The organism is Nonomuraea fuscirosea, assembly GCF_003001935.1.
GTDB classification, from domain to species: Bacteria; Actinomycetota; Actinomycetes; order Streptosporangiales; family Streptosporangiaceae; genus Nonomuraea; species Nonomuraea fuscirosea.
In genome coordinates, this window is the sequence record NZ_PVNG01000009.1 from 1 (window position 1) to 56,810 (window position 56,810).

At 70.9% G+C, this 56,810-nt stretch carries 54 protein-coding genes (1 of these 54 running past the window's edge); 34 read left to right on the forward strand and 20 right to left on the reverse strand.

Translation table 11 applies throughout. The features are described from left to right. Positions 1-1,388 (reverse strand): Clp protease N-terminal domain-containing protein (locus B0I32_RS21060; RefSeq protein WP_146178253.1); only part of this gene is annotated, 1,388 nt, incomplete at its 3' end. Between the two features lie 546 nt (positions 1,389-1,934). On the opposite strand from B0I32_RS21060, the gene B0I32_RS21065 reads away from it, so the two are divergent. The 3 genes from B0I32_RS21065 (at position 1,935) to B0I32_RS21075 (ending at position 5,563) form a co-directional block, all read left to right on the forward strand. Next, positions 1,935-3,311: a sodium/glutamate symporter gene (locus B0I32_RS21065; RefSeq protein ID WP_181307617.1), complete on the forward strand. Its 1,377-nt coding sequence runs from the start codon at positions 1,935-1,937 to the stop codon at positions 3,309-3,311. After that, positions 3,308-4,603 (forward strand): aminotransferase, encoded by a 1,296-nt coding sequence (locus B0I32_RS21070; protein ID WP_106241958.1) that lies wholly within the window; start codon positions 3,308-3,310, stop codon positions 4,601-4,603. The genes B0I32_RS21065 and B0I32_RS21070 overlap by 4 nt, the downstream gene beginning before the upstream one ends. Before the next feature lie 108 nt (positions 4,604-4,711). Further along, positions 4,712-5,563: an IclR family transcriptional regulator gene (locus tag B0I32_RS21075; protein WP_219911926.1), complete on the forward strand. Its 852-nt coding sequence runs from the start codon at positions 4,712-4,714 to the stop codon at positions 5,561-5,563. Here the strand turns inward: B0I32_RS21075 and ilvE are convergent. The 8 genes from ilvE to B0I32_RS21115 all read right to left on the reverse strand — a co-directional run bounded on the left by ilvE (position 5,550) and on the right by B0I32_RS21115 (position 13,995). Continuing rightward, on the reverse strand, positions 5,550-6,443 hold the full coding sequence (gene ilvE, locus B0I32_RS21080) for a branched-chain-amino-acid transaminase (RefSeq protein WP_181307619.1): 894 nt from the start codon (positions 6,441-6,443) through the stop codon (positions 5,550-5,552). The genes B0I32_RS21075 and ilvE overlap by 14 nt on opposite strands. 23 nt (positions 6,444-6,466) lie before the next feature. After that, positions 6,467-8,224, reverse strand: coding sequence for a thiamine pyrophosphate-binding protein (locus B0I32_RS21085; protein ID WP_106241963.1), 1,758 nt, complete (start codon positions 8,222-8,224; stop codon positions 6,467-6,469). Between the two features lie 30 nt (positions 8,225-8,254). Next, positions 8,255-9,073, reverse strand: coding sequence for a hypothetical protein (locus B0I32_RS21090; RefSeq protein ID WP_106241965.1), 819 nt, complete (start codon positions 9,071-9,073; stop codon positions 8,255-8,257). A 181-nt stretch (positions 9,074-9,254) separates the two neighbouring features. Further along, a complete protein-coding gene (locus B0I32_RS21095; RefSeq protein WP_219911927.1) occupies positions 9,255-9,944 on the reverse strand; it encodes an HAD family hydrolase in 690 nt (229 codons plus the stop codon). Beyond that, positions 9,941-10,666, reverse strand: coding sequence for a glycerophosphodiester phosphodiesterase (locus B0I32_RS21100; protein ID WP_146178254.1), 726 nt, complete (start codon positions 10,664-10,666; stop codon positions 9,941-9,943). The genes B0I32_RS21095 and B0I32_RS21100 overlap by 4 nt, the downstream gene beginning before the upstream one ends. Positions 10,667-10,752: 86 nt before the next feature. Next, positions 10,753-12,090: an ABC transporter substrate-binding protein gene (locus tag B0I32_RS21105; RefSeq protein WP_146178255.1), complete on the reverse strand. Its 1,338-nt coding sequence runs from the start codon at positions 12,088-12,090 to the stop codon at positions 10,753-10,755. 52 nt (positions 12,091-12,142) lie between these two features. Then, entirely contained in the window at positions 12,143-13,015 is an 873-nt protein-coding gene (locus tag B0I32_RS21110; protein WP_219911928.1) for a carbohydrate ABC transporter permease, read from the reverse strand. Next, positions 13,015-13,995: a carbohydrate ABC transporter permease gene (locus B0I32_RS21115; RefSeq protein ID WP_106241973.1), complete on the reverse strand. Its 981-nt coding sequence runs from the start codon at positions 13,993-13,995 to the stop codon at positions 13,015-13,017. Before B0I32_RS21115 ends, B0I32_RS21110 begins: the two co-directional genes overlap by 1 nt. 137 nt (positions 13,996-14,132) lie before the next feature. Here B0I32_RS21115 and B0I32_RS21120 point away from each other — a divergent pair, with 137 nt between their 5' ends. The 9 genes from B0I32_RS21120 to B0I32_RS21165 all read left to right on the forward strand — a co-directional run bounded on the left by B0I32_RS21120 (position 14,133) and on the right by B0I32_RS21165 (position 23,421). Further along, entirely contained in the window at positions 14,133-14,912 is a 780-nt protein-coding gene (locus B0I32_RS21120) for a DeoR/GlpR family DNA-binding transcription regulator (RefSeq protein WP_181307621.1), read from the forward strand. 114 nt (positions 14,913-15,026) lie between these two features. Further along, positions 15,027-15,527 carry a CAP domain-containing protein gene (locus B0I32_RS21125; protein ID WP_106241978.1) on the forward strand — a complete coding sequence of 167 codons (501 nt, stop codon included), beginning with the start codon at positions 15,027-15,029 and terminating at the stop codon, positions 15,525-15,527. Between the two features lie 323 nt (positions 15,528-15,850). Beyond that, the gene (locus B0I32_RS21130; RefSeq protein WP_106241980.1) at positions 15,851-16,702 is read left to right on the forward strand and encodes a toll/interleukin-1 receptor domain-containing protein; all 852 of its coding nucleotides are present in this window, start codon (positions 15,851-15,853) and stop codon (positions 16,700-16,702) included. Between the two features lie 257 nt (positions 16,703-16,959). Beyond that, positions 16,960-17,709, forward strand: coding sequence for an RraA family protein (locus B0I32_RS21135; protein ID WP_106241983.1), 750 nt, complete (start codon positions 16,960-16,962; stop codon positions 17,707-17,709). Further along, positions 17,706-18,872, forward strand: a complete 1,167-nt coding sequence (locus B0I32_RS21140; protein WP_106241986.1) for a pyridoxal phosphate-dependent aminotransferase — start codon at positions 17,706-17,708, stop codon at positions 18,870-18,872. Before B0I32_RS21135 ends, B0I32_RS21140 begins: the two co-directional genes overlap by 4 nt. Before the next feature lie 15 nt (positions 18,873-18,887). Then, positions 18,888-19,505 (forward strand): TetR/AcrR family transcriptional regulator, encoded by a 618-nt coding sequence (locus B0I32_RS21145; protein WP_106241989.1) that lies wholly within the window; start codon positions 18,888-18,890, stop codon positions 19,503-19,505. Positions 19,506-19,798: 293 nt separating this feature from the next. Beyond that, entirely contained in the window at positions 19,799-20,596 is a 798-nt protein-coding gene (locus B0I32_RS21155; protein WP_106242743.1) for an alpha/beta fold hydrolase, read from the forward strand. A gap of 95 nt (positions 20,597-20,691) precedes the next feature. Continuing rightward, the gene (locus tag B0I32_RS21160; RefSeq protein ID WP_106241991.1) at positions 20,692-21,795 is read left to right on the forward strand and encodes a DUF3500 domain-containing protein; all 1,104 of its coding nucleotides are present in this window, start codon (positions 20,692-20,694) and stop codon (positions 21,793-21,795) included. Between the two features lie 219 nt (positions 21,796-22,014). Next, positions 22,015-23,421, forward strand: a complete 1,407-nt coding sequence (locus tag B0I32_RS21165) for an MFS transporter (RefSeq protein WP_106241993.1) — start codon at positions 22,015-22,017, stop codon at positions 23,419-23,421. Between the two features lie 146 nt (positions 23,422-23,567). Here B0I32_RS21165 and B0I32_RS21170 read toward each other — a convergent pair whose 3' ends face one another. The 3 genes from B0I32_RS21170 to B0I32_RS21180 form a co-directional block, all read right to left on the reverse strand. Then, the gene (locus B0I32_RS21170; RefSeq protein ID WP_106241996.1) at positions 23,568-24,332 is read right to left on the reverse strand and encodes a DUF899 family protein; all 765 of its coding nucleotides are present in this window, start codon (positions 24,330-24,332) and stop codon (positions 23,568-23,570) included. 106 nt (positions 24,333-24,438) lie between these two features. After that, a complete protein-coding gene (locus tag B0I32_RS21175; protein WP_106241998.1) occupies positions 24,439-25,098 on the reverse strand; it encodes a hypothetical protein in 660 nt (219 codons plus the stop codon). 139 nt (positions 25,099-25,237) lie between these two features. Beyond that, positions 25,238-26,284: a hypothetical protein gene (locus B0I32_RS21180; protein WP_106242000.1), complete on the reverse strand. Its 1,047-nt coding sequence runs from the start codon at positions 26,282-26,284 to the stop codon at positions 25,238-25,240. Between the two features lie 344 nt (positions 26,285-26,628). Here B0I32_RS21180 and B0I32_RS21185 point away from each other — a divergent pair, with 344 nt between their 5' ends. Continuing rightward, the gene (locus tag B0I32_RS21185) at positions 26,629-27,927 is read left to right on the forward strand and encodes an MFS transporter (protein ID WP_106242002.1); all 1,299 of its coding nucleotides are present in this window, start codon (positions 26,629-26,631) and stop codon (positions 27,925-27,927) included. Positions 27,928-27,969: 42 nt separating this feature from the next. Here the strand turns inward: B0I32_RS21185 and B0I32_RS21190 are convergent, their stop codons facing one another. After that, the gene (locus B0I32_RS21190; RefSeq protein ID WP_106242004.1) at positions 27,970-29,412 is read right to left on the reverse strand and encodes a sulfatase family protein; all 1,443 of its coding nucleotides are present in this window, start codon (positions 29,410-29,412) and stop codon (positions 27,970-27,972) included. A gap of 258 nt (positions 29,413-29,670) precedes the next feature. On the opposite strand from B0I32_RS21190, the gene B0I32_RS21195 reads away from it, so the two are divergent. Next, positions 29,671-30,240 (forward strand): hypothetical protein, encoded by a 570-nt coding sequence (locus B0I32_RS21195; protein WP_106242007.1) that lies wholly within the window; start codon positions 29,671-29,673, stop codon positions 30,238-30,240. After that, a complete protein-coding gene (locus tag B0I32_RS21200) occupies positions 30,240-30,944 on the forward strand; it encodes a hypothetical protein (RefSeq protein ID WP_106242009.1) in 705 nt (234 codons plus the stop codon). Before B0I32_RS21195 ends, B0I32_RS21200 begins: the two co-directional genes overlap by 1 nt. Positions 30,945-30,993: 49 nt before the next feature. On the opposite strand, the gene B0I32_RS21205 is transcribed toward B0I32_RS21200, so the two are convergent. Continuing rightward, a complete protein-coding gene (locus B0I32_RS21205) occupies positions 30,994-32,007 on the reverse strand; it encodes a LacI family DNA-binding transcriptional regulator (RefSeq protein ID WP_245955944.1) in 1,014 nt (337 codons plus the stop codon). A gap of 74 nt (positions 32,008-32,081) precedes the next feature. On the opposite strand from B0I32_RS21205, the gene B0I32_RS21210 reads away from it, so the two are divergent. After that, positions 32,082-33,410: an MFS transporter gene (locus tag B0I32_RS21210; protein ID WP_245955945.1), complete on the forward strand. Its 1,329-nt coding sequence runs from the start codon at positions 32,082-32,084 to the stop codon at positions 33,408-33,410. A 9-nt stretch (positions 33,411-33,419) separates the two neighbouring features. Here B0I32_RS21210 and B0I32_RS21215 read toward each other — a convergent pair whose 3' ends face one another. Further along, entirely contained in the window at positions 33,420-34,109 is a 690-nt protein-coding gene (locus B0I32_RS21215; protein WP_181307623.1) for an RICIN domain-containing protein, read from the reverse strand. Positions 34,110-34,537: 428 nt separating this feature from the next. On the opposite strand from B0I32_RS21215, the gene B0I32_RS21220 reads away from it, so the two are divergent. Then, on the forward strand, positions 34,538-35,353 hold the full coding sequence (locus B0I32_RS21220) for a winged helix-turn-helix domain-containing protein (RefSeq protein ID WP_181307625.1): 816 nt from the start codon (positions 34,538-34,540) through the stop codon (positions 35,351-35,353). 65 nt (positions 35,354-35,418) lie between these two features. On the opposite strand, the gene B0I32_RS21225 is transcribed toward B0I32_RS21220, so the two are convergent. Further along, the gene (locus tag B0I32_RS21225) at positions 35,419-36,294 is read right to left on the reverse strand and encodes a hypothetical protein (protein WP_106242022.1); all 876 of its coding nucleotides are present in this window, start codon (positions 36,292-36,294) and stop codon (positions 35,419-35,421) included. Positions 36,295-36,798: 504 nt separating this feature from the next. Between B0I32_RS21225 and B0I32_RS21230 the strand changes: the two genes are divergently transcribed. The 3 genes from B0I32_RS21230 to B0I32_RS21240 all read left to right on the forward strand — a co-directional run bounded on the left by B0I32_RS21230 (position 36,799) and on the right by B0I32_RS21240 (position 38,441). Continuing rightward, positions 36,799-37,167 (forward strand): hypothetical protein, encoded by a 369-nt coding sequence (locus B0I32_RS21230; protein ID WP_146178256.1) that lies wholly within the window; start codon positions 36,799-36,801, stop codon positions 37,165-37,167. Positions 37,168-37,253: 86 nt separating this feature from the next. Continuing rightward, positions 37,254-37,994 carry a DUF6461 domain-containing protein gene (locus B0I32_RS21235; protein ID WP_146178257.1) on the forward strand — a complete coding sequence of 247 codons (741 nt, stop codon included), beginning with the start codon at positions 37,254-37,256 and terminating at the stop codon, positions 37,992-37,994. Positions 37,995-38,039: 45 nt separating this feature from the next. Continuing rightward, positions 38,040-38,441, forward strand: a complete 402-nt coding sequence (locus tag B0I32_RS21240) for an NUDIX hydrolase (RefSeq protein WP_106242030.1) — start codon at positions 38,040-38,042, stop codon at positions 38,439-38,441. On the opposite strand, the gene B0I32_RS21245 is transcribed toward B0I32_RS21240, so the two are convergent. Then, positions 38,435-39,094 carry a TetR/AcrR family transcriptional regulator gene (locus tag B0I32_RS21245; RefSeq protein ID WP_106242033.1) on the reverse strand — a complete coding sequence of 220 codons (660 nt, stop codon included), beginning with the start codon at positions 39,092-39,094 and terminating at the stop codon, positions 38,435-38,437. The two genes, B0I32_RS21240 and B0I32_RS21245, sit on opposite strands and share 7 nt — an antisense overlap. A gap of 61 nt (positions 39,095-39,155) precedes the next feature. Here B0I32_RS21245 and B0I32_RS21250 point away from each other — a divergent pair, with 61 nt between their 5' ends. The 8 genes from B0I32_RS21250 to B0I32_RS21285 all read left to right on the forward strand — a co-directional run bounded on the left by B0I32_RS21250 (position 39,156) and on the right by B0I32_RS21285 (position 45,994). Beyond that, positions 39,156-39,818 (forward strand): class I SAM-dependent methyltransferase, encoded by a 663-nt coding sequence (locus B0I32_RS21250; RefSeq protein ID WP_106242036.1) that lies wholly within the window; start codon positions 39,156-39,158, stop codon positions 39,816-39,818. 147 nt (positions 39,819-39,965) lie between these two features. Next, positions 39,966-41,618, forward strand: coding sequence for a malonate decarboxylase subunit alpha (gene mdcA, locus B0I32_RS21255; RefSeq protein WP_106242038.1), 1,653 nt, complete (start codon positions 39,966-39,968; stop codon positions 41,616-41,618). Positions 41,619-41,625: 7 nt separating this feature from the next. After that, on the forward strand, positions 41,626-42,498 hold the full coding sequence (locus tag B0I32_RS21260; protein WP_106242041.1) for a triphosphoribosyl-dephospho-CoA synthase: 873 nt from the start codon (positions 41,626-41,628) through the stop codon (positions 42,496-42,498). Beyond that, positions 42,486-42,776, forward strand: coding sequence for a malonate decarboxylase subunit delta (locus tag B0I32_RS21265; RefSeq protein WP_106242044.1), 291 nt, complete (start codon positions 42,486-42,488; stop codon positions 42,774-42,776). The genes B0I32_RS21260 and B0I32_RS21265 overlap by 13 nt, the downstream gene beginning before the upstream one ends. Next, positions 42,773-43,648, forward strand: a complete 876-nt coding sequence (locus tag B0I32_RS21270; RefSeq protein ID WP_106242046.1) for a biotin-independent malonate decarboxylase subunit beta — start codon at positions 42,773-42,775, stop codon at positions 43,646-43,648. Before B0I32_RS21265 ends, B0I32_RS21270 begins: the two co-directional genes overlap by 4 nt. Further along, positions 43,645-44,451, forward strand: a complete 807-nt coding sequence (gene mdcE / locus B0I32_RS21275; protein WP_106242049.1) for a biotin-independent malonate decarboxylase subunit gamma — start codon at positions 43,645-43,647, stop codon at positions 44,449-44,451. The genes B0I32_RS21270 and mdcE overlap by 4 nt, the downstream gene beginning before the upstream one ends. Further along, the gene (locus tag B0I32_RS21280) at positions 44,442-45,062 is read left to right on the forward strand and encodes a malonate decarboxylase holo-ACP synthase (RefSeq protein WP_106242052.1); all 621 of its coding nucleotides are present in this window, start codon (positions 44,442-44,444) and stop codon (positions 45,060-45,062) included. Before mdcE ends, B0I32_RS21280 begins: the two co-directional genes overlap by 10 nt. Beyond that, positions 45,059-45,994, forward strand: coding sequence for an ACP S-malonyltransferase (locus tag B0I32_RS21285; RefSeq protein WP_106242055.1), 936 nt, complete (start codon positions 45,059-45,061; stop codon positions 45,992-45,994). Before B0I32_RS21280 ends, B0I32_RS21285 begins: the two co-directional genes overlap by 4 nt. A 370-nt stretch (positions 45,995-46,364) precedes the next feature. On the opposite strand, the gene B0I32_RS21295 is transcribed toward B0I32_RS21285, so the two are convergent. Next, positions 46,365-47,741, reverse strand: a complete 1,377-nt coding sequence (locus B0I32_RS21295) for an AbfB domain-containing protein (protein ID WP_106242059.1) — start codon at positions 47,739-47,741, stop codon at positions 46,365-46,367. Between the two features lie 44 nt (positions 47,742-47,785). Next, positions 47,786-49,222: an RICIN domain-containing protein gene (locus B0I32_RS21300; protein ID WP_181307627.1), complete on the reverse strand. Its 1,437-nt coding sequence runs from the start codon at positions 49,220-49,222 to the stop codon at positions 47,786-47,788. A 507-nt stretch (positions 49,223-49,729) separates the two neighbouring features. Between B0I32_RS21300 and B0I32_RS58875 the strand changes: the two genes are divergently transcribed. From B0I32_RS58875 to B0I32_RS21320, 3 genes are read left to right on the forward strand one after another with little or no spacing between them, the layout of a single operon-like run. Beyond that, the gene (locus B0I32_RS58875; protein ID WP_219911929.1) at positions 49,730-51,022 is read left to right on the forward strand and encodes an RICIN domain-containing protein; all 1,293 of its coding nucleotides are present in this window, start codon (positions 49,730-49,732) and stop codon (positions 51,020-51,022) included. 30 nt (positions 51,023-51,052) lie between these two features. Beyond that, positions 51,053-52,114, forward strand: coding sequence for a glycoside hydrolase family 43 protein (locus B0I32_RS21315; RefSeq protein ID WP_106242064.1), 1,062 nt, complete (start codon positions 51,053-51,055; stop codon positions 52,112-52,114). A gap of 60 nt (positions 52,115-52,174) precedes the next feature. Continuing rightward, positions 52,175-53,683, forward strand: a complete 1,509-nt coding sequence (locus tag B0I32_RS21320) for an RICIN domain-containing protein (protein ID WP_106242066.1) — start codon at positions 52,175-52,177, stop codon at positions 53,681-53,683. Between the two features lie 43 nt (positions 53,684-53,726). Here B0I32_RS21320 and B0I32_RS21325 read toward each other — a convergent pair whose 3' ends face one another. After that, on the reverse strand, positions 53,727-54,332 hold the full coding sequence (locus tag B0I32_RS21325; RefSeq protein ID WP_106242069.1) for a TetR/AcrR family transcriptional regulator: 606 nt from the start codon (positions 54,330-54,332) through the stop codon (positions 53,727-53,729). Between the two features lie 139 nt (positions 54,333-54,471). Between B0I32_RS21325 and B0I32_RS21330 the strand changes: the two genes are divergently transcribed. From B0I32_RS21330 to B0I32_RS21340, 3 genes are all read left to right on the forward strand, one after another. Then, on the forward strand, positions 54,472-55,233 hold the full coding sequence (locus B0I32_RS21330; RefSeq protein ID WP_106242071.1) for a DUF998 domain-containing protein: 762 nt from the start codon (positions 54,472-54,474) through the stop codon (positions 55,231-55,233). Positions 55,234-55,465: 232 nt separating this feature from the next. Next, positions 55,466-56,428 (forward strand): aldo/keto reductase, encoded by a 963-nt coding sequence (locus B0I32_RS21335; protein WP_106242073.1) that lies wholly within the window; start codon positions 55,466-55,468, stop codon positions 56,426-56,428. A gap of 159 nt (positions 56,429-56,587) precedes the next feature. After that, positions 56,588-56,810, forward strand: the start of a protein-coding gene (locus B0I32_RS21340; protein ID WP_181307629.1) for an acyltransferase family protein. It continues 1,097 nt past the right edge of the window; the window shows 223 of its 1,320 coding nt (coding positions 1-223); the start codon lies at positions 56,588-56,590; the stop codon falls past the right edge of the window.

A 56,810-nucleotide genomic window follows, 5' to 3' on the forward strand; every position in this document is an offset into this window, starting at 1 on the left:
ATGATCCGCTTGTGCAGCTCGTCCTCCATGCGGAGCAGGCGCTGCGACTCCTCCTCGGTCAGCTTGAAGACCGGGATGCCGGTGGCGGTCGCCAGAACCTCGGCGATCAGCTCCTCGGTGACGACGTCTTCGGCGGACGAGCCGGCCGGCGCGGTCATCCGGTGGATGCGCAGCCGCGCTCCAGCCTCGTCGATGAGGTCGATCGCCTTGTCGGGAAGGAAGCGGTCGCTGACGTAGCGGTCGGCCAGCCGCGCGGCGGCGATCAGAGCGTCGTCGGTGATCGAGACGGCGTGATGGGTTTCGTAGTGCTTGCGCAGACCCTTGAGCATCTCGATCGTGTGGCTGAGCGAGGGCTCGGTGACGAGAACCGGTTGGAAGCGGCGGGCGAGGGCGGCGTCCTTCTCGAAGTGCCTGCGGTGCTCGTCGAGCGTGGTCGCGCCGATCGTCTGCAGCTCGCCGCGCGCCAGCATCGGCTTGAGGATGCTGGCGGCATCGATCGAGCCCTCGGCGGCGCCCGCGCCCACGAGTGTATGCAGCTCGTCGATGAACAGGATGATGTCGCCGCGCGTGCGGATCTCCTTGAGCACCTTCTTCAGGCGCTCCTCGAAGTCACCGCGGTAGCGCGAGCCGGCCACCAGGGCGCCGAGGTCGAGCGTGTAGAGCTGCTTGTCCTTCAGCGTCTCGGGCACCTCGCCCCTGACGATCTTCTGCGACAGGCCTTCGACGACGGCGGTCTTGCCGACGCCGGGCTCGCCGATGAGAACGGGGTTGTTCTTGGTCCTCCTGGACAGGACCTGCATGACCCGCTCGATCTCCTGCTCACGGCCGATGACCGGATCCAGCTCGCCGTCGCGGGCGGCCTGGGTCAGGTTGCGGCCGAACTGATCGAGTGTTCCGGGGGAGGGCCGGTTCGAGTCGGGAAGGGCGAAGGGCGTCTCCGGCCGGCTGCCCTCGCGCCCGGAAAGGGAGCGCAGGATCCAGGTCCGGATCCGCCCGGGGTCGGCCTGAAGATTGATCAGCACCTGAGTGGCCACGCCCTGACCTTCGGCGATGAGCCCGAGCAGAATGTGCTCGGTGCCGACGTAGCCATGACCCAGCTGCACGGACTCACGGAGCGACAGCTCCAGGACCTTCTTGGCCCGCAGGGTGAACGGAATCTGTCCGGGCTCGGTGGGCCGGCCCTGGCCGATGATCTCCTCGACCTGCTGGCGCACACCCTCAAGACTGACGCCCAGGCTCTCCAGAGCCTTGGCGGCCACACCGCTCCCTTCATGGATCAGGCCGAGCAGGATGTGCTCGGTGCCGATGAAATTGTGGTTGAGCGTCCTGGCCTCCTCCTGTGCCAGGACGACGGAACGCCTCGCTTGGTCGGTGAACTTCTCGAACATCTCGAGCCTCCTGGCGGGGCGGAACATGCCGGACGGGCGTGGCCTGGACCGTTTCCGGTCGACGATGGTCCACGTCAGGGCACCGTCAGGAGTTCCCGGGACGTGGACATGGTCGGCCACTGTCAGCGGAGCGCCTTGCCGGCGGGGCGCACGGGCTCGGTTCCGAGCCGTGCTCGTTCGCCGGGGATTCTGTGCCGGCCGTCGCGCCGGCAGTGGGTCCCCCGGTCGTTTCACACGTACCACGGAACGGGCGGTGTGATCACCGCTCGACATCGTCCGGCGTACTGAGTCCGCCGAGCTGTGGCCTTCGCATGACGCTGCGTGGGCGAACTCGTCGGGCTCCGGTAGCTAACCTGCCTGTTTACCAGCTTAGTCCTCATTGTGGTGATTGCCGCCAATTCAGCCGCCGGCCGAACGCAGAGGCGGACTGACACGCGCCGGGCGGTCGGCGGGATCGCGGAACGACCTCGACAAGACGTCACGCCGAGTGCATTATCGGAACCAGATCCCGCATCGCGGTACTAACCCCCCATGAAAGGAGGAGGCGTGGAGTTGACCGTCTGGTCGTTGGTTGGCGATCTCGGCATCATCTGCACCCTGCTCGTCCTCGCCCAGATCCTGCGTGCCAAGGTGCGCCTGTTCCAGGTGCTGTTCCTGCCGGCCAGCATCACGGCCGGCCTGGCCGGGCTGCTGCTCGGGCCCAATGCCCTGGACGTGCTGCCGTTCTCCGAGGCGATCGGGCAGTACCCCGGCGTGCTCATCGTGCTGATCATGAGCGCCGTCCCGCTCGGGCACGCGCTGCGGGGCGGGCGGCGGATGGCGGCCCGGGTCGGAGCGCTCTACTCGTACTCGCAGGCGGGCGAGGTGTTCATGTGGGGCCTCGGGCTGGCGTTCGGGCTGGCCCTGCTGGGACCGCTGTGGGGGGTGCCCGACGGGTTCGGGCTGCTGCTCGCGCTGAGCTGGGCGGGCGGGTTCGGCACCGCGGCGGCGGCCGGGTCGGCGTTCGAGGCGCGCGGCTGGCAGGACGCCACCTCGCTCGGCTACACCGCCGCCACCATGGGCGTGGTCGTCTGCATCGTGGGCGGGCTGATCATCACCAAGTGGGCCGCGCGCAAGGGCGAGGCCGGCTCCCTCACCCGCTTCGACGAACTGCCCGACGAGCTGCGGACCGGCGTGGTGCCCGAGGCGGATCGCCGCCCGATCGGCACCGGCACGCTGTCGTCGAACTCGCTGGAGTCGCTCACGCTGCACCTCGGGCTGATCCTCATCCCGGCCGTCGCCGGGTACTTCCTCGGCCAGTACCTGACCCAGCTCTGGCCGGACATCTCCATCCCCGTGTTCGCGCTGGGCTTCCTCGCGGGGCTGGCGCTCCAGGGCGTCATCACGCTCACCCGTACCGAAAGGCACGTGGACCGGGAGACGGTCACCACGCTCAGCAGCACGTTCTCCGACCTGCTGGTCGCCTTCGCCATCACCTCGATCGTGCCGCGGGTGATCGCGGACAACGCCGTGCCGCTGGCCGTGCTCCTGGTGTTCGGGCTGGTCTACTGCGTGGTGCTGCTGCGGTACGTCACGCCGCTGTTCTTCCGTACCCGCTGGTTCGAGCGCGCCATCTTCACCTGGGGCTGGATGACCGGCTCGGTCGCCACGGGCATCGCGCTGCTGCGCATCGTGGACCCGCGCAACCGCAGCCGCACGCTGGAGGACTTCGGCCTCGCCTACCTGGGCGTCGCCCCGGTCGAGATCCTGCTGATCACCACGGCGCCGATCGTCGTCACCGCCGGGTTCGCCTGGGGCCTGGCCGGCGCGTGCGTCGCGTTCGGCGTCGTCACGCTCGTCCTCGCGCGGGTGTTCGGCTGGTGGGGCCTGCCCGCCGCGGCCGGCGCCGAGGAGGAGCCCGCGCCGCAGGAGGCGCCGCGATGAGCGTCTGGCACCCGATGTCCGGGTACGACCCGCAGGCCCGCAGAACGGTCATGGTGTCGGGGGAGGGGTGCTGGGTCACCGACGACACCGGCCGCCGCTACCTCGACGCCAAGTCGGGCCTGTGGTGCGTGAACGCCGGCTACGGCCGCGACGAGCTGGCCGACGCGGCCCGCGACCAGCTCAGGACGCTGCCGTACTATCCGCTGACCGACTCCCACCTGCCCGCGCAGCGGCTGGCGGCCCGGCTGGGGGAGTGGCTCGGCGAGGACTACGTGTTCTTCTTCTCCAACTCCGGCTCCGAGGCCAACGAGGTCGCCTTCAAGATCGCCCGGCAGTACCACCAGCAGTGCGGCGAGCCGTACCGTCAGAAGATCGTCTCCAGCTACCGCGCCTATCACGGCCAGACCCCCGGCGCGCTGGCCGCCACCGGGCAGAACCAGCGCAAGCTCGGCTACGAGCCGCTGCCCGCCGGGTTCCTGCACGTCGCGCCGCCGGACCCGTACCGCTGCCATCTGTGCGAGGGCGGCTGCACGCTGCGGTGCGCGGGCGAGGTGGAGCGGGTGCTGCGGTTCGAGCTGCCGGAGACCGTGGCCGCCGTCATCGCCGAGCCGGTGATCAGCGGCGGCGGCGTGATCGTGCCGCCGGCCGGCTACCTGGCCGCCGTGGCCGCGATCTGCGCGCGCTCCGGCGCGCTCCTCATCGTGGACGAGGCCGTCTGCGGTTTCGGCCGTACGGGCCGGCGCTTCGGGCACCAGCACTCCGGCATCGTGCCGGACATCGTCACCATGGCCAAGGCCGTCGCGAACGGTTACTTCCCGATCGCCGTCACGGCCGTCCGCCGTGAGATCCACGAACGTTTCGCCGCCACCGGGCAGGGCCGGCTGCGGCACATCAACACCTTCGGCGGCCACCCCGCGGCCTGCGCCGTCGCGCTGCGCACCATGGACATCATGGACGGCGAGGACCTGCCCGCCCGGGCGGCCGGGAACGCGCTGGCGCGGCGGCTGAAACCGCTGCTCGCCCTGCCCCAGGTGGGCGAGGTGCGCGGGCTCGGCCTGCTGGCCGGCGTCGAGCTGGTCGAGGACCGGGTGTCCAGGCGGCCCGTCGCCGCCGACGTCACCCGGCGCGTCGTCGCGGCGTGCCGGGAGCGCGGCGTCATCGTCGGCATGAACGCCAACACCGCCGCGGGCCTGTCGAACGTGGTCATGGCGGGTCCGCCGCTGGTCGCGGGCGAGGAGGAGCTGGATCTCCTGGCGACGACGCTGGAAGAGGCGATCAGGGAGGTGCTGTGAGCGTGGCCGGGGAGGTGCCGCGCGATCACAGAGGTGCTCTGAGCGAACGCCGGTGAGGGGGCTGCCGATGACGGTCAAGCCGCGGGTTAGCAATGGCAGACTGGTCACGTGAACACGGATCCGCCGGAGCGAAACTCGGAGTCGATCCAGAGCATCGAGCGGGCCGCCGCGATCCTGGAGGCCGTGGCCGCCGGAGACGGTCACGGCCGCCGCCTGATCGACATCGCCGCCGACACCGGCCTGCGCAAGGCGACCGCCCACCGCATCCTGGGCACCCTCGCCCAGGTCGGGCTGGTCGAGCAGGACGAGCGTACCAGCCGGTTCTCCCTCGGGCTGCGCCTGTTCTCGCTCGGCATGGCCGCCGCCAACCGCTACGGCCTGGCCGACCTGGCCAGCGAGTGCATGCTGCGGCTGGCCGAGCGCACCCACGACACCGTCTACCTCACCATCCGCAGCGGCTACGAGGCGGTGTGCGTGGACCGGGTGACCGGCGGGTTCCCCATCAAGACGCTCAGCCTCAACGTCGGCGACCGCCGCCCGCTCGGTGTCGGCGCGGGCAACCTGGCCATGCTGGCCGGGCTGCCCGACGACGAGATCCGCACGATCGTGGCGGCCAACGCCCCGCAATATCCGCACTTCGGCAAGCTCGACTCGGCGACGATCATGGCCGTGGTCGAGGAGAGCCGCGAGCTGGGGTACGCGTTCAACGACCGGCTGATCCTGGCCGGGATGAGGGCCGTCGGCGTGCCGGTGCTGGGGCACGACGGGCGGCCGGTGGCGGCGCTCAGCGTGGCCGCGATCACCGAGCGCATGTCGCCCGCCCGCCGCGCCGACATCGTCGCCTGGCTCGCCGAGGAGGCCAAGGCGCTCAACGAGCGGCTGCGTGAGGCGATCGGCAAGGTCACCGAGTCCCGCGTACGCCGCCTCGCGGGCGACCAGCCCGCCTCTACGGTCCGGTGACCCCGCCTGCGATCGGGGTGCTCCAGCGCTCCGACGACAACGCCTCAAGGTAGGCGTCCTGGAGCGTGGACAGCACGGGGCCGGGCTCGCCGCCGCCGATCCTGCGCCCGTCGACCTCCACCACCGGCACGAGACCGCCCGCCGTGCTGGTGAGGAAGACCTCGTCGGCGGTGTAGGCGTCGTACAGCTCAAGGTCGGTCTCGTCCACCTGGCGGCCCAACTCCGCGGCCAGCCGCAGGACCGTGTCCCGGGTGACGCCGCGCAGCACGTCGTGCCGCGGCGTCCGCAGCACCCCGTCCGTGACGACGAAGACGTTGAAGCCGGGCGCCTCGCACACCCGGCCGTGCACGTCCAGCATCAGCGCCTGGTCGGCGCCGGCGGCCCTGGCCTCGATCCGCGCCATGACCAGGTTGAGGTAGTTCAGGCTCTTCACGTGCGCGTCGAGGACCTGCCCCGGCGGCCGGCGGATCGCGACGGTCTTCACCCGCAGCCCGGTCGCGGATGAGCGGTCGATGTATGGTCGAGCCATGATGACGAGGTTCGGCACGCACCCGGTGGGATCCATCAGCGGCGTGCCGTTCGAGCCGCGCGTCAGGATCCACTTGACGTAGGCGTCGGCCAGCCCGTTCGCGCGCACCGTCATCATGACCAGCTCCTTCAGCCGCTCCCCGGAGACGGGACAGTCCAGGGCGACGGCCGCGCACGACCTCAGGAAGCGTCGTACGTGGTCGTCCAGCCGGAAGAGTCGGCCGCGCCAGGCGAGCACGGTCTCGAAGACTCCGTCACCGTAGAGCACCGCGTGGTCCAGGATCGAGATCGCGGCCTTCGCCTCGGGCACGAACTCGCCTCCGGCGTAGGCGACGCGTTCGCCGGTGTTCATGTCACTGCTCATCCTTCCTGCGCTCAGGCCGGGCGGTCGCCCGGCTGGAGCGTGAGCGTGCGGTTGTCCGTGCCGGGCAGCATCCGGCCGGGGTCGCGGGTCACCACGACGTCGACCACGCTCGGCGCGTCGCGGGCCGCCATCGCCTTCAGCAGGGCGGGTCGCAGCTCGTCCGGATGCTCGACCCGGTGCCCGTGACAGCCGAAGCTCCCGGCCAGCTCCGCGTAGTCCGTCTCGGCAAGGTCGGCGGACTGGTAGTGGCCCGCGCCGTAGACGGCGTGCTGGAGCGCCTTGACGTATCCGGAGGCGGCGTTGTTGACGACCACGAGGGTGAAGGCGACACCGGCGCGGCGGGCGGTCTCCAGGTCGCCGACGGTCATGTTGAGCCCGCCGTCGCCGGTGATGCTCACGACCGGGGCCCCGGTGCCGCGCACGGCCAGGGCGGCGCCGAGCGCACCCGGCAGGCCGTACCCGATGGAGGCGAAGCCGCGGTCGGCGACGAATCCCCGGCCCGCCCGCTTGGTGTCGTACAGCAGCCCGGCCCAGTGGCTGGCGAAGCCGCCGTCGGCGACCAGCACCCCGTCCTCGGGCATGGTCCGGTTGAGCTCGCCGATCAACCGGCCCATGTCGATCGGCACCTCGTCGCTCTCGTAGCGGGCCCGCGCGTCGCGCGCCCACGCGGCGCGCCGTCGCCGCACCTCCAGCAGGTACGCCGCCCGGTCGTCGGACGGCGCGCTGGGCTCCAGCGCGGTGGCGAGGTCCGACAGCCCGGCGCGCGCGTCCCCCCAGAGCCCGATCGGCGTACGTGCCCAGCGGCCGATCTCCTCCGCCACGATGTCGAGGTGGATCAGCGGCGTGCCCGGCGCGGGCAGGGTGTAGCGCCTGGTGGCGATCTCGCCGAGCTTGCAGCCGACGACCAGCAGGCAGTCAGAGGACTCGATCAGCTCGTTGGCGTACCTGCTGAACCGCCCGAACAGGCCGGCGGACAGCTCGTGCCCGCACGGGATCGCGCCCTTGCCGCTCAGCGTGTGCGCCACCGGGATGCCCGCGCCCTCCGCCAGGCGCAGCAGGGCGTCGTGGGCGCCCGACAGGTGCACGCCGCCGCCCGCGAGGATGAGCGGGCGCCGGGCCCGCGCCAGCAGCTCCGCCGCGCGGTCCACGTCGGAGGCGTCCGGCCGGGTCCGCCGGGCCGGGACGCGGGTGGTCGCGAGGTCGGCGTGGAAGTCGCCCGCCGCGAAGGCGTGCTCGGCGTGCGCGACGTCCTCCGGCACGTCGACCACCACCGGGCCGGGACGTCCCGAGGTGGCCACCGTGTACGCCCGCCGGACCAGCTCGGGGATGCGCTCGACGGCCTCGACGCGGATGAGCTCCTTGACAGCCGGGCGCAGGATCTCCACCTGCCTGGCCTCCTGCGTCATGTTCCGCCAGGAGTGTCCCCTATGGGTGTCGCCGGTCAGGGCGATCACCGGTACGCCCGCGTTCAGCGACTCCACCAGGGCCGTGACCAGGTTCGTGGCGCCGGGCCCGAGCGTGCCGTCGCAGATCCCCGGCCGGCCGGTCAGCCGGGCGTACGCGTCGGCCGCGAAGGCGCCGGTCCGCTCGTCGTTCACCAGGATGTGCTCCATCCCGAGGGCGCGGACGCCCTCGTAGAAGGGCAGCAGCTGGAAACCGGCCATGCCGAACATGGGGCCGGCACCGCAGATTTTGAGCATCTCCGCCAGGGCGTGCCCGCCGGAGACGGGCCGTCCGTGATCCGCATCGCGCGTGCTGGACTCCGTCATTACGCCTTTCCGTTCGATCGTCGCGTGCTTCTAGTACGAGGTCGCTTTCAGGACGAGGCCGACGAACTCGGGTGTGGGCATGCCCACCCGGGCCCCGAGGCGGGCCGCGGTCTCGTTCCTGGCCGAGAGCACGCCGTCGTGGTAGGTGGAGCGCCCGTCGCCCACCCGCGCGGACGTGGCCGCCACCGTGACCGCCGCTATCCCGCGCGTGTCCAGCACCGGCAGCCGCCCCAGCCCGGCCCCGTCCCTGCCGATCCCGGCGTCGTTGAAGACGGCGGCGGCCGCGGCGACGCGCAGCGCGCTGCCCGGCGTCCCGCCGAGCAGGCCGCCGTGGGAGCCCGTGACCAGCACGTCCCCTTCGTCTCCAGGACCGGCCAGGGAGGCGGAGTCGAGCGCCCACACGCGCGGCCGGCCGTCACGCAGCAGGTGCCGGCTCTCCTCCGGCCGCGCGGGCCGCGCCGCCGGGGTGCCCGCCCGGGCGAGGGCGCGCACCGCCTCCGAGCAGGGCATGCCGGGCGCGCATCCCAGCGCACGCGCGGGCGCGTTGACGTACGAGATCGTCCCGTGCCGCAGCGCGTCGCCCCCGTCCCCGATGCGCGCCGTCAGATGGCTCACGGCGGCGGCCGGTACGCCCAGCGCTTCGAGGTGGTCCAGGCCGGCGACTCCGGCCCGGTCGAGCCCGACGCCCGCGTCGTTGAACACGATCGCCCGGACGCCGGCCCGCGCCGCCAGCCGGGCCGGGTAACGCCCGCCGTGCGAGCCGACGACCACGACGGCGGCACGGTGCCCGTCGCCGAGTTCCGTCGCGCTGTCGACGACGGCCGGTTCGCTCCCGGGCGGGGTGGACATCCTCACGATCCGCGGTGCCCGTACCTTGCCACGGTCACAGTTGCTCCCCTCGCCGCGACTCTCTGGTTTCGCAATACGATACCCAGTCTCGAAATAGCGTCAAGGGCCGATCATGTGGGAACGTTCCATGCAGAACGCCCTGACCCCCGTCCAGGGAGCCAGGGCGTTCTGCGGGGAACGTTCAGCCGATCCGGTCCGCCAGCAGCGAGATCAGCCGATCGACGGTGACGGTCTCCAGCGGAGCCACGACGGCGCCGTGCCCGCCGGCCAGCGCCGCGCCGTCCTCCGGCACGGCCACCACCAGGCAGCCCGCGGCCAGCGCCGCCGCGATGCCCGGACGGGAGTCCTCCAGCGCCACGCAGTCACGCGGATCGACGCCCAGCCGTTCCGCCGCCGTCAGGTACGACTCGGGGTCGGGCTTCGGGCGCGCCACCTCGTCGCCGCAGACCACGGTGTCGAACATGCCGGGATCGAGCTGGGCCAGCACCTCGTCCACCAGGACCCGGTGGCTGGAGGTCACCAGGGCGGTCGGGATGCCGCGCCCGCGTACGGACCGCACCACCTCCTGGGCGCCCGGCCGCCACGGCACCCCGAGGGCGAACAGCTGCCGGGTACGCTCCAGCAGCCAGGCGGCCGACTCCTCGACGTCCGCGGCGACGCCGAGGTCCTCCTGCACGATCCGGGCGGTGTCCCGCAGATTGCTGCCGACCACCCGGCGGCGGATCTCGGCCGACAGCGTGCCGCCGAGCCTTTCGGCGAAGTCGGCCAGGCTCACGTCCCAGAGAGGTTCGCTGTCGAACAGCGTGCCGTCCATGTCGAACAGCGCCGCCGCCAGCACACCCGTGCCGGGGACAGCCGTCTCGGTCGTCACCGGAGCGCCTCGGCCAGCCACCGCCGCGCCGTGCGGGGATCGTCGCTGGTCGTCCCGTCCACGCCGAGTTCGAGCCAGCGCCGCAGGTCGCCCGCGTCGCGCGTGGGCCAGCCGTGCACCGGGACGCCCTCGTCGTGCAGCTGCTTGACGACCTCGGCGGTCAGGCCCTCGCCGCCGCTGTGGATCCGGCTGGACCCGGTGTCCTCGATCAGTTTCCGGTAGCCGCCGGGGTGGGCCTCGGCGGTGGTCCACTTGGACACGATGATGCCGCGCGGGATCTCCGGCAGCTTCTCGGCCACGGTGGCCATCGCCTCGACGGAGAAACCGGTCAGGATCGTCCGCTCGGCGTAATCGGGGTGCAGGGGGAAGAAGCCGGTCAGGCCGTCGATGGCGGCCAGATCCTTGATCTCCAGCTGGACGAACCGGGTCGTCGCCGCGTACATCTGCTCCAGCGTGGGCACCCGCTCACCCCCGCCCACGTCGACCGCGCTGATCTCCGCCCAGGTCAGCTCCGCGACGGGGCCCAGATCCCGGCCGGCCGGCCCGGCCGCGGTCCGGTCCAAGGTGGCGTCGTGCAGCATGAAGAGCTGCCCGTCCGAGCTGATCCGCACGTCGGTCTCCAGCTCGTCCACGCCGACCTCTTCGGCCACGCGAAAGGACGCGATGGTGTTCTCGGGTGCTTCGGCCATGGCGCCGCGGTGTCCGACGATGGCAAATGCCACGATCTTCCTCTCTCACTGTGGTTTGTTGCGGGGGGGAGTCTCGTGGGGGGAGCAGCCGGCGGAGCGGCGGCACGAGAGGTCCGGGGTCAGGTGGCCACCAGCCGCTGATACTTCGGCAGGACTCGCTGGACGGCCGGGTGGAGGGTCCGGTTCGCCTCGCGCAGCGCCTCGCGCGGGTCGGCGTTGGAGGCGTACACCTTCTGCAGCACGATCAGCATCTCGGAGATCGTCTCGTTCACGTACCGGCGCATCACGTCCGCCTGACGGGCGCGGCTGAGCTGGTCCTGGGCGACCTGGTACGCGGGCGTCGCGGCGTTGCGTTCCTTGATCTTCGGCGAGCTGAGCGAGCTGGTGGTCACCGGGAGATAGCCGGTGTTGAGGCTCCACTCGGGCGCGCCCTTGTCGGCGAGGTACTTGACCAGCTCCCAGGTCGCCTGCTTGCGCGTCCTGGTCGAGTTGCGCATGATGGCCAGCCCGCTGCCTCCGGTCGGCACGCCCGGCGCGTCCTGCTCGGGCAGGAAGGCCGCGCCGAACTCGAACTCGGCCGCCTTGAGCAGCGAGGTCAGCGCGCCGGTGGAGTTGCAGATGGTCGCCGTCACGCCGGCCGCGAAGTCGGCGTTGACGTCGCCGGCCAGGTAGGCCATCTGGTCGTCGTGGATGAACGCCCGGTCGAACTCGAGGGCGGCGACGGTCTGCTCGGAGTCCAGCCGCGACGTCATGCCCTCGGAGTAGCTGCCGTCGAAGGCCCAGCTCGACCCCTGGAAGTACCAGTCGTCCTTGCCGGTGTAGCCGCGCATCTTGACCGGTGAGCCGCGGTACTTGAAGCCCTTGAGCTGACGGCCCCACTCCCGCAGCTCGGTGAACGTCTTCGGCCCGCGGTCGGGCAGCCCGGCGGCGGCGAAGATCTCCTTGTTGTAGTAGAAGAGGGGCGTCGAGCGGGCCCAGGGCAGCCAGTAGACCTGGTCCCTGATGGTGCCCTCGGCCAGGAACCTCGGGTGGAAGGCGTCGGCGCGGAAGCCGGCGTCGAAGTAGCCGCTGAGCGGTTCCAGCGTCTCGGCGAGGAAGTAGCGGTTCCAGTTCACGTCGCTGAGCGTGACGAGGTCGGGAACCTGCCCCACGGCGAAGCTGGCGGCCAGCTTCGAGTCGAGCGCGGGATAGCCGGGGAACAGCTGGATCTCGCAGTAGATGTCCTGCTGCGCGGCGTTGAACCCGTCGATGATGGTCTGCAGGACCTCGGCGTTGTGCGCAGTGAACGCACTCCACAGCACGACCCGCTGGCGGCGCGCGAACTTCTCCGGCACCTGCCCGCTCACCTGGGCGTAGTCGCCTTCCATGCGGCCGACGCAGCCGCTCAGCGCCAGACTGGCCACGGCGGCGGTGGCGCCGGTCAGGAGCCGGCGCCGGCTGAAACTCGTCCCGGTCACGCTGGGTCCCTTCTGATCGAACCGGATCGCAGGCACATGGTCATCACCGTCATCACCGGCGAACCGCGCTGCCGGCCAGACCGGCGACGATGTAACGCTGTGCCAGCAGGAAGACGATCGCCACCGGCAGGACGACGAACAGGGTTCCGGCCATCAGCGCGCCCCAGTCGTTGATGCCGTCGTTCTCCTTGAGGTAGAGCAGCCCGATCGGCAGCGTCCGCATGTTGACCGAGTTCGTCACGATCAGCGGCCAGACGAAGCCGTTCCACTCGTCGATCAGGGCGATCAGCCCGACCGTGATGATCGCCGGCCGGGCCATCGGCATGATGACCGAGAAGATCCTGCGCAGGTGCCCGGCGCCGTCGAGCTGCGCCGCCTCCAGCACCTCGTACGGGAGCGAACGGAAGAACTGGTGCAGCAGGAAGGTGCCGAACGCCGACGCCACGCCCGGCAGGATCAGGCCGGCATAGGTGTTCAGCAGGTTCATCTGGCCGACGGTGATGTAGTTCACCAGCAGGGTCACGTGCCCCGGCACCATCAGCGCGCCGAGCATGAAGATGAACAGGTAACGCTTGCCGGGGAACGGCAGGAAGGCGAAGGCGTAGGCGGTGGAGATGGCCAGCACCACCTTGAGCACCGTCCCGATCGCCGCCACCACGACCGAGTTGATCAGGAACTGGTCGAACGGCGCCAACGTCCAGGCGTTGACGAAGTTCTCCAGCGTCAGCGATCGCGGGATCAGCCGCATCGGCCAGCTGTTGATGTCGGCGTTCGTCTTGAACGCCGTACTGACGAAGAGATAGAGCGGGATCAGGAAGACCAGGGCGGTGATCACCAGGGCGAGCACGCCCCACCAGCGCGTACGGCGGGAGCCGGGTTCGCGCGGGGCGGGCTCGGTCGCCGCAGCGGTAGGCATGACCGTCATCAGTAGTGAACCCTCCGCTCGACGAATCGGAACTGCAGGACGGTGATCGCCATCAGCACCACGAACATGATCATGGAAGCCGCACTGGAGACGCCGACGTTGCCGCGGTTGAACGCCTCGTCATAGATGAACCAGCTCAACGTGGTGGTGGACCGGGCGGGCCCGCCGCCGGTCATCATGGCGATCACGTCGAAGGACTGGAAGGCCGAGATCGTCTGCGTGATCACCAGGAAAAACGTGGTGGGGGAGAGCAGCGGGAAGATCATCCGACGGAACTGCGTCCACCGTCCGGCGCCGTCGATCCTGGCCGCCTCCAGCACCTGGGCCGGGATCTGCTGGATGCCCACCAGGTAGACGATCGCGACGAAGCCGAGGCCCTTCCAGATGGAGACGATGATCAGCGCCCACAGCGCCCACGAGTCGTCGTTCGTCCAGGCCGGCGAGCTCGCTCCGAACGCCTCGAACACGAGCCGGCTGAGGCCGGTGTTCGGATCGAAGATGAACAGCCAGATGGTCGCGATCGCCGCCCCGGACAGCACGTGCGGGGCGAAGGCGAGCGTCTGCACCGCGTTGGCGCCCCGGAGGCGCTGTGCGAACAACATGGCCAGCGCCAGGCCGAGCACCAGGGTCACGACCACCACCACGACCACCCACACCAGGGTGCGGAACAGCACCTCGGGGAAGGACCAGCCGCTGAACAGGGACTGATAGTTCAGCAGGCCGGCCCACTCCGCCTGGGGCGAGATGAAGTCCCAGGTGGTGAAGCTCAGGTAGACGTTCTCGATGATCGGCCAGTACGAGAACACGGCGATCAACGCCAGGTTGGGCAGCGCGAACGCGGCGAACAGCAGATACCCGCGCCATCGGCGGCGTGCCGCGGCACGCCGCCCATCGGCCGTCGTTTCCCGGGCATCGGCCGTTTGGCGGGCGCTGTCGGAGAGGGCTGATCTCGCGTCGAGATCGCTTGCTCCACTGCTCACGGGCTACCACCCATCCGCATCGAGGTCGAACAGGTGCAGACTTTACTGGCGGTCTCGTGGACGAATCTGTTCATATGGGGGCGAATCTGTGACCATTACGCGAACGTTTCGTCCAGATGTGCAAGGGTGACAACAAGGTGTCAAGCTCGTTTCACGGCCGTGCCTTCGATCGTCAGCAGCGGATCCTCACCTATGTCAGGAGCGAGGGCCGCGCGGTCGTCTCCGACATCGCCGACCTGTTCTCGATCTCGCCCGCGACGCTGCGCCGGGACCTGCGGGCGCTCGAGGCGCAGCGCCTGATCGCCCGCTCGTACGGCGTCTTCTACCCCACGGACATCGGGCGTTTCGAGACGCCGGTGGAGCACCGGCGCAAGGCCAAGACCGAGGAACGGCTGATGATCGCCGAAGCCGCGGTCGCCATGATGGTCGACGTCGACACGGTCTTCCTCGACGAGGGAGCGCTGCCGGAGGACCTGGTCGGGCCGATGCGCCGGCTGCACCGGATGACCGTCGTGACGCGCTCGCTGACCATCGCCGCCGAACTCAACCGCCAGACCGACCACGACGTCATCATGGTCGGCGGCCGGCTACGCCCGAAGACCATGGGCACCGTCGACCGATGGGCGACCGCGATGCTCGCGGAGCTGAACGTCGACCTGGCCTTCATGGGCACCAACGGCGTGTCGCTCGACCGCGGGCTGACCACTCCCGACCCGGCCGTGGCCCAGGCCAAGACGGCGGCCCTGCAGGCGGCCCGCCAGACGGTGCTGGTGTGCGAGCACACCAAGTTCGGCGTGGCCAGCTTCGCCAAGTTCGCCGACATCGAGCAGCTGACGTACGTCATCACCGGCAAACAGCTGCCCCGGGCCACCGCCCAACGCTACGGCGACTCCGGTCCGCGCGTCCTGCGCGTTTAGTGCGGTGACCACTGACACACGTAGCGGATGGTGATCATTCCGAAATAAGATGACGCATCAACCGGGGTCGCGCCAGAATGCGGAGGCCGCCCGCCGCACCTGGAGGATCCCCTTATGCGCCGTTCCCTCGGCCTGCTCACCGTCGCCGCCACGCTGACCACGTTCGCCGCACCCATGAGCACGGCGCAGGCCGTCACGCCCTCCTCGTCCGCCGCCGCGGTGGGGACGGCGCGGGAGAACATGGTGGTGCGGCTGGTCAACGCCCGGCGGGCGAAGAAGAAGGGCTGCCGGGCGCTCAAGCACCACCCGCGACTCCACCGGGCCGCCCACGCGCACGCGGCCGACATGGCGGTGCACGGCTACTTCTCCCACGACTCCCGCGACGGCCGGGGCTACATCGACCGTGTCAAGGCGGCCGGCTACAAGCGCGGCGGCAGTTGGGCGGAGCTCCTCGGCAAGGGCCAGCGCACCCCGGCCGTGATCGTGGGGTCCTGGATGAACGACCCCGGAAGCAAGGCCTCCCTCCTGAACTGCAAGTTCGCCTACACCGGGGTCGGCGCCGTCGAGGACGCCAACGGCGTGATCGTCTGGACCCAGCTCTTCGCCACCAAGTGACCCGCTCCGGGCCTGCCGTCTTCAGAGGAGGAACGGATCCGTCCGCCGGGCGTAGTCGTCGGGGAGGCGGACATCGGTCAACGGAATCACCCGGCCGACGGGCGATGCGCCGCGCACGATGACCGATCGCAACCGCTTCCGGCAGAGCTCGGTCGGCGGTTCGCTCAGGACGAGGCTGCTGTAGCGCTCCTTCCGCAGCTCCAGGCAGAGCGCCTTGATCAGCCGGGAGGCGAGCTCCGGGCGGCGGTTTCGCGCGGCTTCGTTGCCAGGTCGGCTGCGCTGAGCGACAGTTGGGTGGTCGGCTGGAATGAAGAGGGCTCGCCGTGACGCGGATTTTCATCAGCTATCGCCGTCGCGACACTGCCGCAGTGGCGATCGAACTGGAAAAGGAGCTCGGGCGGGCGTTCGGCCGCAGGAAGATCTACCGGGACCAGGTCTCTCTTCAGCCCGGACAGGACTGGCTGCGGGAACTGGTCCGGGCGATAGCGTCGAGTGACCTGCTCGTGGCTCTCATCGGTGCGCAGTGGGTAGGCGAAACAGATTTGAGCGGTCGAACGCGTATCCATGATCGACGTGACGTCGTCCGGATGGAGATCGCCACGGCCTATGCCGAGCGGGTTCCGATCATGCCAGTCCTGGTGGATCGAGCAGCCATGCCGCGCCCGGAGGATCTCCCCTTGAGTGTCGCCAGACTCACCCGCATCAACTGCGTCGAACTGAGCAGCGATACTCTCCGCGAAGACATCGCCCGCCTCGTTCAGGACGTGCGCAGCCTGCCGCGCAGAGTGCGCTCGTCGAAAGAGCGGTCCGCCGATGACCTGGTCGGCATGTGGGCGAGCGAGAACCCTGGCAACGCTCTTCTTCACTTCACCTTCCACGCCGACGGAACCTACGAGTACGCGGGTATCCTCCGCCAGGAGCGGCCGTCCGGATCGATGATCTTCGAGTCGTACCAGGCGGGGGAGTACTTTCCAGGTGAGGGCAAGGTGCGCCTGGACGCGATTCATGCGAACTCCAGCCGTCATGATCCGGACTCGCCCGAGGAAAACTATGTGAATCGCCCGGAGCGCGCCGATGAAAGCGAGTACGTCTACGAGCGCTCGCGAGGGCCGGCGGATCGGCTGATCCTGGTTGACCGTTCGGGGAGGCGTGTTCCTTATCGCCGCGTCGGCTGACGTCCAAGATCAGCGCTTCTCATGGTCGTGCGGGCGGGCGTCGAGCGGGGGATGTGGCTGGACGGGCCGCACGCCCGAGGCGGCATTCCTGCCTACGCCCGGACCGGAAGGTGAGGCTCGCAGCCCACGGTCACCGGCAATGTGCGCTCCAGGCTCGCCGCGTAGTCCGGCGGCTCGAAGGCGTTGTGGGTGGATGCTTCAGGGGCTACGATCCTTTCATGTGAGATGACTGTCTCATTTGAGAATGGAGAGCCATCGTGTTCATAGTCGCGCCCACCGACAGCGTGTCCATCGCCCCGCCCTGGGACCGGGTGCCGGCCGAGGAGATCCGCCGGCTGGGGGAGGTGCCGGCCGCCGACGTCGGTGACGCGCTGGGGCGGATGACCGTCATGGACGGCGGCATCCGGCTGCTCACCGGGCAGGCCGCGCTCCTGGGGACCGCCCTGACGGTGGACGTGCGGTCGGGGGACAACCTGGCCGTGCATCGGGCGCTCGACGACGCGCGGCCGGGCGACGTGCTGGTCGTCAACGGGCACGGGGACGGGACGCGGGCGCTGGTCGGCGACCTCATCGGCGAGATCATGGTGAACGCCGGGGTCGTCGGCGCGGTGGTCGACGGCGCCATCCGGGACGTCCGGTCGCTGCGGGAGATGGGCCTCGCCGTCTACGCGCGGACGGTCACCCCCGCCGGGCCGTTCAAGGACGGGCCCGGCGCGATCGGTGTCCCGGTGGCGGTCGGCGGTGTGGTGGTGGAGGCGGGTGACGTGCTGGTCGGTGACGCGGACGGCGTCGTCGTGGTTCCGCGGCGGCGGGTGAAGGAGGCCGTGGACGCGGTCGGCGAGGTCGTCGGGAAGCAGGAGGCGTTGCGGCGGCGCATCCTGGCCGCGCGTTCCGGCGATGCGGCGGGTTGCGGCGATGTGGCAGGCCCACGCGATGTGGCAGGCCCAGGCGCTGCGGCGGGCTCCGGCGATGCGGCGGGTTCCGGTGCTGCGGCGGCGGGCCGATGACCGACAGGCCGCCCGCCTTCCGGATCGGGGACCTGCGCCGTCACTCGCGGCGCCCGGCCCTGGCGCCGGCCCCGCCGGGTGCCGTGTCGCTCGCCATGGGCGAGCCGGACTTCCCGACGCCGCCGCCGGTGGTCGAGGCCGCCGCGGCCGCCCTGCGTGCGGGGCACACGCACTACGCCGATCAGAAGGGTCTGCCGGCGTTGCGTGCCGCGCTCGCCGCGCGGTTGCCGGGGCGTCCCGGACGGACCTGGACCGCGGACGACATCGTGGTCACCCAGGGCGCCACCGCCGCGCTGGCGGCCGTCGTGCTCGCGATGATCGGCCCCGGCGACCGGGTGGTCATCCCCGAGCCTGCCTACTCGCTGTACGCCGACCTGGTCGTCTTCGCCGGGGGCACCGTGGACTACGTTCCGCTCGCTCCCGACCTGCACTGGGACCTCGACGCCCTGGCCGCGGCGCTGCCCGGGGCGGCGATGATGATCTTCTCGAACCCGTCGAACCCCACCGGGATCGTGCACCGCGAGCAGGAGCTCAAGGCGCTCGGAGATCTCCTCGACGGCTCGGACGTCCTGGTCGTCAGCGACGAGGCCTACCACCGGCTGGTCTATCCGGGGCACGTGATGACGTCGGCGCTGGAGATCGAGTCGCTGCGGGACCGGACGGTGTACGTCCAGACGTTCTCCAAGACGTACGCCATGACCGGCTGGCGGGTGGGGTACCTGACCGGGCCGCGCGCGGTGGTGGACGCGGCCGCGCACGTGCACCGGACGTACAACGGCTCGCTGAACACGGCGGCCCAGCACGCGGCCCTCGCCGCCCTCGACCTGCCGGACGGCGTCGTCGACGCCATGGCCGAGACGTACCGGCAGCGGCGCGAGCTCGTGGTCGCGCAGCTGTCCGGGGTGCCCGGGCTGCGGCTGACGCCGCCGGAGGGGGCGTTCTACGGGTTCCTCCGCTACGACGCCGCCCTGCCGTCCGAGGTGGTCGCCCGCGCGCTCGCCGAGCGGAAGGTGCTGGTCAGGGCCGGCATCGAGTACGGGCCCTCGGGCGAGGGGCACCTGCGGATCTCGTTCGCGGCCTCCGAGGACGACCTGCGCACCGGGCTGGCCCGCATCGTGCGCCACTTCGGCGATGAGGGATATCCTGCGCCTGCGATTCGATGAGGGCGGAGGTTGCCGGTGACCGGTCAGCAGGGCGTCCGGCGAGGGGAGGGCAAGCTGCGTAGCGACACCCGCCGCAACCGCCGGCGCCTCCTGGAGGCCGTCGGCGAGCTGGCCAGGGAAGCGCCCGACGAGCTCACCATGCAGGCCGTCGCCTCCCGCGCGGAGATCGGCCCGGCCACCGCCTACCGCTACTACTCCACCGTGGACGACGTGCTCGCGGCGTACGTGCTCAGCGTCGTCGAAGAACTGCGCGACTTCAGCGCGGCGTCGACGGCGGAAGGGCAGCCGCTGTTCGACGCGGTCGTGGACAAGTGGGTGGACCTGCTCGCCGAGCACGGCCCGGCGCTGGTGCAGCTGCGCTCGCGGCAGGGCTACCTGAAGCGGCTGCACGACGCGAACGACATCATCGTCGCGATGCGGGACGCCTGGTCGGGGCCGGTGCGCGGGCTGCTCGCCGACCTGGGGCTGCCGGACGAGATGCTCGAGTACGCCCTGTTCCTCAACAACATCATGTACGACCCCCGGGAGATCCAGGACCTGCTGCAGGAGACGGAGCTGTCCCGCAGGGAGGTCGTCATCCGGCTGACCGAGGCGTACCGGGGCGCGCTGCGCGGCTGGGCGCGCGCGGGCTGAGCGGGCCGCACGTCGCGATAGGGCACGACTCCCCGTCTGGCCGCGGGCTTCCTCGTGGGTTCGGCCGGCCTGCCCGGCACACTGCTGACGGTCGGCGGGGTGTATCTGCTCGCCACGCTGTGCCCATTGCTCTTCCCGGTCTGGAGGCGGATGGACGGCCCGGCCGCCCCGACGATCGGCAGGACGGAACGGGGTGGCATGAGGTCTCCCTAAACGCGAAACTAAGTGATACGGTCATCTCAATTCATAGGAATGTCTATGTACTGCCGCCGAAAAGGGGGCCCGCAGTGGCCATGCGTCAGGTAGAGCACGACCCCGCCGAGACCGTACGGGCAGGTGATCTCGACGTCGGGATCATCGACGACGGCGGCAGCGGGGTGCCGCTCGTGCTCGTTCACGGTGGTGAGAGCGACCGCACCCAGTACGCCACACTCCGCTCGCACCTCGGCCCGGGGATCCGGGCGATCTCCTACGACCAGCGCGACTCCGGGATCACCGTGAACCCGCCGGTCCCGTACACGCTGGGCGACCTCGCCGACGACCTCGCCGACCTGCTGGACGCGCTGAACCTCCAGCGCGCGCACCTGCTCGGCACCTCCTTCGGCGGAGCCGTCGTGCAGCACGCCGCGCTGCGGCATCCCGACCGGGTCGCGTCCCTCGTCCTGATCGCGACCACGCCCAGCTTCGCGCTGTGCCCGCAGCAGGTCGGGGACCTGTTCGACATGTCGCACGACGACCGGCAGCGGGCGGTCAAGGACTTCTTCGTCACCCCGGAGGGCCAGGCCGAACTGCACAACCGGGCCGCCCAGACGCTCGCGTACCGTGATCAGGGCAAGGCCGGACGCCGCCACGACGCCGCCCGCCGGCACGAGGTACGCGACCGCCTGGGCGAGATCAGCGCACCCACCCTGATCGTGCACGGCACGGCGGACCTGCTGGCTCCCTACTCCGGCGCCCTTCTGATGGAGGAACGGATCCCCGACGCCCGGCTGCGCCCGATCGAGGACGGCCGGCACGCGATCGCGATGGAGTTCGCGGAGCCGATCGCCGGATATATCCGCGATTTCCTCGGATTGTCAGTTGAGAGGTGACGTACGGCGGGGATGTACGGAGAGGTCGTACGGGTCGGGTCGCCCCGCGGCCGCGCGACTGTCGCCGTGCCGGCCCGGGAGCAGCGGAGGCAGCAGTGACTGACACCGGCCGCGAAGTCGCCGACCGGATGGCCGAGGCGGCCCTGACCTGGCTGGACAGCCTGGACGACGACCAGCGCACGGTGGCGGCCGGACCGCCGCCGGGCACCGGCGAGGCCGAACGCACCCGCTGGTTCTACACGCCCACCGACCACGGCGGCCTCACCTTCCACCGGCAGCGCCCCGCCCAGCACCGGCTGGTGCTGCGGCTGGTCGCGAGCGGCCTGTCCGAGGCCGGGTACACCACCGTCGCCACCCTGCTCGGCCTGGAGAACGTGCTCGACCTCGTCGAGGGCTTCTCGGTGAACTGGGGGCGGGAACGTACTCGCGACCCCGGCATGTACTACCTGCGCGTCTTCGGCGAGCCCGGCGGGCCCCGGCCGTGGGGGTGGCGGTTCGGCGGCCACCACGTCTCGCTCAACTACCTCGTCGTGGACGGGCGCGTCGCCGCCACCACGCCGTGCTTCCTGGGCGCGGACCCGGCCGAGTCGCCGCTGCTGGGCGGCGCGACGCTGCGCCCGCTGGGGGCGGCCGAGGATCTGGCCCGCGACCTGGTCCGCTCGCTGCGCCCCGAGCTCGCCGCCCGCGCGGTGCTGCTGGACCGGGCCCCTGACGACATCGTGACGGGCAACGACCCCCGGATCGACGACCGCGTGATCCTGCGCAGCGAGCTCTGGCGACCCGGCCCGCACACCCCGGACCGCGCCGGGAGCCCGGCCACCGGCCTGCACGGCGCGGACCGCGAGGCGGTGGCCCTCAGCCCGTCGCCCAAGGGCGTGCCGGGCGCCGAGCTCGACGCCACGCAGCGGGAGCTGCTGCGCGCCCTGCTCGGCACCTACCTCGACCGCGTCCCCGACGGGGTGTCCCCGCTGCCCCGCTACGACGAACCGGCGGCGCTGGACGCCGTCCACCTCGCCTGGGCCGGCTCCACCACGGCGGGGGAGCCGCACTACTACCGCCTGCAAGGGCCGCGGCTGCTGGTCGAGTGGACCAACGTCCAGCGCGGCGGCAACCACGCCCACGCCGTGTGGCGGGACCCGGAGACCGACTTCGGCGGCGACGTCCTCGCCGCCCACCACGCCTCGTACCACCAGCGCTGACCATCACGCCCGTACCACGAGCGCTGACCACCACCCCGTACCACCAGCGATGACCACGGCGCCCGCACGCTCGACCGGCCACACCCGGTAGCTCCAGGACCCCGGCCACAGCACCGGCGCCGGGCCATCGCTTCCGTCCGGCATGCCCGAAATGCGGCACGCCGCGGCCTCCCCTCTCTCCCCCTCGCCTTACTCGTCGGCAACGAGGAAAGGACGTCCATGAACACGACCCAAGCTCCCCCGGTCGCCGTCGGAAAGGCCGCCGTCGCGGCGCTCGGCCTGCTGGCCACCGCCACCGGGGCCCTGGAGTCGGTGGTGTCACCGACGCTCCCGCTGCTGCAACGCGAACTGTCGCTGAGCCCCGCCCAAGGGGCGCTGCTCAGCATCGCCCTGCTCATCACCGGCGCGCTCCTCCTGCCCGTGACCGGCAATCTCGGTGACCGGTACGGCGGGAAGCGGGTCATGACCCGGCTGATGGGGGTGGTCCTGGCCGGCGGCCTGGTCTCCTCGCTGGCGCCGAACCTGCCGGTGCTGCTGCTCGGCCAGGTGCTGCAGGGCGCGATGGTGGGCGCGCTGCCGCTCTCGTTCATCCTGGTACGCAAGCACCTGCCCAAGGGCGACTCCCAGGTGGCCATCGGGGTGGTCAGCGGCTTGTTCGTGGGTGGCGGCATGCTGGGCACGCTCATCGCCGGGCCCATCGCGGAGGGGCTGTCCCGGCACTGGATGTTCGCGATACCGACGATCGCGATCGCCGTGGCGACCCTGCTCGTGCACCGGCTGATGCCGGACGACCCGCCGGTCCGGTCGGAGGCCAGGATCGACTGGCCGGGCCTGGCGCTGCTGAGCGGCATCCTGCTGACGCTCATGGTCGTGCTCGCGATCGTGCCCGAGGCCGGCGGCCGGCCCCTCGAACTGGCCGCCCTCGTCGTGCTCCTGGCCGCCCTCGTGGCCGGGTGGATCTTCGTCGAACGCCGGTCGGCCGCGCCGATGGTCGACCTGCGCCTGCTCGCCCGGCCGGCGATCTGGAGCTCGTACGCGATCACGTTCGCCGTCTGCCTGGGCACCTCGCTGTCGATGTATCTCGTTCCGCAACTGTTCGCGGTGTCCGGCGACGGCTACGGCTTCGGGGCCGGCGCCACCGACATCGGCTTCTACCTGCTGCCCGGCGCCGTCGCGGCGGCGGTCAGCGGGCCGGTCGCCGGGATCGCGGCGCGGCGGTTCGGCCCGCGGGCCGCGGTCACCGCCGGAGTCGTCGGCCTGATGGCCGCGCTGCTCGCCATGGTGTTCCTGCACGGCGAGGTCTGGCACCTCGTCGTCGGCAAGGTGCTGGTCGCGCTGGCCAGCGGCGTCTGCGTCACGGCGGTGGTCGTCAAGACCGCGACCACCGTCGATCACACCGACACCGGCACCGCCACCAGCCTGGTCCTGGTCATCCGCGTGATCGCCTTCGCCGCGGGCGCGCAGATCGGCGGCGCCTTCCTCACCGCCGGAACCCCTGCGGGGTCGACCGTCCCAGCCGAGTCGGCCTTCGTCGCCGGCTTCGTCATCGGCGGCGCCGTCGCCGCGCTGTCCCTGCTCGCCGTCCGCAAGCTGGACCAAGGGGGTACGGGCGCTTCGTCACCGTGACAGCGCGGCCCACGAAGTCCATTCCGGCCGAACACGGCTCCCGACCGGCCGGCCCTCTCCGGCGCGCGCCCTGCTCGGGGCTGTCGTCGGTCATCGCACCCCCGGGCCGGGTGAACATCCAGGCCCGTACGAGGGTGCCGGGCCGGTCATCCGGGGTGCGGGGAGCCGAGGTCGTCGTCGCGGCCGGCCTTCAGGCGCGACCACTGGGCGGCCGGCCGGCCGTCGAGCTGGAACTGGCCCCCCTTAGAGCCCCAGCCCTGCGGCCAGCCCTCCGGCGAGTCCTGCCACTCCTCCTGCCGCCCGTAGACGGTCAGATCCAGCAGTCCGTACGACGGCGCCATCACCTCGTTGCCCCGGCTGGTGTTCCAGTAGGTCTCGTACACCCGGTCACCGTCACGCAGATAGCAGGCCAGGATGCCGAAGTGCCGGCCGGCGATCAGCCGGTCCACGGATTCCTCCGGCACCGAGTACCAGGGGACGGGGTAGCCCATGAACTCGCGGTAGCGCGAGACCTCCTCGTACGGCCCTTCGGCCAGGACCGCGTAGCTGACGTCGCGGGAGTGCAGGTAGGCCAGCTCGGTGACCTGGGAGGTGCTGAAGGTGCAGCCCTCGCACTGCTGCCCGGCGGGATGGCCGGTGTGCCACATGTGGAAGTAGCCGATCAGCTGCGACCGTCCGGCGAACAGGTCGATCAGCGGCACCGTCCCGTCCGCCCCGATCAGCGGGGTCGTCGGATCGACCTCGACCATCGGCAGGCGGCGGCGGGCGGCGGCGATCGCGTCACCCTCGCGGGTGTGGGCCTTCTCGCGGATCCGGAGCCGGTCCAGTTCGGTCTGGAACGCGGCCCGGTCGGCGACCGGGGGCTTGGCGGCGTCGCCGATCGGTGAAACGTCGGTGGGCTGGTCGGTCATGTCGAGATCCTTCTGTTGGTGGCCGTGGAGAAACGGCCGGTTCCGTACACTTCGCGCCGTCCTTATGGACGGCCTCACTCCTGCTACGAACGCCACCGCCCCTCGGTCACGCCACACTCGTGGCCACCGGCCGGCGGGCGGTGCGCAGGGTGCTGATGCTGACCGCGAGCGTCCACAGGCTCCAGACGGCGCCCATGCTGGCGGTGGTGCCCCAGCCCTGCGCGCTGTAGAAGTCGGCGGGGTCGTCCCCGAAGAACAGGGCCGGCAGGAACGCGAGGTTGATCACGGCCAGGACGTAGGCGGAGCGGCCCACCCAGCGCGGCAGCAGGCCGAGCTTCGTCACGGCGATCCCGAGGGCGATCAGGAACAGGCCCATGAGCAGCCGGGAGACGGCGCCCTGCATGAGGTACTGCGCCGCGGCGAACGGCCCCGCCGACGTCGTGTCGAGGTCGTGGTCGACCGAGATCGCCGCGCCCACCTCCATGGACTGGGGGACGAACACCATCGCCACCCAGAGCACGCCCGCCGTCTGGACGACACCGGCGATCCAGTCGTAGGCCGGATCGACGTGGCGGATGAGCTGCCGCATCCCGATGAAGTACACGATGTAGAAGGTGCACCCGGTGATGCCGATGAGGCCGCGGGTGAGGATGTTCCAGTCGGGCGGGGTCTCGTAGAGGAAGTACAGCGGCACCTGTACGACGATGAAGAGACTGGCGATGATGCCGAACAGGCCGGTGTACCTGCGGATCATGCTTTCGGTCATGACGTTCCTCTGATCGTTTCCAGACGGGGGGTGCTCCGGGGCGCGCACGCCGTGCGCACGGCCGTACGTGTGGCCATGCGTGTGGTCATGCGCACGTCCATGGGTGCGTCGCGTCATCGGACGCGAGTGATGCGGACGCTCATCGCGTGCTCCCTTCTGCGGCCGGCCGCCCATGACGGCCGGTGGGCGGTGTGATGGATCCGGTTCCGGTACGGCGGCTCAGCAGCGCCAGCAGGACCACGGTGAGCAGCCCCAGGGCGGAGAGTTCCAGCTTGTCGATGAAGGTGGCGGCGTTGGCCAGCACGCCGAAGGCGGTGTGGCCCACCAGTGCCCCGCCGGCCAGGCAGATGGCGTGCCGGTCCGTCCAGCCGCCGCCCGTCGTCCAGCGGCGTACCAGCCACCAGGTCAATGTGGCGAGCACGGCCGCGCCCAGCATCGGCGCCGCCACCCAGGCGCCGTGGGTGAAGGCGGGCTGAGCGGCCCCGCCGAACGGGAACAGCAGCGCCAGATACCCGAACCCGGCCAGCAGCCCGAACCCTGCCGTCACCCAGGGGCCGGGAGCCTGCGTCCCGGCCGGCGCGGGGGAGCGGGCGGGCGCGAGCACGCGCAGCGCCACCACCGCGAGCAGCACGACGGCGATCACGCACCCGGCCAGCATCGCGGCCGGCGCCTGGTAGCCGGGGTCGATGGAGGTCGCCACGGTGAACCGCAGCAGCAGCCCGCCCAGCACGAACACCACCCCGGCGACGATCAGGCCCGTCCGCTTCAGGTACGGCCGGTCGCGCAGGGCCGGGAAGGCCAGGTCGGTCAGGAGGATCGGCAGCGCCACGCTGAAGACGGCGTGGTAGGGCAGGTTGAGCTCGGTGTAGGCGGTGTTGAGGCCGAGGAACCGGGGCGCCCAGCCGGCCACCCCGTACATGGTGGGGCTGCTGAGCGCCTGCAGCACCAGCCCTTCCTCGACGATGCCGTACGCCAGCCCGAGCAACAGGACGGACGGCCAGCCCCCGCGTCGCCGTCGTACCAGCTCACGGATCAGCACCGTCCCGGCGCCGTAGATCGGGATCCACAGCAGCATCAGCCAGATCTGGCTGAGCGGCGGGTTGCCCAGGGTGAGTTCGGCGATGAGCGGAGTGATCACCGCCAGCAGCAGTGCGGCGCGCCGGCCGCCTCTCGGTCTGTCGTCCATGGGGATCAGCGTGCCGGGCGGCGCAGGCCCGGCTCTGCTGGCGAACGGCCGGACCGCGCCAGCCCTCGGTCGCTCGCCCCGCTCCTTTGGATGCCATGGCCGGTGGCTTTGGTTGTGCCGCACGGGTGACCTTGGTCGTCTGCGCGAAGCTCAAGAGGGCCGCGCGCCCCTGTGGAAGATCGTCCGACGGTGGCAGACTGCGTTCGTGGCGGACTCCGGTTTCTGCGCGCTCGGCACCCCGCGTGCGGTGCCGGGGTGCGCGGTGAGCCGGCTCGGCGACATCCGCGCCGCCCCACCCCCCGAAGTGAGGAACGGAGTTCATCGTGCCGAGTGAGTCTCGATCCATGACCCCCGACGACCGCAAAGTCCTCGCCAGCACCCTGGCCGGCACCACCATCGAGTGGTACGACTTCTTCATCTACGCCCAGGCCGCCGGCCTGGTCTTCGGCCCGCTCTTCCTGGCCCCGGTCAACGAGCGGGCCCCCGGCCTGGCGACGCTCATCTCGCTGGCCACGATCGGGATCAGCTTCCTGTTCCGGCCGCTCGGCGCGATCATCGCCGGCCGCTACGGCGACCGGCTGGGACGCAAGCGCATGCTCGTGCTGACCCTGCTCCTCATGGGCGTGGCCACCATGCTCATCGGCCTGCTGCCGCCGTACGAGACGATCGGCGTGGCGGCGCCCATCGCGCTCATCCTCCTGCGCATCATCCAGGGCTTCTCGGCGGGCGGCGAGTGGGGCGGCGCGGCGCTGCTGGCGGTGGAGCACGCGCCCCGCGACCGCCGCGGCCTGTGGGGCTCCTTCCCCCAGATCGGCGTGCCGATCGGGCTCATCCTGGCCACCGGCGTGCTGTGGATCATGAGCGCGGTCACCACCCCTGAGCAGTTCCTGGCGTGGGGCTGGCGGGTGCCGTTCCTGCTCTCGCTGACGCTGATCATCGTCGGCTATCTGGTACGGCGGGCCGTCGAGGAGAGCCCCGTGTTCAAGGAGCTGCAGCAGCGCACCAAGACCTCCGCCGCGCCGCTGCGCGACCTCTTCCGCGGCCACACCAGGAACGTCGTGCTCACCGCGCTGATCTTCGTGGCCAACAACGCCGCCGGCTACCTGCTCATCGCCTACTTCATCAGCTACGGCACCACCGCGCTCGGCCTGCCCCGGCCGTCCGTCCTGCTCGCCACCGTCGCCGGGTCGGTGGCCTGGCTCGTCTTCACGATGTACGGCGGCGCGCTGTCGGACCGGATCGGCCGGGTCCGCACCTTCCAGATCGGGTACGCGATCGTGTTCGTGTGGATGATCCCGCTCTTCCTGCTGATGGGGACGCGCGACATCTGGCTCTTCGCGGTGGCGATCGTCGTCCTGGCCGTCGGCCTGGGGCTGTCGTACGGCCCCATGTCGGCTCTGTACGCCGAGCTGTTCCCCGTCGCGGTGCGTTACTCCGGCGCGGCCATCGGCTACGCGCTCGGCGCCATCCTGGGCGGCGCCTTCGCCCCGACGATCGCCGAGGCGCTGGTGCAGGGCACGGGGTCGGCGTTGTCGATCGGGGTCTACATCATGGTGCTCTGCGTGATCTCGCTGGCGGCCGTCACCATGGTCAAGGACCCGAAGGGAGCCGACCTGGGGCTGACCCAGCAGACGACCACCTGACGCCGCCCGGTCGGCTCACCGGTGACGGGCCCGGCCGCCGGATCAATCGGAGGGGCCGGGCCGGTCGCCGCCCTGAGGCGGATAGTCCTCCAGCTCCGCGTCGATCGCGTCCCATGCGGTGCTGAGGCGGGCAAGGAGTTCCCCCTCGTGGGCGGCGCGGTTGGCCCGTTCGCGGGGGTCGGCCGTCACGTCGTACAGCAGATGCTGTGTCGCCTGGCCCTCCTGCTGCGGCAGGACGCGCAGGTACTTCCAGTTCCCGCGGCGCAGTGCGCCGAACCGCCGCATCCGCCAGAACAGGTCCCGGGCGGGAGCCTGCGCGCCGTCCAGGAGGTAGGGGAGCAGGCTGTGACCGTCCAGCGGATAGGCGGCGTGCGGCTCGACGCCGGCGGCCTCCAGGATGGTCGCGGTCCAGTCCTGGGTGACGACCGGGACGTCGCTGACCTGGTTGCCGCGGATGCCGGCGGGCCAGCGCACGATGGTGGGCACGCGGATGCCGCCCTCGTTGAGCTGCCCCTTCGAACCGGTCAGCGGCCACAGGTACGACCAGCGTTCGCCGCCGTTGTCGCTGGAGAAGATCACCAGGGTGTCGTCCTGCTTCCCGCTGTCGGCCAGAGCCTTCAGCACCTGGCCGATCCCGGCGTCCATGGCCTCGACCATCGTGCGGTACGTGCTCAGCGAGCCGCCGTCGTTGTGCGCGAGGATCTGCCCCTCCTCCTGGCCTTCGGTGATGCGCCGGGTGAGATCGTCGCTGACGGCCCTGTCATCGGGGCCCTCCCAGGGCCAGTGCGGGGCGGTGTAGTTGAGATTGAGCAGCCACGGGCCGCCGCTGTTGTCCCTGATGAAGGCCGCGGCCCGCTCGGACACCGTCCGCGTGTAGTACTCCAGCGACTCGGTCTTCACCTCGCCCTCGTACAGGTCCGTCTCGCCGCTGCCGCTGATCTTGGAGAAGTAGTCGACGGCGCCGCCCATGTTGCCGAAGAAGGTGTCCCAGCCGGACTTGACCGGGCCGTAGTCCGGCAGGTAGCCGCAGTGCCACTTGCCGAACATGGCGGTGGCGTAACCGGCCTGCTTGAGCAGTGAGGCCAGCGTCGGGTGCGCCACGGGAAGGCCGGCGTCCGCGCCCGGACCGGGGATCGGCTCCAGCAGCCCGGCCTTCAGGCGGCCCGGGTGGCGGCCGGTGTAGAGCGCGAGGCGCGTCGGCGAGCACACCGCCGAGGCCGCGTACCCGTGAGTGAAACGCACGCCCTGGCCGGCCAGGGCGTCCAGATGGGGGGTGCGGATCTCCGGCGCCCCGTAACAGCTGAGGTCCGCCCAGCCCAGGTCGTCGGCGAAGATGAACAGGATGTTGGGGCGGGAGGGGCGTCCGGCGCTCGCGGCGGCACGGAACGGCCGCTCCCGCGCCCGCGCCGGGCGAGTCGTTGGCGCCGCGGCGGCGAACGCGGCCGCGCCGGAGGCCAGGACCCCTCTTCTGCTGAGCCCACCCATGGAGCCGTCCTTTCGTCGGTGACGGGTCGATGGCGTCGACTGTGGCGGCAGCGCTGTTTCCCGGCTGTTACGCCTCACGACCGGAAGGCGTCGCGCGTCCTCTCGGCTCGCGACGGACGCGGCGGAAACAGCGGGGAAACTTCGGCGGGGCTACACAAGGGGCTGAGTCAGCGTGCCAAATGAGGGACCCCATGGACGGCCCCGCATCGTCCCCGGCCGCCATGCGACCTCCGCGCGAAGATCGATCAGGGAGGACTCTTGCTCAAGCGGAAATCCGGCACCCTTCATCGCGGCGCGGCCGGGGCCGTCGCCGTGGGACTGCTCGTCATCCTCTCACCGTGGGCCGCCGCCCCGGCGTGGGCGCACAAGCTCCAGATCGGGCAGAAGTGGTCCAACTTCAGCTACCACCACGTGACCGGCTACAACGATCAATGGGAAGCGCCCATGACGAAGGCGCCCGAGCGCTGGTCGAATCATGACCGGGTCGCCCTGCGCAGCGCGTCGGGCGCCAACTGCAACGTCAAGGTCGGACGGTACGGCTCATCCCGTTACGGGACCTACTACAGCTACCACGTCAACGGCGGATCCACGGGCTGCTACATCACTCTCAACGCCCGGACCATCGCCGAAGACTCCCACCGGTTCCAGAACTTCGTGCACAGCGTCTTCACGCACGAGCTCGGCCATGGGCTGAGCCTGGCGGACAACGAGCACAACGCCTCGATCATGTGCGAGTGCCGTGACCGGGACACCATGACCCGCCGCCAATCCCACGACAACAGTGACGTGACGAGCTACTACACCACCGGTTACACGAGGAGGTTCTGATGACGAAGCGCCACCTGGTCACGCTCGCCGTCAGCGCGGGCCTCATCCTGTCGTCGGCCGGTTGCGCGGGCGGCTCGGCCGGGACCACGGCCGCCTCCGCGTACCGAAGCGGCGTGCGCGAGGCGGTCGTGTCCGCCGATTACCCGCGCTTCACCAGTACGAAGGAGATGTGGGACGATGCCGACCTGGTGGTACAGGCCACCATCACCGGCCTGCGGACCGCCCGCGACGAACCCGGCCGGATCCTCGGACCCGGCGACGACGGCTACGACGACCCCAAGGCCAACCCGTTGTCCGGGCTCGGCCCCGACGAGCTGGCCGAGGCGAAGAAGCAGGCCGAGCGGGAGACCGGCGACATCGTCACCATCGCCGAGGCGGACATCACCCGCGTGTTCAAAGGCGACCTCGCCGGCGGAGGCTCGATCGAGGTCCGGCAACTGGGCGGGGAACTCGACGGCGAGAAGCTGACCGCGCAGGACGAGGTCAAGCTGGAGCAGAACGAGAGTTACCTGTTGTTCGTGCACTCTTGGGACGACACCCAGGACACCACCCTCGTCAATCCAGGACAGGGCCAGTATGTCGCGACGGGGCCGGACGGCAGGGCGGCGACACCGGCCGGGGAAGCCGACACCTACGCACCGCTGCCCGGCAACCCGCTCCAGATCACCCTGGCCGAGCTGAAAGATCTCGCCCAGGGCGGCTGAGTGATCCGCGGGCACGGCCACCCCGCGCGGAGCGCGTGCCCGATCGCGGTCATCGCCGGGTGGACTCGCGCACGACCAGGCGCCACTCGACCGGTTCGGTGTCGGCCGCCGCCTCCTCGCCCAGGGCCAGCCGCGCGCAGCGGGCGCCCTGGGCGCGCAGGTTCTGCGCGACGGTGGTCAGTCCGGCGGCGGCGGCCGCGTCGGTGCCGTCCCAGCCGGTGACGGCGAGATCGCCGGGGACGGTGAGACCGGCGCGGGCGGCCGCGCGCAGCAGGCCCAGGGCGAGCTCGTCGCTCATGGCCATGACGGCGTCAGGCGCGTCCGGCCCCGTCAAGAATGCCGTGGCCAGGGCGTCGGCCTCGCTCGCGCTGTTGCGTGCGCACACCGCGACCCGCACCCGCGGCCATCGCCCGCCGCCCGCCTCCCAGGCGTCGCGGACTCCGCGCAGGCGTTCCCGGGTCACGCGGAACGTGGCCTCGGCCGGATCCAGCCCGCCGCGGATCCCCGGCGTACGGGCGCGATCGAGTGGGAAGCTGAGCACCATCGGCCGCCGCGCGCCGGCGAAGGCCTCGGTGGCGACGGCGCGGGCCGCGGCGCGGTTGTCGATGGCCACGAACGGCAGATCCCCGTGGTGCGGCCCGCCGTGCACGGCGACGGGGAGGCCGGTGGCTGCCACCGCCGGCAGCACGGGGTCGTCGTCGCTGGTCGTCCAGACGACGAACCCGTCCACCGCGGCCTCGGCGACCCGGTCCGTGTCGGACGGCGCCCCGGTGATGGGCACGATCGTGAGCCCCAGGCCGTGACCGGCGCAGACCTCGGCGACCCCGGCCAGGAACCGGGTGGCCTGGGGATCCTCGAAGGCGTAGGTGAGGTGCTCGCCCAGCACCACCCCGAGGCTGCCGGTCCGTCCCCGGCGCAGCGAGCGGGCCCCCGGATGAGGACCCGGATATCCCAGCCGGGCGGCGGCCTCGCGGACCCTGGCCCGGGTGGGTTCGGCGACGCGATCGGGCTGGGCGTAGGTGTAGGAGACGGTCATCACCGAGACCTTCGCCGCACGGGCCACCTCCGCCATGGTCGGCCGGAGCCGAGAGGGGTCTTTGGCCATGCCCCACTCTAACCTGTGTATCGTTAAACAGCATGTGTACCGATACACAAGCGAGAGATCGGCTCGGGGCCTGGGTGCCGTACGCGCCCTTCGCCGTCTTCGGCGCGTTCTGGGGCGCGTGGGGCGCGTCCGTGCCCGCCATCCGCGACCAGGCCGGGCTGACCGACGGGCAGCTCGGAACGGCGCTGCTGTTCATCGCCGCAGGTGCGTTGCCCGCCATGCCGCTCGCGGGCCGCGCCGTGGACCGGTGGGGTCACCGCGTCACGGCGATCACCCTCACGGCGCTCGGCATCGCCGGCATCACCGTGGCCCTCACCGCCCACGGCCTGGCTGCCCTGTGTGCGGGGCTGACGCTGCTGGGCGCGTCGTCCGGCGCTGCGGACGTGGCGATCAACGCGGCGGCCGGCGCCGCGGAACGCGCCACCGGCCGTCCGGTCATCACCCGGGCGCACGGCGTCTTCTCCCTCGCCGTGGTCGCGGCGAGCCTCGCCACCGGCCTGCTGAACGCCACCGGCCTGCCCGTGGTGGTGCCGTACCTGATGGTCCTGCTCGCCGCCGGCACCGCGAGCACCGCCATCGTCACCCGCGCCAGGACGCGGACTGACCCGACCCGTCACGATCCCGCCCGCGCACAAGCTTCGGCTGCCCGCCACGATCTCGCACACACGGCACCTGATCCGCGCCGTCACGATGACGCTCGCCCGCAAGCCCACCCTGCCCGCACCTCCTCAACCGCGCACGGCCGGCCGAGTCTGCGCGCTCACCTGCCGCTCCTGTTCGTCGCGGGCGGGCTCGGCGCGCTCGGATTCGCCGTGGAGAACGCGCACCAGAGCTGGAGCGCCGTCTACCTCGCCGACGCCGTGCACGCCGGACCCGCGCTGATCGGCGCCGGCCCCGCGGTCTTCGCGCTCGCCGTCGCGCTCACCCGCTTCGCGATCAGCGCGGTGAAGACCCTGCCCGCCTGGATCGTGCTCACCGCCGGCGCGGCGATCTCGGCGGCGGGGACGTCCCTGCTCGCCCTCACCACGTACCTCCCGCCGGCGCTGCTCGGGCTGGCCCTCGCCGCCGTGGGCACCGCAGTGCTCTTCCCCACCGTGCTCGGCCTGGCCACCGCCAACGTCCCCGCCGCCGCCCGCGGTGCCGCCACCTCGGTCGTGTCCACCTTGGCCTATGTCGGCTTCCTCGCCGGGCCGGTGTACGTGGGCTACTGGGCGCAGACCGCCGGGCTGCCGGGCGCCATGCTGGCCGTGGCCTCCCTGGCCGCCGTCTTGGCCGTGCTGGCCTGGCCCGCGCTCAGAGCCGTCGTCCCCTCGTCCGTACGGCACCGCACCGCCGAACCTACCGGCAGGCCCCACTCGTGAACGCCGTTCCTAATACCATTCCTGATTGTCAGGAGCGCAACACATGGATTGCCACAGCTGGACCTTCGCACCGCTGACCCCGCGCGGAGTGTTGCTGTCCACGTCCAGATACTTCCCGCCGGCTTCCAGCTCGAAGAAATAGCGGCCATTTCTGGTGTTCTGCCAGAAGAACCATACCTGGTTGAGATTACCCGGCACGTGCTGCCACATCTGCACCTGGCAGCCGTTGGTGTAGACGCACGGCAGATGCCCGTCCAGGATCATGCCGGTCAAAGCGTTCTGGATGAGATACTTGTTGCTGTTCCCCAGTTTGTGCATCCACCACGACTGCTGCGGCAGGCCGTTGCATTCCCACAGCTGCACCTTGGCCCCGTTGCCGGTGACCCACTTGTCCGCGTCAAGGCACATCTGGTAGCGGAATGTGGCCCAGCCGCTGAACCAGTAGTAAGGGCCGAAGACCGCGGATGCCCCGGGCAGCGGGGCCGGCGCCGCCAGCGCGACATCCGCCGGTACGAACCCCGCCGCGGTCAGGTCGGCTTTCTGAGGCTCCGTCACGGGCACGCGATCCGGTGGCTCCGAGCCGGACCGCGTGGCCGGCGTTCCTGCCGGAGCGGGGTCGGCGAAGGCGGGGCCGACGGCGGAGGTCAGCAGGCAACTGATCGCCGCCAGAACGACGAAGAATAATCTGCGCAGATGCATGTTCACCCTTTCTGAGTTGTCGAGCGGCCGAAAGGTGGTGGCGAAGCCGTGCCGTCGATGGCATTTCTCCTTTAGTTGAGATCGGCTGCTGGAAGCAGCGGCGGACGATTCCTCGCTCGCCCGATCAGCCATCTCGGCCTATACGTCCTGGGGAACAGGCTGGACGAGACCACGGCCGCAGGGCATCGTGTTTCGGGGGGCGCCGAAACACCGAGGTCGGCACATGAGGCGCCATTGTCACGGGGGGTAACACGTCGATGGCCTTACGCATCCATCTTTCCGGGGAAGACCTGGCCCGGGTTCGGGTGGCTCCGGCACCCGATCCTTTGTGGGAGGTTCTGCTCAGCGTTCACCTTCTAGGCAAAAGCGAGGGCGCCCCGATATTCGGCGGATGGCGACGGCGGGCACGGCAGTCGCTCTCTCCCGACATGCGGTTGCTGTTCGCGCTCGCCCCGCCGTGGGGATATTCAGCGGATTTCCTGACCCCGCCCGGAGCCCCCGGTGACTTCGACGCCGCCGTCGAAAGGGTGCTCGCCACCCCGCCACGGCTGCTGCGCGCCGACATCGAGCAACTGCCCGGCCGTCCCACGCCCGATCTGACCGACCTCCGTAGCGGGCGGCCGCTCGCGCTCCGGCGGCTCGGCACGGCGCTGACGAGCTATCACCGCCGCACCGTCGGACCGTACTGGAGCTCGGTCGACGCGGCGGTGCGGGCGGAGCAGGCCCGGCTGGCACGGGAGTTCCTGCGCGGCGGGGCCGAGGCTGTGCTGACCGCCCTGCGCCCGTACGCGATCTGGCAGCCCCCGGTGTTGTCCCTGCCGCTCCACCCCGCCGACCGGGACGTTAACCTTGACGGCTGCGGCCTGATCCTGGTCCCGTCCTTCTACTGCTGGCGCGCGCCCACCACACTCAAGGACCACAACGGCCCGCAGGTCCTGGTCTACCCGATCGGCCACGACCCGGGATGGCTCGCCCACGACCCCGCCGGGCCCTCGCGCTCACTGGCCAGGCTCCTGGGCGCCACCCGGGCGAGCGTACTGACCGCGGTCGCGGACGCCTCGGCCACCACCACCGACATCGCCCGCCGGATCCACATCTCACCGGCCTCGGCCAGCGAACACGCCAGAACGCTCCAGGACGCCGGACTGCTCATCGCCTGCCGCCAGGGCAACCGCGTCTACCACGTCCTGACCGAACTGGGCGCCCGCCTGGTGCGCGGCTCGGCGACCGAGCGTGCGAACTAGCCCGTAGCGGATGGCGGGGCGGCACCGCCGGGACGATGTCCTTCGTCCGGGAGGGGGCTGCTCGCTCAGGAGTGGATCACCGGTGGGCGCGCGGCGATGGACTGGTTGAGTGCGTTCGCCACAGCGTGGACGAGCGGGATCTGCGAGGCGTCCCAGACGAGGTGCGGACCGCTGTGGCTGCGGAGGGTGAGCCGGCCGTAGTGGAGGACGGGCAGGAGGGCGTTGTTCTTGAATCGGCGGTCGGGGCCGCCTTTGACGTTGACGTAGCGCCAGGTGGAGTCCACGACCGTACCGTCGGGCGGCACCGGGCCCGCCTCGATGCAGCGGGCGTGTTCCAGGGCGGCGTGAAGGTGCTGGTAGGCGAGATCGACGACGTGGCGGCCGTCGCGGATCAGGACGCGGTCGGGCAGGAAGTGCACCGACAGGCTGCCCGCGGTCAGGGTCGGGACGGCGACGTTGGTGACCAGGATTGGTGGTCCCGTCAGCCGGGCCGAGGCGTTCACCCTGTGCAGCAGTCTGGAGGCGCCGGCGTTCACCTTGAACTGGTGGGTGCTGGTGATCGCCCCGGACGCGGTGATCAGCCAGAATCCGTGGGCGCGATGGAGGTCGGTGATCGACCTGACGAGGTGGTCGAAGCGCCAGGCGGCCTCGTCGGTCACGTCGTACATGACGACCACCGCGCGAGCCGCCCGATCGCACAACGCCACCCAGAGCACGCACGGCAGCCCGACGGCGACGACGACCAGGCCGAAACGTCCTGTCACGAGCCCCGCGACGAGCACGGCGGCGAGGGCGTACGGCCAGTACCGCCGGCGGCCGGCGGCCCGCTGCAACTGCCGCACGATGTCACTCGGCTGGGCCGGCACCAGGCTGACGACATCGTGCATGACCACGTCGTGGTCGGGTGCGGTGGTGCGGTACGAGACCGTCCCGCGTCCCATGCGCACGACGTGACCACGAGGCCCCATCTTCGCTCGAAGGCCGGGGACCGCGGTCGAGACCGCCATCCCGGTCTGGCCGAGGGTGAAACGGAACGGTCCAACCCGGAGGCTGGTGCGCACATGGAAACCCACGATGAGGAATCCCGCCGGCCCGGGTGCCCGTTACCGCGGCGGATCGAGGTTCTGGAGATCGTCTACCGGCGGGTCTTCCGCGGTCTCATCGATCACCGGCTGCGGCGTGGTGACCGGCCTGTCGCTTGGGTGAACAGGTCGCGTCTGTACGGCCGGCGCAACCGGGACCTATATCGTGACGCGGGTGATGGACGCCTCGCCCAGCCGGCCGGCCCCGTGACGTCGAGTCGATCCAGGACTGGCCCGCGCGCGTGGGGTCGTCCCGGATTCGGGGCCCTATGAGCCGGAGCCCGGCGGGCAGCCCACCGTCGTGTCGCCGGAGGCGTTCCCGACCAACCGGACAGGGCTCCGCAGATCGTGCACGCCCTCGCGGTGGCTGGCCATACGGTCTGGGACCCGGAGGAATGGCCGGGCCTGGCCACCGCACTCCTCACCCGCGGTCCCGGCCGGCCCGCCGTCGGCGGTTCCGTGTCGGATGCCGTCACGCTGCTCGGCCACCGGTGGATGGACCTGCGCACCGATCTTCCCCGCACCCCGGAGGGGCGTTACCCGGCGGGGGTCGTCGCCCGCAACTGCGCGTGGTGGCTCGCTGAGCTGGCGGCGTTCCAGGACACCGGGCCGGACATGATCGTGCTGCTCTCCGAGACCCGAGCGCCTGGTGCCGCCGTACTCCATCACGGCGTCCTTCTGCGCGGCGGCCGTTCAGACCCTGCGGTGGTAGCGAGGCCTGGGAAGTGCTGAGCCAACGCACGGGCTCTCGTACGGCGAGCTCCGGATCATGAAAGGGTGAGGACCGGCCGCGACAGAGGCGAAGGATGGATTGCGGAATGCGACAGTCGGAGCACTTATGGCACCGGTTGTACAGATGCGGATTCGCCGCGGAGTTCAGCGCGGTCTGGGTCGACCGGCTGGAGCTGGACGAGCTGGCGCAGCGCGTGGGCGCGGACTTCCGGCGAGCTCGCCACAGGGACGAGCTGGCGGGCGAGGTGTCCGACGTCGGCGACGCGACGGTGATCTGGGCCGACCGGCTGACCGACGACTGGCTGCAGATCATCGAGTTCCAGGGCTACGCGTGCAGCGGCGCCCTGAGCGAACTGTCGGCTCAGGGAGGGCGCGCGGTCAGCGTGGGATGGGGGCTGAACGGCGTGCGGGATCTCAAGTATGTGTCGGACGGGTACTACACCACCTGGTTCAGCGTCACGGTTCCCGGCGAGCGGTACGGCAACGCCCCGCACGCCCTCGATCCGCTGGCCGAGGGCCTGGCGTTCGACATCGGCGACACGAGCTGGAAGACGGATCCGGAGCTCCCGCCGGCTTGGCCGGCCTTCGCGGAATGGTCGGAGTGGATGGAGGAGAACGGGTACTCGGTGGGGGACGAAGACGATGAGCGACCGCTGCCGGAGGCGTTCGGCGACTTCCACGGATGGTCGCTGAACGGTTACCACCCGCCCCTCGCCACCTGCGTCACCTCAGCCCTCACCCTGGTCGGTCGGCTCACCGGCAGGGAGATCGACGAGGCGTGGCTGAGCGGGTCGCACCCGTGGCTCACCCTTCCCCATCGGCTGTGACAGGCGACGCTCCGGCCGCCCCTCTCCCCACCCCAGGAGCACCCCGTGAACCGCGTCATCGACAAGATCGCCTGGATCGAGCTGGACCACGGCAAGATCCTCAGCACCCGGTCACGGGGCAAGAACGCGTACTACCTCCCCGGCGGCAAGCGCGAACCCGGTGAGACCGACCTCGACACTCTCGTCCGCGAGATCGACGAAGAGCTCTCCATCGCCATCATCCCCGCCACCGCCACCCACATCGGGACCTACCGGGCCCAGGCACACGGCCATGCCGAGGGCGTCACCGTACAGATGACCTGCTACACCGCCGACCACCACGGAGTACCGACGCCCAGCAGCGAGATCGCGGAGATCGTCTGGCTGAGCTACGCCGACCGTGACCGCGTCTCCCCGGTCGATCAGGTCATCTTCGATCACCTGCACCGGACCGGACGGCTTCACTGACTCAGCGGCACGGGCACCATCGGGCCGGCGCAGAGCTGGGCGGTCAAGGTGGTGCGAGCCCAGTCCTCCCACGTGTCCGGTGACCACTCGCGGTCGCGGACGAAGATCAGGTAGAGCTCCGGGCTGAGCAGCCCGAACAGCAGATCCGCCGCCGTCTCGACGGTGAGACCGGGGCGGGCGTCGGGCTTGCGGATCAGCGCCGCGGCCGCCGCGTGCTGCACGGTGTAACGCGGGTCGGGGCCGTCCGGCCACTGCGCGGCGATCTCCGGGTCGGTGGCCGCGGCGGACGCGATCAGCGGCATGATCGGGGCGACCCGGCCCAGGATCTCGCCGGTGCCGTGGACGTGCGCACGCACCTGCTTGGCGGCGGTCGGCTCGGCGCACGCGGCGCGGAACCACTCGCGGTCCATGGTGGCGACCGGTTCGGCGTCTCCGGCGATGGACGTGTCGACGACGTCCTTGAACAGCGTGCGTTTGTTGCGGAAGACGAAATAGACCGTCTGTACGGCCACGCCCGCCCGGTCCGCGACCTCCTGCAGGCTCGTCGCCCCGTACCCCTGCGCGATGAACAGCTCGCGAGCCGCCTCCACGAGCTTCTCCCGGGTGCGGCGTGAGCGTTCGGCCCGCTTGTCCGGCCGCTTGACGGTGTCCATGCCGGGAGTATATCTCTAGAGTTAATAACTAGAGTTCGACTCTAAATACTTGGAGGAGACGATGAACCACCCCGACGCCACCCAGCAGCCGGAACCGCGCGACCAGGAGGAGGAGACCGTCCACCGCGCACTGGAGGGCTTCTACCGCGACGGCAAGCCGCCGTGGGACACCGGCGTGACGCCGCCCGAGCTGGTCGCCCTGACCGAGGGGCCGCGGAGCCTGCCGCCCGGCCGCGCCCTCGAACTCGGCTGCGGCACGGGCACCAACGCCCTGTACCTCGCCCGGCACGGCTGGGACGTGACGGCCGTCGACCTGATCGACCGCGCCGTCGAGCGGGCCAGGGAGAAGGCCGCGGAGGCGGGGATGTCGCTACGGCTGCTGCACGGAGACGCCACCCGCCTCGACGAACTGGACGCGCCGGGCCCGTTCGACCTGTTCTTCGACCTGAGCTGCTACTGCGGGATCCCGCTGCACCGCCGCGACGCCTACGCCGCCGGGCTCACCCGCCGCGCCGCTCCCGGAGCGCGGTTGCTGATGTTCGGGTACGGCCCCGAGCCGCTCGGCAACCCGACCACCGAGATCACGTCGTGGGCGGCAGGCGTCACCGCCGACGAGCTCAGCACCAGGTTCACCGGCTGGGACCTGCTCGACGTCACACCGGGCACCAACGCGGTGCCGACCTTCTGGTTCACCCTGCGCCGCTCCACCAGCGCGACGACCTGACACCGTCAGGCCCCCCACGCGGGCAGCAGGCGCGGTGTCCGCTTTGACCACCTGCTGCCCTCCATGGCGGGGCTTTAGGACCTGTTGGGTTAGTCGCGCGCCGTTTGCGTGCAGCACATCGGGGTCAACGCTGGATGGGGGCTGGTGATGGCGCGTACCAAGGTGGCCACTCGGGACTGGACCCGGCGGCGGACCGCGAAACGGGACCGCTTGGAGCGGGTTCGTCCCTTCGTCTCCGGCCGGGTGCTGGACGCCGGGCGGATGGGCGCGGCGCTGGAGGCGTTGCTGCGTCCAGGGGACCGGGTGGCGCTGGAGGGCGACAACCAGAAGCAGGCGGACTTCCTGGCCGAGGCGCTGGCCGGGTGCGATCCGCAGGCCGTGCACGACCTGCACCTGCTGATCTCCTCGATCAGTCTCAAAGAGCATCTCGACGTGTTCGAGCGAGGGGTGGCCCGCCGGCTCGACTTCGCCTACGCCGGGCCGCAGAGCGTGCGCATGGCGCAGTTGCTGGCCGACGGCAAGGTCGAGGTCGGGGCGATCCACACCTACGTCGAGCTGTACGCGCGGATGTTCGTCGACCTCATTCCGAACGTCGCGCTGCTCTGCGCCGAGCAGGCCGACCGCGACGGGAACCTGTTCACCGGCCCCGGCACCGAGGACACCCCGACCATCGCCGAGGCGGTGGCCTTCTCCGACGGCGTGACCGTGGTCCAGGTCAACGAGATCGTGGACGAGGTGCCCCGGGTGGACATCCCCGGCGACTGGGTGGACCTGATCGTGCGCAGCCCGCGGCCGTTCGCGCTGGAGCCGCTGTTCACCCGCGATCCGCGCCACATCGGCCAGGTGGAGATCCTGATGGCGATGATGACGCTGCGCGGCATCTACGAGCGGCACGGGGTGACCACGCTGAACCACGGGATCGGCTACGACACCGCGGCGATCGAGCTGCTCCTGCCCACGTACGGCGAAGAGCTGGGGTTGCGCGGGAAGATCTGCCGGCACTGGGCGCTCAACCCGCATCCGACGCTCATCCCCGCCATCGAGAGCGGCTGGGTCGAGTCGGTGCACTGCTTCGGCGGAGAGCCGGGCACGGAGCGTTATGTCGCCGCCCGGCCGGACGTGTTCTTCACCGGCCGTGACGGCTCGCTGCGCTCGAACCGGGTGCTGTGCCAGCTCGCCGGCCAGTACGCCGTGGACCTGTTCATCGGGTCGTCGCTGCAGATCGACGGCAGCGCGAACTCCTCGACGGTCACCGAGGGCCGGCTGAGCGGTTTCGGCGGAGCGCCCAACATGGGGCACGACCCGCACGGCCGCCGGCACCCCTCCGCCGCCTGGCTGAGCCTGCTCACCGGGCAGGCCCCGGCGCTGCGAGGACGCAAGCTCGTCGCGCAGATCACCCAGACGTTCCGCTCGGGCGGCGATCCGGCGTTCGTGGAGACGCTCGACGCGGTCCCGGTGGGCAAGGACGCGTCCATGCCCATCCCGCCGATCATGATCTACGGGGACGACGTCAGTCACGTGGTGACCGAGGAGGGCGTGGCGTACCTCTACAAGGCCTCTTCACTGGCCGAGCGCCGCGAGGCGGTGGCCGCCGTCGCGGGCGCCACCGCGATCGGCCAGGAGATCGACGAGCGGCGGGTCGGAGAACTGCGCCGGGACGGGCTGGTCGCGCTGCCGGAAGACCTCAAGGTCGACGTACGCCGGGCGAAACGGTCCCTGCTGGCGGCCCGCAGCGTCGAGGATCTCGTGGCCTGGTCCGGCGGGCTGTACGACCCGCCCGCCCGGTTCCGGACCTGGTGATCCGCCGATGACCGTGATCGAGCACGCCCGTCCGTCCGCGGCCCTGCTCGCCGACGCGGCGGTCCTGTCGCTGTGCGCGGAGGCCCGGCTGAGCCCCAAACCCGGCCTGGTCGACGCCCGGGGCGGCGGCGCGCACGACGACATGGACCTGCCGCTCATGCTGGCCTCCGCCGAGGCGCTGCGCCCCGCGTTCCGCATGATCGCCCAGGCCGCGGAACGTACGCCCGCCGGCGTCGGGCTGCGGGAGCGGCTGGGCGTGATCGGCCGCCTGGGCGACCGGGCGATGCTGCGGGCCACCGGCGGGATCAACACCCATCGCGGGGCGCTGTGGTCGCTCGGGCTGCTGGTCGCCGCCGTCGCCGGCGGCGCGGCCGGCGAACGCGCGGCCGCCGGGGACGCGGCCCGGCTGGCCGCCCTGCCCGACCGGTGGGTGCCGGCGGGGGAGCCGTCCCACGGCGAGCGGGCCCGGCGGCGCTACGGGACGGGCGGCGCCCGAAGAGAGGCGGAGAACGCCTTTCCGCACGTCATCGGGGTCGCGCTGCCGCGGCTGTGGGCGGGCAGGGCGGCCGGTCTCGGCGAGGACTCGGCTCGGCTGGACGCGTTGCTGGCGGTGATGAGCCTGCTCGACGACACCTGTGTCCTGCATCGCGGCGGCCCCGGCGGCCTGCGGGCCGTCCAGCACGGCGCCCGGCGGGTCCTGGACGAGGGAGGCGCGGGCACCGGCTCCGGCCGGGCCGCGCTCATGGAACTGGACGACGCGCTCCGCGCGCGGCGCCTGTCACCGGGAGGAAGCGGCGACCTGCTGGCCGCCGCGCTCTTCCTCGACCGGGTGCCGTGGCCGGAACGCCTGGAGCAGGAGGTGCTCGCGTGCGGACGCTGAGCTACGAGTTCCCCGCCGACCGCCCGGCCGCCCGGCGCAGTCATGTCGGGGTGGTGGGCTCGGGGGATCTGGAGGTGCTGATGACTCCCGCGAACGGTAACGCCCGGGTGCGGGTGCGTACCAGCGTCGACGGGTTCGACACGGTGTGGCGGACGGTGCTGGAGCGGTTCTTCGCCCGTCACCGCGTGGCCGCGAGCTTCGAGCTCAACGACTTCGGCGCCACGCCGGGCGTGGTGACCCTGCGCCTGCGCCAGGCCATCGAGGAGGGCAGGGCATGACCGTCACCGAGTGGGAGTCGTTGCTCGACCGCACCAGCTTCATCGAGCTGGACGCCAGGGAGCGGGCGAAGGCGCTGCTGGACGAGGGCACGGCGGACGAACTGTGCGGCCCCTTCGACCGCATCGAGTCACCGTGGCTGGAGCCGCAGGGTGTCGTCCCCCAAGCGGACGACGGGGTCGTCGTGGTCAAGGGCCTGCTGGACGGGCGGCGCGTGGTCGTGATCGGCATCGAACAGGCCTTCCAGGGCGGCGGCATCGGCGAGGTCTCCGGTGCCAAGATCGCCGCCGCGCTGTCGCTGGCGGCCCGGGACAGCCGCGCCGGCACGCCGACCGCCGCGGTGCTGCTGCTGGAGACCGGGGGTGTCCGCCTCCAGGAGGCGAACCTGGGCCTGGCCACCGTGGCCGAAGTGTGCGCGGCCGTGCTGGAGCTGCGTGCCCTTCAACCTGTCGTCGGCGTCATCGCCGGGGCGCTGGGCTGCTTCGGCGGTGTGAGCATCGCCGCCGGACTGTGCACGACGCTGATCATGACCGCGGAGAGCCGGCTCGGGCTCGACGGACCCGAGGTGATCGAGTCCGAGGCGGGGATCGCCGAGTTCGACGCCTCCGACCACCCGCTGATCTGGTCGATCGACGGCGGGACGCAGCGCGTCAGGACTGGCCTGGCGGACGCGCTGGTCCTCGACGACGTCACCGCGCTGCGGAGCGCGGTGGCCGGGGCCGTGCGGCAGGGCGTGCCCGCCGAGCACCGCTCGCGGCGGATCGGCGAGCTGCGGGCCCGCCTGGAAGCCGTGGACCCCGCGCATCCGCCCGCGCCGTCCGAGCTCGCGGCGGTGTGGGGGAGACCCGCGCAATCGGAGGGAGACCAGGGATGAGCCGCGGCCTGAAGTGGACGCACGCGCTCGCGGACGGGGCCGTGCACGACGTCGTGCCGTCCGTGATCACCGCCGGGTGCACGCTGGGCGACGACACCGCCCGCCTCGTCACCGTCGTGCCGGACCCGGACAGCCCCTTTCACCGCGCCCGCGCGGGCGAGGTCGGACTGCGTGAAGGGCTCGCCATCGCCGAGGCGGTGACCGAGGTGGTCGCCGCGGACGAGCGGCTGCCCGACGGCCGCCGCCGCCCGATCGTCGCCGTGGTCGACCTGCCCAGCCAGGCCTACGGGCGGGTCGAGGAACTGCTCGGCATCCACCATGCGCTGGCCGCCGCCGTGGACGCCTACGCCACCGCCAGGACGGCCGGTCATCCGGTCCTCTCGCTCATCGTCGGCAACGCCCTGTCCGGCGGGCTGCTCGCGCACGGTCTGCAGGCGAACCAGATCCTCGCCCTCGACGACCCGGGCGTGGTGATCCACGCCATGCACAAGCAGGCCGCGGCCAAGGTGACCCTGCGGACGGTGGCCGAGCTCGACGAGCTGGCCAAGCGGTTCCCGCCGCTGTCGTACGACGTCGGTGACTGGGCGAAGCTCGGGCTGTGCGACGAACTCCTGACGGTGGAGAACGCCGGCGAGCCGACCGGGGCGGACCTCACGAAGGTACGGAACGCGCTGGTCGCCGCCGTCGTACGCGCCAGGAAGGGCCCCCGCGACCTGAGCAACCGCCTCAACTCGCCCGGCGCCATGAAGACCAGGGCGGCCTCGCGCCGCATCCACGAGGAGCTCGCCAAGCAATGGGGATGACGGCGCGCCCGCACGACCTGGTACGGCTCGCGGGCGGCGCGCGGCCGGCCGAACTGCCCGGATGGGCCGCCGCGGCGCTGGCGGCCTGCGGCTGGGCCGTCGTCCGGCGGGCGCCGCACCCGCCCGGCCTGATCCCCGTCGGCGTACGCGGGCCACGGCGGTCCCAGCGCCACGCCGCCTTCGTACCCGCGGGGGAGGTGACCCGCCGCGTCCCCCCGGAGGAGCTGAACCAGCCGCGCGGCCCCGACCTGTCCGCCGCGCTGCGCGACACCCTGGCCGCCGCCGGCCGGAGCCTGGCCGAGGAGCTGGGGCGCGAGGCCGTCTGGGGTCCGGTCGGCAGCGTGGGTTTCGAGCTGGCCACCGGGCACCAGGTCACCCATCCGGAAAGCGACCTCGACCTGCTCGTACGCACGCCGCACCGGCTCCCGCCGGCCACCGCCGCACGGCTGGTGACCGCCTTCGCCGCCCTCCCCAGCAGGGTCGACTGCCAGCTGGAGACCCCGCGCGGCGGGATCGCCCTGGCCGAGTGGGCCCGTACCGGCGGCCCGGTCCTGGCCCGCACCGCGTACGGCCCCGAACTGGTCGACGACCCCTGGGCGGCGCGCGCATGACGGTCGCCTTCCTCTACCCCGGCCAGGGCACCCAGCGGCCCGGCATGCTGCACGACCTGCCCGGCCATCCGGCCGTCGCCGCGACCCTCGCCGAGGCCGAACGCATCCTGCCCGGCTCGTCCCGGCAGGACGACGCGCGGGCTCTGGCGTCTACCGTGACCACGCAGGTCGCGCTCTGTGTCGCCGGCGTCGCCGCGACCAGGGCGCTCGCCGCCGAAGGCGCCGAGCCCGACGCCGTGGCCGGCCACTCCGCCGGCGCGTTCCCCGCCGCCGTCACCGCCGGCGTGCTCACCTTCGCCGAAGCCCTCGTGGCCGTACGCCACCGCGCCGAGCTCATGCGCGACGCCTACCCGTCGGGGTACGGCATGGCCGCCGTGCTCGGGCTCGGCGTGCCCAGGGCCCGCGCCCTGATCGAGTCGGTCACGACCGGCGACGACCCGGCCTACCTGGCCGTCATCGACGAAGACCAGCAGGTCGTGGCCGCCGGCAGCGACCGCGCGCTGGAACGCCTCGACGAGGCGGCGGAGCGGGCCGGCGCGCGGCGGGTGCGCCGCCTGGACATCGGCGTCCCGTCGCACTGCCCGTTGCTCGCCGGAGTCGCCGACGCCATGGCGGCCCACCTCGGCACGGTGCCGAGGCGGGCCCTCACCGTCACCTGCTTCGGCGGCCGTACCGGCCGTCCGCTCCTGGACGCGGACGCCGTGCTCGACGACCTGGCCCGCGGGGTCGCCGCCACTCTGCGCTGGCGGGACGTCGTCGCGCTGCTCGGCGAGCTCGGCACGACGCTGTTCGTCCAGACGCCGCCCGGGCACGTGCTGGCCCGGATCGCCGGGGCCGCGAACCCCGGCGCCCGGGCCGTCACCCTGGCCGGCACGTCGCTGGCGGACACGGTGGAGCTGACCCGCCGTGCCCGCCAGGCGGCCGTACGGTGATCGCTATCGCCTTCGGTAGTCACCGTCGCGGCGGTCACCGTCGCCACGCTCACGGTCCTCCGGTGGCACGGGGAAGGGATCGTCCGGTGCGTCGGGAACGGGAGGGACCGGGATGGGGTCCCCCGCGAACGTGGTGGTCGTCCGGGCGGCGTGGGCCACGCCGAGACCGGAACCGGCGAGTACGGATGCCATCACTGCGGCTGACACGAGCAGGCGTTCGAACATCGGAATCACTCCAGTGACGCGATGAGAACCATGGCAGATATCGGCTGAGCGGGCGTCGACGAGGCCCGTGAAACACCTCCAACGCTAGCGGAGCGGCACCGCGCGGTCTCTCCGCAGGAGGCAAAGCCTTCCCCAGCGCCCCAGGTCAGCCGGTGACGCGGAAGGTGGCGTCGGCCCGGTCGGTCGTGGTGCTGATCGGGTCGATGCGCAGCAGGTAGTCGGCGTGGCGCAGGTGGCGGTCGGGGAAGTTGTACGACTGGAACGACGCCGCCGACGCGTCCGCCAGCCCGGCCACCCGCCGGAACGTGGCGTCCGCCCGGAACGTGGCGCTGCCGTCGTTCCTGGCCAGCACGAGGTCGTAGTTCCAGTGCCGCAGGTAGTAGCCGGGGAAGTTCGCCGCCTCGAACGACACGTACGCGCCGCCCGTGTCGGCCAGGCCCGGCACCACCCGCCACTGCGCGTCCGCCGCCGGACTCACGTTCGGGTCGATCCGCACGTCGTAGTCGGCATGCCGGACGTACCGGTCGGGGAAGTTGTACGACTGCAGCCGGCTGGCGGCGATCGACGGCGTGCCGACCCCGGCGCTCGTCTGCGTCACCCGGCCGATCGTGCCGTCGGCGTTGTAGGACAGGTACTCCATCGCGAGCGACCGCTTGTACGTGCCGCCCCCGGCGCGGGCGTTGCGGTGGTAGGCGATGTACCACCGGCCCTGGTACTCGGCGATCGCGTGGTGGTTGGTGTTGACGTTGACGCTGTCGAGGATGACGCCGCGGTAGGTGAACGGGCCGAGCGGGCTGCTCGCCGTGGCGTAGGCGATCTGCCCGGGCCAGCCCGTGGAGTAGGAGAAGTAGTAGACGCCGTTCCGCTTGTGCATGAAGCCGGCCTCGGCGAAGCCGCTGCCGCCGTTGATCGTCACGTTCTGGACGGCGCCCGTGGTGGAGATCATGTCCGCGTTCAGCCGGACCACCTTCGGCGCGCGGGCGCCGCCGAAGTACAGGTACGCCTGCCCGTCGTCATCGACGAACGCCGCCGGGTCGATGGGCTCCTCACCGGTGTTGGCGTCCCGCCCCTTCTCGATCAGCGGGGTGCCGCGCGGATCGCTGAACCCGCCGGTGGGTGACGTGCTGCGGGCCACCCCGATCTTGGTCCGGTCGGTCGGCAGGTACAGGTAGTAGTAGCCGTTCCGCTGCGCCGCCGACGGCGCCCACGCGTACCGTGTCGCCCAGCGGAACCCGGTGACCGCGAACGGCGCGCCGTGGTCGGTCCAGTTCACCAGGTCGGCCGAGGAGTACACGCGCCACGCGCTGGAGTCCCAGTACGTGCCGCTGTTGCTCTCGTCGTCCGTGGCGTACACGTAGGCGCGGTTGCCGTAGACGTGCAGGGACGGATCGGCGGCGAACCGGTGCACCAGCGGGTTCGACGCGTGCGCGGGTGTGGTGATCAGCGCCGCCGCCAGCAGCGTGCACACCGCGAGCAGGTGCGCCGCGACCCGGCCCGGGACGGTGCGTGCGTGTCTGGTCATGGCATTCCTCTCGCCGATGCGGGCCGGTGCGGCCGGTGCTCGCGTCAGACCTGGGTACGGGACCACTGCTGGTTGGTGCCGGCGCCGCACGCGTACTGCTGGATGTCGGCCCCGTCGGCGGTGGAGGCGTTGACGACGTCCAGGCACTTGCCGCTGTGCCGGGCCCTGAGCTGGAAGTAACCGCCGGTGGCCACCCACTGCCACTGCTGGTTGGCGCCGCCGCCGCAGGTGTACTGGATGACGTTCGCCCCGTCGGCGGTCGAGGCGCTCGCGACGTCCAGGCACTTGCCGCTGGTCTGGTTGACCAGCCGGTGGTAGCCGCCGCCGGTGTCCTGGAACTGCCATCTCTGGTTCCCGCCGCCGTTCCACGGGTACTGCTTCACCTCGGCGTTGTTCGCCGTGGACGCGCCGACGACGTCCATCACCTTTCCGCTGCCGCGCGCGGTGATCCGGTAGTACGGGGAGGAGCCGCCGCCGGAGACGACGCCGGTGGCGGCGTCGACGGTGATCTCGGGGTACCAGGTCAGGCTCATGCTGGTGGCGGAGGGGAACGTGATCGGCAGCCAGACGTACTGGGAGTCGTTCACCGGCCCGCCCCACGCCCCGGCCCAGCGATCGCCCATGTAGAGGTAACCCGTGGTGGACGAGCCCTGGATCGGCAGCACGTACGTCGGCTGGGAGCCGAACGTGGTGCCGTCGCCGACGTTCGTCCATCCGGTCCACGGCCCGGAGATGCTCGACGCTGTCGCGTAGCGTGCCTGGTTCGGATTCCAGCCCGTCGCCGCCGACGTCAGCAGGAAATAGACGTTTCCCCGTTTGAAGAGGGCCGGGGCTTCCCGGTGGGCGTCGTTCCAGAAATTGCCCACCAGCGTGCTGACGTTCAGATAATCGGCGGTGAGCCGGTAGATGTGCAGGTCGTAGTTCTCGTCCGCGGCCGAGATCATGTAGGCGGTGCCGTTGTCGTTGTAGAGGGTGATGTCCCTCGACATGTGCTGCCCGAGCGGACGGAAACTGCCGTGGTAGGTGTAGTCACCGTCCACGGTCGCGGAGGAGGCGACGGCGGCGCGGGCCTCGCTGTAGTTCGAGCCGTTCTCCTTGTGCATCCACATGACGAATCTGCCGGTGGAGCCGTTGTAGATGACCTTCGGCCGCTCGATGTTCGCGACGTCGAGCTCGGGATGGGACGACCGGGTGAGGACGTCGTTGCGGAATTCCCAGTTCTTCAGGTCCGTGGACCGGTAGACCGAGACCGCGCGGAAGGTGTTGTCGGGATTGCGGTTCTCGCCGAACCAGTAGTAATAACCACCGTCGCGCAGGACGCCGCCGCCGTGGGCGTGCAGCACGTTGCCGCTGGTGTCGCGGAACTGGGTGCCGTTCGCGATGGTCACCGGAGCCGCCTGGGCCGGAGTCGCCTGGCCGACGAAGGCGACGGCGAGGAGGAGGGCGGCGGCGATCGAGTGGCGTAAGCGTAGCGGAAACACAGCTATCACCCTTCTTTGCGGGAATGGCGAACAGAACGCGCGGCGGACCCTCACCCCTATAAGAATCACAAGATCAATGTTTACGTTAACATCACCGCCTTGAAGGTGATAGGCAGGTTTGCGGCGTGTTTCGCAGATCGTTGACGCTGGCGGCCCGGATGTCAATACTTCGCCGCGAGTTGCTTCTGGTCGCGCTGCCGCTGAAGCCCGGCGGCGCCGGCCCTGACATCGCCTGCCACCTGCCCTTTCGGACGATCCGGAGGCTCGGCTTATCGCGGCCTGCGGCTGTGAAACCAATCATGGGTATTGACCGCCCCGGCCTGAGTGCACACACTGATTTGACGCCGACGTAACCACCCGCCTTCCTCCTGATTACGGGCCGCACGTTTGGCACGCCACCCACGATCAAAGGCTCACGCCCGCAGATCGGCCGCAAATGTTAGCGCTAACAGCTAATCGGTGAATGGACGGAGACATGACGCACTCGTACCGACCTCGCAGGTCATCGTGAAAAAATGGCTGGCCCGGCTCTGCCTCGTGGCGCTCACCGTCGCCACCACCGCGGTGGCCGTCGCCGCTCCCGCACAGGCCGCTCCCGGCTACGTCTACACCACGTTCAAGGGAGACGCCGCCGCCGACCAGGAGCTCTGGGTCTACTCCTCGGCCGACGGCACGAACTTCGGCGTGCTGGCCGACACCGGCTACCGCGGCCCGTCCGGAGTGCTGCGCGACCCCAGCGTCATCCAGCACGGCGGGCTCTACTACGTCGCCCACACCGTCCAGTCATGGACCACGAACTCGACCTACTTCAACATCGCCTCCAGCCCCGACCTGGTCAACTGGACGCACGTGACCAGCGTGAACTCCGGCATCGCCAACACGCGCTTCACGTGGGCGCCCGAGTTCTACGTCGAGGGCGGCACCGTCCGGATCATCGTGAGCATCGCCCAGACGACGTGCTCCGACTGTTTCCGCCCCTACGTCTTCACCGCCCAGAACACGTCGCTGACCTCCTGGAGCGGACCGGCGCAGCTCGGCGGCCTCGGCTTCAACCACATCGACACGTACGTGGTGAAGTCGGGGAGCACGTACCACGCGTTCACCAAGAACGAGACCTCCAAGTACATCGAGCACTGGACCAGCACCACCCTCACCAGCGGGTGGAGCGACCAGGGCCGGTTGTGGAGCTCGGGCTACGAGGGGCCGGCCGTGCTGCGGATGGGCGACGGCTCCTGGCGCGTCTGGATCGACAAGTACACCAACGGCGGCATCTGGACCGCCATCAGCACGGACCTGAACTCCTGGTCGGGCCTGAGCCAGATCACCTGCCCCGGCTGCCGCCACGGCACGATCCTGCCGGTGGCCGACGTGCCCGGCCCGGCGCCGGCGTACCGCGTGACCAACCGGAACAGCGGCAAGGTGATGGACGTCGTGTCCGCCTCCACCGCGAACAACGCCGAGATCAAACAGTGGGCCTGGAACGGCGGCGGCAACCAGAAATGGGACTTCCAGGACGCCGGCGGCGGCTACTTCCGCATCGTCAACCGCAACAGCGGCAAGTGCCTGGACGTGGCGAGCGGCTCGACGGGCGACGGAGCCAACATCATCCAGTACACCTGCGGCGGCGGCGCCAACCAGCAATGGCAGTGGCAGGCCGCCGGCGGCTACTTCCGGCTCGTCGCACGGCACAGCGGCAAGTGCCTCGACGTCGTCGGCTCCGGCACCGGCGACGGCGCCGACATCCAGCAGTACGCCTGCGGCGGCGGCGTCAACCAGCAGTGGAGCCGCACCCAGGTCTGACCCACCGGCAGCCCCCGGAAAGGAACCCCGATGTTCGTGCGCAGGAGCCTGAGCACAGCGCGGCGGCTGCTCGTCCTCGCCGCCGCGACCATGCTGACGGCCGCGCTCGGCGCGGCCACCCCCGCGCCGGCGCTCGCGGCGCCCGGCCCGTCGTTCACCAACCCCCTCGTCGGCACGCCCAACAGCGCGGACCCGTCCATCGTCCACAGCGGCGGCAACTGGTACTACGTGGCCACGACGTGGTCCTCGCGGATCGTCATGCGCAGGTCGTCCACCATGGCCGGCCTGAAGACGGCGGCGGAGCAGACGGTGTTCACCCTGGCCCCGGGGCCGGGCTGCTGCACGATGTGGGCGCCCGACCTGCAGTGGATCAACAACCGCTGGTACCTGTACTTCTCCGCGGAGGCGTCGCCCGGCCAGGGGGAGCGCCGGACCGGCGTGCTGGAGAGCTCCGGCACGGATCCGCTGGGCCCGTACACCTACCGGGGGATCCTCAATCTGGAGCCCGGCAACGGGTGGGCGATCGACGGCAGCGTGGTCCGGTTCAACGGATACGTGAACCACTTCGTCTACTCCGCGTTCCGCGGCGGGGAGCAGGGGCTGTTCATCGCCCCGATGTCGTCGCCGACCCAGGTCTCGCGGAACGGGGTGCGGATCTCCTCGCCCACGCTGTCGTGGGAGCGGCAGGGCGGGGCGGTCAACGAGGGCCCGTACGCCGTGTACAACGCGGGCAGGACGTTCCTGACGTACTCGGCGAGCTCCTGCCAGACCCCCGACTACAAGCTCGGCATGCTGACCTGGACCGGTGGCGACCCGATGTCGCCCCGCTCGTGGACGAAGAAGTCCACCCCCATCTTCCAGCGCAGCGACGCCAACGGCGTCTACGGCCCGGGCCACGCCTCCTTCGTCCGGTCGCCCGACAACGCCGAGACCTGGGTCGTCTACCACGCGAACTCCTCCGCCGGCCAGGGCTGCGGCACCACCCGCAGCACCCGGGCGCAGAAGATCAACTGGAACTCGGACGGCTCGCCCAACCTCGGCGTCCCGGTCCGGACCGGCGTCTCGATCCCGGGCCCCTCCGGCGACTCGTGACACGCCCTCGCAGGGAGATGCCCGAGAACTCAGCTCCACGCTCCAGTGATGGGATATCTCATGACACTGATCACCCCGTCCGACGGCCACTCATCGTCGCGAAACACCCGGTCGCCGCGCCGGTCGCTGATCGTCCTGCTGGCGACCGCGCTCGTCGCGGCCGCCGGCCTCATCGTCTCGGCGCCACCGGCCCAGGCCGCCACCAGCCAGTTCCGCGGCATGAACTGGGCCGTCCTGGGCGACAACTTCAGCACCGGCACGCTCGTCGTCCAGGGCCTGAGCCAGTCCGACAGCAACGCGACCGTACGCGCCAAGGCCAACGCCCTCTATGACGACATGGCCTCCACCATGGGCGTCAACACCGTCCGGCTGCCCATCAACACGCACACCGTGGCCAACACCACCTGGTGGAACGCCTACCGCGGCGCCATCGACGCCGCCACCGCGCGCGGCTTCAAGGTCATCCTCGCCTACTGGGAGGACGGCGCCGCCTCAGGCGGCCGGATCACGAACCTCGCCGCGTGGAACACGATGTGGTCCAGCGTGACCAGCACGTACGGCTCCAACGGCAACGTCTACTTCGAGCCGATGAACGAGCCGCACGGCTACACCTCGGCGGAATGGCGCGACGTCGCGGCGAACTGGCTCGCGTACCACACCTCGGCCGTACCCGGCCGGGTGCTCATCGGTGGCACCGGCTACAGCCAGGACCTGCGCGACGTCTGCAACGACAGCCGCTTCAACGCCACGCTGCTCTCCTTCCACCACTACGCCTTCTTCTACAGCGCGATGACGTACGACGCCTTCCGCACCCACATCCAGACCCGCCTCGGCAACTGCGCCTCCCGCGCGGTCGCGACCGAGTTCGGCGCGCCGATGGCCACCGGCCTCGACTACGGCGACGCGAACAGCACCGACAACTTCGTCCGCCACATCCGCGCTATGGCCCAGGTCATGCGGGACAACAACATGGGCGGCACCTACTGGCCCGCCCTCGGCGGCAAACCGACCGGAAGCCTCGGCTACGACCACTACTCGATGTACGCCCTGAGCGGCAGCGGCACCAGTCTCGACCTGACCGTGCGCAACCCCTCCGGCGCCGACCGGATCCGCTACGCCTGGGGCGACAGCATCGGCGACCCGACCCCGCCGGCCACGTACCGGATCAACGTACGGCACAGCGGCAAGGCCATGGACGTCCAGCAGCCGAACACCGACAACGGCGCACGCGTCGGCCAGTACACCTACCTCGGCAACGCCTGGCAGCAGTGGCGCTTCCAGGACGCCGGCGGCGGCTACTGGCGCATCGTCAGCCGTCACAGCGGAAAGTGCCTCGACGTGGTGAGCGCCTCGACCGCCGACGGCGCCGAACTCGTCCAGTACACCTGCGGCACCGGCGCCAACCAGCAGTTCCAGCTGGTCGCCAGTGGCAGCTACTTCCAGCTCAGGGCCCGCCACAGCGGCAAGTGCGTGGACGTGCCGTCCGCGTCGACCGCGGACGGCGCGATCCTCAAGCAGTATCCCTGCAACACCGGCACCAACCAGCAGTGGTCCCGCACGACCGTCTGACCACCGTTCCGCCCCTCGCGCTCCTGTTCCGAGCGCGAGTCCTTCACCTGGACGCGCTCTGGTCGCCGCCCTCGTCGTATCGCGCCCAGCCTTCGTCGAGCAGCCGGAACCCCGCGTCGACGGTCGGCTCCGGATCGGCCTCGTGGGTGGCGCTGAGCTGGATCTGCAAGGCGAAACGGACGTAGAACCGGATCTCCTCGGTCGGCTCCGTGAGCCCGAACTCCTCGACGATCGCGGCGACCAGAGCGTCCTCGTGGCGGAACCACATCTTCTCCGCGTAATCGATGAGGGCCGGCGTCTCCTCCATGAGCGCGAGGATCCGGCGTTGGGGCCCGGTCCTCATCGCGGCGATCTCGGCGAGATAGTGCGCCTTGAGCGCGTCGGAGATCGAACTCCCCGGCGGCCGGTCGCGGACCGCCGCCACGAGGCGCTCGTGCCGTTCGTCCTCGTCACCGAAGACGAGCGCCTCCTTCTGCGGAAAGTGCGTGAAGACCGTCTTGGGGGAGACGTCCGCCTGGTCGGCGATCTCGCGGACGCTGACCCCGTCGAAGCCGCGCTCGAGGAAGAGCGCCGTCGCCGCGTCCAAGATCGCCGCCCGCGTCGCCGCCTTCTTGCGTTCCCGCCGTCCCACGGCCATGCCGTCAACCATGGGCAGAGCCTACTACTGCCGGACTACAACGACATTGACGGTAAAAGTAGTCTCGGTGTAGTAAGTAATCGAGTGAAGTTAGCGTATCGGGACGAACCTGTACCGACCGCAACGCTCAGCACCGGAAGGAAGCAGAACCATGGCCGGCGACACCAACCCGCTCCCGAGCCTCGAACTCGCGAACGACGCAGCGCCTGAAGTGCTCACCCCCGGCGCGTGCCCGCCTTCGCGGCAGCAGCGCCGAACCGCGGGAGCCCTGCTCATCGCGGGGCCGATGATCTTCCTGCTGACCGAGTTCATCGCCGCCGCGGCCTGGACGGATCCGCCCTACAGCTACACGTACCACTTCATCAGCAACCTCGGCGTCCACGGGCCCTCGACGCTGTTCGGGCAGTACATGTACTCACCGCTGGCCTGGGTGATGAACACCGGCTTCTTCCTGTTCGGGATCACGATCCTGGCCGGTGTGGCCGCGCTGCGCGGCCTGCCCGGCCGGCGCCGCTGGGCGGCGCTCGTACCCGCGACGCTGCTGGCCGCCGGCGGTGTCCTGCTCGGCTTGTTCCCCGGATCCGGCGAGGCGATGAACGACGGCACCGGTGACTTCCACGCCCTGGGCGCCTTGGCGGGCTTCGTCGGCGGCAACGTCCTGGCCATCGCGCTCGGGAGCATGCACCGGCGCGCCGGGCTCGCGCCGAGACTCGGGCGGACGCTGGTCGCGGCCGGCGTGATCGGCCTGGTGTCGATGGTGGCCTACTTCGCCGACATCATCTCCGGGGCCAACGTCCTCGTCGGCCTCGTCGAACGCGGCGCCACCCACCCGTTCCTGCTCACCCTCGCCTGCGCGGGAATCGCCCTCTGGGGACCGCTGCGAGCTCGCCCGGGGGCGGTAGCGACTCGGTGACATCACCCCAGAAGCAACAGAGGTCGAACGGCTCGTTTCCCGGCCGTCGGCGGCGACCTCAGAGGACGAGCGGTAACGGAACCGGGGCCGGCCTCTGCCCGGATCCGCGAACGCCACCGGGCCGGGGCCCGGCTGATCACCACCGCCTGGACCTGAATCCGCACTTCAGGAAGGTTCTCCGGCCGAGCGCCGGGTAGATGGCGACGTAAGCGACACTGCTGAGGAGCGAGAGATGGAGACGGTAGAGCTGGGCCGCACGCAGCTTCAGGTCACGCCGATCGCTTACGGCACGTGGCAGTTCGGCGGGGAGTGGGGCGAGGTCGAGGAGCGGGCGGCGATCGAAAGCATCCGCCATGCCCGTGACCTGGGCATCAACCTCTTCGACACCGCCCAGGGGTACGGTTTCGGGACCGCGGAGCGGCTGCTGGGCAAGGCTCTGGCCGGTGAGATGACCCAGGTGGTCATCGCCACCAAGGGCGGGCTGCGCATGGACGGCGACACGCTGGTCCGCGACTCCAGCCCTGAGTGGATCCGGCGCGGTGTGGAGGAGAGCCTGAACGCGCTGGGAGCCGACCATATCGACCTGTACCAGGTCCACTGGCCAGACCCGAGGACTCCACTGGCGGAGACGGCGGCCGTCTTGTGGGACATGGTCGACGAGGGCCTCGTCCACCATGTCGGCGTCTCCAACTTCGACGCCGGGCAGATGCGCGCGTTCTCGGCCGAACGGCAGGTCGAAGCGCTGCAGTCGCCTTACCACCTGTTTCATCGGGACATCGAGTCCGGCGTCCTGCCCTATGCCGCCGAGCGCGATCTGGGCGTGCTCGCCTACAGCCCGCTGGCGCACGGGCTCCTGGGCGGCGGGTTCGACGAGAACACCACCTTCCCCGCGAACGACTGGCGATCGGGCAGCCCCGATTTCACCGGTGACACCTTTCGCCGGAACGTGGAGGTGGTCGGCGAGCTTCGCCGCTTCGCTGAGGAGCGAGAGGCCACGATCGGGCAGCTCGCCGTGGCGTGGGTGCTGGCGCACCCCGCGGTCCAGGTGGCCATCGTCGGCTCCCGTCGCAGGGCTCATCTTCAGCAGACTGCCGGCGCGCTGGACATCAGGCTGAGCAAGGAGGACCTCGCGCGGATCGACGCGATCATGGCCGGGGCCACACCCCTCCGCGCGCCCGCGCCTGAGGGCGCGTAACCACCCTCCGCCGTGGCCCGGCGAGCTCGGGCTGTGTCGCTGAGGCCCTGGCCTCCCGTTATCGGAACGAGCGGCCTTTGCCGTTGTTTCCGCACGTCAGGCGCATATCGAGAATGAGCGCCGGGTAGGTCGCGCCTGGGCGGGGGAGGGGCAGAAGTCATGCGTGGGATGGTGGCGACGGTTCGTGACCTGGCGGTGCGCACGCCCGACAGCCGTGAGCGCGGCGTCGACATGTGGCGCGCACTGGCCATCTGCCTGGTGGTGTTCGGGCACTGGTTCGTCGTCGCCGTGACCTACCGGGACGGCCGGCTGGCCGGGTACAACGCGCTGGACATCCTGCGGTGGATGGATCCGGTCACCTGGCTGTTCCAGGTGATGCCGA

Excerpts from the sequence above, each read along its gene's own strand:
- B0I32_RS21070 (WP_106241958.1), top strand. The coding sequence starts at position 3,308 with ATGAGCGTCTGGCACCCGATGTCCGGGTACGACCCGCAGGCCCGCAGA.
- ilvE (WP_181307619.1), bottom strand. The coding sequence starts at position 6,443 with ATGAACACCGGCGAACGCGTCGCCTACGCCGGAGGCGAGTTCGTGCCC.
- B0I32_RS21085 (WP_106241963.1), bottom strand. The coding sequence starts at position 8,224 with ATGACGGAGTCCAGCACGCGCGATGCGGATCACGGACGGCCCGTCTCC.
- B0I32_RS21090 (WP_106241965.1), bottom strand. The coding sequence starts at position 9,073 with ATGTCCACCCCGCCCGGGAGCGAACCGGCCGTCGTCGACAGCGCGACG.
- B0I32_RS21110 (WP_219911928.1), bottom strand. The coding sequence starts at position 13,015 with ATGACGGTCATGCCTACCGCTGCGGCGACCGAGCCCGCCCCGCGCGAA.
- B0I32_RS21125 (WP_106241978.1), top strand. The coding sequence starts at position 15,027 with ATGCGCCGTTCCCTCGGCCTGCTCACCGTCGCCGCCACGCTGACCACG.
- B0I32_RS21140 (WP_106241986.1), top strand. The coding sequence starts at position 17,706 with ATGACCGACAGGCCGCCCGCCTTCCGGATCGGGGACCTGCGCCGTCAC.
- B0I32_RS21155 (WP_106242743.1), top strand. The coding sequence starts at position 19,799 with ATGCGTCAGGTAGAGCACGACCCCGCCGAGACCGTACGGGCAGGTGAT.
- B0I32_RS21165 (WP_106241993.1), top strand. The coding sequence starts at position 22,015 with ATGAACACGACCCAAGCTCCCCCGGTCGCCGTCGGAAAGGCCGCCGTC.
- B0I32_RS21170 (WP_106241996.1), bottom strand. The coding sequence starts at position 24,332 with ATGACCGACCAGCCCACCGACGTTTCACCGATCGGCGACGCCGCCAAG.
- B0I32_RS21175 (WP_106241998.1), bottom strand. The coding sequence starts at position 25,098 with ATGACCGAAAGCATGATCCGCAGGTACACCGGCCTGTTCGGCATCATC.
- B0I32_RS21180 (WP_106242000.1), bottom strand. The coding sequence starts at position 26,284 with ATGGACGACAGACCGAGAGGCGGCCGGCGCGCCGCACTGCTGCTGGCG.
- B0I32_RS21185 (WP_106242002.1), top strand. The coding sequence starts at position 26,629 with ATGACCCCCGACGACCGCAAAGTCCTCGCCAGCACCCTGGCCGGCACC.
- B0I32_RS21190 (WP_106242004.1), bottom strand. The coding sequence starts at position 29,412 with ATGGGTGGGCTCAGCAGAAGAGGGGTCCTGGCCTCCGGCGCGGCCGCG.
- B0I32_RS21200 (WP_106242009.1), top strand. The coding sequence starts at position 30,240 with ATGACGAAGCGCCACCTGGTCACGCTCGCCGTCAGCGCGGGCCTCATC.
- B0I32_RS21210 (WP_245955945.1), top strand. The coding sequence starts at position 32,082 with ATGTGTACCGATACACAAGCGAGAGATCGGCTCGGGGCCTGGGTGCCG.
- B0I32_RS21215 (WP_181307623.1), bottom strand. The coding sequence starts at position 34,109 with ATGCATCTGCGCAGATTATTCTTCGTCGTTCTGGCGGCGATCAGTTGC.
- B0I32_RS21220 (WP_181307625.1), top strand. The coding sequence starts at position 34,538 with ATGCGGTTGCTGTTCGCGCTCGCCCCGCCGTGGGGATATTCAGCGGAT.
- B0I32_RS21225 (WP_106242022.1), bottom strand. The coding sequence starts at position 36,294 with ATGGGACGCGGGACGGTCTCGTACCGCACCACCGCACCCGACCACGAC.
- B0I32_RS21235 (WP_146178257.1), top strand. The coding sequence starts at position 37,254 with ATGCGACAGTCGGAGCACTTATGGCACCGGTTGTACAGATGCGGATTC.
- B0I32_RS21245 (WP_106242033.1), bottom strand. The coding sequence starts at position 39,094 with ATGGACACCGTCAAGCGGCCGGACAAGCGGGCCGAACGCTCACGCCGC.
- B0I32_RS21250 (WP_106242036.1), top strand. The coding sequence starts at position 39,156 with ATGAACCACCCCGACGCCACCCAGCAGCCGGAACCGCGCGACCAGGAG.
- mdcA (WP_106242038.1), top strand. The coding sequence starts at position 39,966 with ATGGCGCGTACCAAGGTGGCCACTCGGGACTGGACCCGGCGGCGGACC.
- B0I32_RS21260 (WP_106242041.1), top strand. The coding sequence starts at position 41,626 with ATGACCGTGATCGAGCACGCCCGTCCGTCCGCGGCCCTGCTCGCCGAC.
- B0I32_RS21270 (WP_106242046.1), top strand. The coding sequence starts at position 42,773 with ATGACCGTCACCGAGTGGGAGTCGTTGCTCGACCGCACCAGCTTCATC.
- mdcE (WP_106242049.1), top strand. The coding sequence starts at position 43,645 with ATGAGCCGCGGCCTGAAGTGGACGCACGCGCTCGCGGACGGGGCCGTG.
- B0I32_RS21280 (WP_106242052.1), top strand. The coding sequence starts at position 44,442 with ATGGGGATGACGGCGCGCCCGCACGACCTGGTACGGCTCGCGGGCGGC.
- B0I32_RS21285 (WP_106242055.1), top strand. The coding sequence starts at position 45,059 with ATGACGGTCGCCTTCCTCTACCCCGGCCAGGGCACCCAGCGGCCCGGC.
- B0I32_RS21295 (WP_106242059.1), bottom strand. The coding sequence starts at position 47,741 with ATGACCAGACACGCACGCACCGTCCCGGGCCGGGTCGCGGCGCACCTG.
- B0I32_RS21315 (WP_106242064.1), top strand. The coding sequence starts at position 51,053 with ATGTTCGTGCGCAGGAGCCTGAGCACAGCGCGGCGGCTGCTCGTCCTC.
- B0I32_RS21320 (WP_106242066.1), top strand. The coding sequence starts at position 52,175 with ATGACACTGATCACCCCGTCCGACGGCCACTCATCGTCGCGAAACACC.
- B0I32_RS21325 (WP_106242069.1), bottom strand. The coding sequence starts at position 54,332 with ATGGTTGACGGCATGGCCGTGGGACGGCGGGAACGCAAGAAGGCGGCG.
- B0I32_RS21330 (WP_106242071.1), top strand. The coding sequence starts at position 54,472 with ATGGCCGGCGACACCAACCCGCTCCCGAGCCTCGAACTCGCGAACGAC.
- B0I32_RS21335 (WP_106242073.1), top strand. The coding sequence starts at position 55,466 with ATGGAGACGGTAGAGCTGGGCCGCACGCAGCTTCAGGTCACGCCGATC.